The organism is Actinoplanes sp. NPDC019969, from assembly GCF_055562375.1.
This window is the reverse complement of the sequence record NZ_JBVHFK010000016.1, coordinates 110,606-160,137: the sequence shown is the minus strand read 5'-3', so window position 1 is coordinate 160,137 and position 49,532 is coordinate 110,606. Positions and strand designations below refer to the sequence as shown.

General features: G+C 71.6%; 34 protein-coding genes. 17 read left to right on the top strand and 17 right to left on the bottom strand.

The window, feature by feature from the left end:
* On the bottom strand, window positions 1-821 hold an 821-nt coding region (locus tag ACZ3II_RS37940; RefSeq protein ID WP_465524615.1), incomplete at its 3' end, for an alpha-amylase family glycosyl hydrolase.
* Window positions 822-909: 88 nt separating this feature from the next.
* Between ACZ3II_RS37940 and ACZ3II_RS37935 the strand changes: the two genes are divergently transcribed.
* Complete coding sequence (locus tag ACZ3II_RS37935; RefSeq protein WP_465524613.1) at window positions 910-2,226, top strand: MFS transporter; 1,317 nt, start codon at window positions 910-912, stop codon at window positions 2,224-2,226.
* An 8-nt stretch (window positions 2,227-2,234) separates the two neighbouring features.
* Here ACZ3II_RS37935 and ACZ3II_RS37930 read toward each other — a convergent pair whose 3' ends face one another.
* The 3 genes from ACZ3II_RS37930 to ACZ3II_RS37920 all read right to left on the bottom strand — a co-directional run bounded on the left by ACZ3II_RS37930 (window position 2,235) and on the right by ACZ3II_RS37920 (window position 4,776).
* Window positions 2,235-3,257, bottom strand: coding sequence for a hypothetical protein (locus ACZ3II_RS37930; protein ID WP_465524611.1), 1,023 nt, complete (start codon window positions 3,255-3,257; stop codon window positions 2,235-2,237).
* Window positions 3,258-3,287: 30 nt separating this feature from the next.
* On the bottom strand, window positions 3,288-3,842 hold the full coding sequence (locus ACZ3II_RS37925; protein ID WP_465524609.1) for a CGNR zinc finger domain-containing protein: 555 nt from the start codon (window positions 3,840-3,842) through the stop codon (window positions 3,288-3,290).
* Between the two features lie 619 nt (window positions 3,843-4,461).
* Window positions 4,462-4,776 carry a type II toxin-antitoxin system PemK/MazF family toxin gene (locus ACZ3II_RS37920; RefSeq protein ID WP_465524607.1) on the bottom strand — a complete coding sequence of 105 codons (315 nt, stop codon included), beginning with the start codon at window positions 4,774-4,776 and terminating at the stop codon, window positions 4,462-4,464.
* 532 nt (window positions 4,777-5,308) lie between these two features.
* Between ACZ3II_RS37920 and ACZ3II_RS37915 the strand changes: the two genes are divergently transcribed.
* The 4 genes from ACZ3II_RS37915 (at window position 5,309) to ACZ3II_RS37900 (ending at window position 9,931) form a co-directional block, all read left to right on the top strand.
* On the top strand, window positions 5,309-7,081 hold the full coding sequence (locus ACZ3II_RS37915) for a SpoIIE family protein phosphatase (RefSeq protein WP_465524605.1): 1,773 nt from the start codon (window positions 5,309-5,311) through the stop codon (window positions 7,079-7,081).
* 7 nt (window positions 7,082-7,088) lie between these two features.
* Window positions 7,089-7,376 (top strand): sulfurtransferase TusA family protein, encoded by a 288-nt coding sequence (locus ACZ3II_RS37910; protein WP_465524603.1) that lies wholly within the window; start codon window positions 7,089-7,091, stop codon window positions 7,374-7,376.
* Window positions 7,377-7,411: 35 nt separating this feature from the next.
* Complete coding sequence (locus tag ACZ3II_RS37905) at window positions 7,412-8,671, top strand: erythromycin esterase family protein (protein WP_465524601.1); 1,260 nt, start codon at window positions 7,412-7,414, stop codon at window positions 8,669-8,671.
* Window positions 8,672-8,827: 156 nt separating this feature from the next.
* A complete protein-coding gene (locus ACZ3II_RS37900) occupies window positions 8,828-9,931 on the top strand; it encodes an alpha/beta fold hydrolase (protein WP_465524599.1) in 1,104 nt (367 codons plus the stop codon).
* Window positions 9,932-9,968: 37 nt separating this feature from the next.
* Here the strand turns inward: ACZ3II_RS37900 and ACZ3II_RS37895 are convergent, their stop codons facing one another.
* Complete coding sequence (locus tag ACZ3II_RS37895) at window positions 9,969-11,027, bottom strand: spore photoproduct lyase family protein (RefSeq protein WP_465524597.1); 1,059 nt, start codon at window positions 11,025-11,027, stop codon at window positions 9,969-9,971.
* Between the two features lie 149 nt (window positions 11,028-11,176).
* Complete coding sequence (locus ACZ3II_RS37890) at window positions 11,177-12,622, bottom strand: diguanylate cyclase domain-containing protein (protein WP_465524595.1); 1,446 nt, start codon at window positions 12,620-12,622, stop codon at window positions 11,177-11,179.
* A gap of 98 nt (window positions 12,623-12,720) precedes the next feature.
* Between ACZ3II_RS37890 and gndA the strand changes: the two genes are divergently transcribed.
* Window positions 12,721-14,160, top strand: a complete 1,440-nt coding sequence (gndA, locus tag ACZ3II_RS37885; protein WP_465524593.1) for an NADP-dependent phosphogluconate dehydrogenase — start codon at window positions 12,721-12,723, stop codon at window positions 14,158-14,160.
* 10 nt (window positions 14,161-14,170) lie between these two features.
* Here gndA and ACZ3II_RS37880 read toward each other — a convergent pair whose 3' ends face one another.
* From ACZ3II_RS37880 to pgm, 4 genes are all read right to left on the bottom strand, one after another.
* On the bottom strand, window positions 14,171-15,631 hold the full coding sequence (locus tag ACZ3II_RS37880) for a diguanylate cyclase domain-containing protein (RefSeq protein ID WP_465524591.1): 1,461 nt from the start codon (window positions 15,629-15,631) through the stop codon (window positions 14,171-14,173).
* 47 nt (window positions 15,632-15,678) lie between these two features.
* Window positions 15,679-17,019 (bottom strand): MFS transporter, encoded by a 1,341-nt coding sequence (locus tag ACZ3II_RS37875; protein ID WP_465524589.1) that lies wholly within the window; start codon window positions 17,017-17,019, stop codon window positions 15,679-15,681.
* 49 nt (window positions 17,020-17,068) lie between these two features.
* Entirely contained in the window at window positions 17,069-19,372 is a 2,304-nt protein-coding gene (locus ACZ3II_RS37870; RefSeq protein ID WP_465524587.1) for a putative bifunctional diguanylate cyclase/phosphodiesterase, read from the bottom strand.
* An 85-nt stretch (window positions 19,373-19,457) separates the two neighbouring features.
* Window positions 19,458-21,083, bottom strand: coding sequence for a phosphoglucomutase (alpha-D-glucose-1,6-bisphosphate-dependent) (gene pgm, locus ACZ3II_RS37865; protein WP_465524585.1), 1,626 nt, complete (start codon window positions 21,081-21,083; stop codon window positions 19,458-19,460).
* Between the two features lie 97 nt (window positions 21,084-21,180).
* Between pgm and ACZ3II_RS37860 the strand changes: the two genes are divergently transcribed.
* The gene (locus ACZ3II_RS37860) at window positions 21,181-22,923 is read left to right on the top strand and encodes a copper resistance CopC/CopD family protein (protein ID WP_465524583.1); all 1,743 of its coding nucleotides are present in this window, start codon (window positions 21,181-21,183) and stop codon (window positions 22,921-22,923) included.
* Between the two features lie 67 nt (window positions 22,924-22,990).
* Window positions 22,991-23,788 (top strand): peroxide stress protein YaaA, encoded by a 798-nt coding sequence (gene yaaA / locus ACZ3II_RS37855; protein ID WP_465524581.1) that lies wholly within the window; start codon window positions 22,991-22,993, stop codon window positions 23,786-23,788.
* A 2-nt stretch (window positions 23,789-23,790) separates the two neighbouring features.
* Here the strand turns inward: yaaA and ACZ3II_RS37850 are convergent, their stop codons facing one another.
* Window positions 23,791-24,360 (bottom strand): FKBP-type peptidyl-prolyl cis-trans isomerase, encoded by a 570-nt coding sequence (locus ACZ3II_RS37850; RefSeq protein WP_465524579.1) that lies wholly within the window; start codon window positions 24,358-24,360, stop codon window positions 23,791-23,793.
* Between the two features lie 209 nt (window positions 24,361-24,569).
* Between ACZ3II_RS37850 and ACZ3II_RS37845 the strand changes: the two genes are divergently transcribed.
* From ACZ3II_RS37845 to ACZ3II_RS37835, 3 genes are all read left to right on the top strand, one after another.
* Window positions 24,570-25,322 (top strand): hypothetical protein, encoded by a 753-nt coding sequence (locus tag ACZ3II_RS37845; protein WP_465524577.1) that lies wholly within the window; start codon window positions 24,570-24,572, stop codon window positions 25,320-25,322.
* Window positions 25,323-25,402: 80 nt separating this feature from the next.
* Window positions 25,403-31,918: an MMPL family transporter gene (locus ACZ3II_RS37840; RefSeq protein WP_465524575.1), complete on the top strand. Its 6,516-nt coding sequence runs from the start codon at window positions 25,403-25,405 to the stop codon at window positions 31,916-31,918.
* A gap of 128 nt (window positions 31,919-32,046) precedes the next feature.
* Window positions 32,047-33,474, top strand: coding sequence for an SDR family NAD(P)-dependent oxidoreductase (locus ACZ3II_RS37835; protein ID WP_465524573.1), 1,428 nt, complete (start codon window positions 32,047-32,049; stop codon window positions 33,472-33,474).
* Window positions 33,475-33,543: 69 nt separating this feature from the next.
* Here the strand turns inward: ACZ3II_RS37835 and ACZ3II_RS37830 are convergent, their stop codons facing one another.
* The 4 genes from ACZ3II_RS37830 to ACZ3II_RS37815 form a co-directional block, all read right to left on the bottom strand.
* Window positions 33,544-34,380 carry a hypothetical protein gene (locus tag ACZ3II_RS37830; RefSeq protein ID WP_465524571.1) on the bottom strand — a complete coding sequence of 279 codons (837 nt, stop codon included), beginning with the start codon at window positions 34,378-34,380 and terminating at the stop codon, window positions 33,544-33,546.
* 426 nt (window positions 34,381-34,806) lie between these two features.
* Window positions 34,807-35,604: an SWIM zinc finger family protein gene (locus tag ACZ3II_RS37825; RefSeq protein WP_465524569.1), complete on the bottom strand. Its 798-nt coding sequence runs from the start codon at window positions 35,602-35,604 to the stop codon at window positions 34,807-34,809.
* Window positions 35,597-38,839 (bottom strand): SNF2-related protein, encoded by a 3,243-nt coding sequence (locus ACZ3II_RS37820; protein WP_465524567.1) that lies wholly within the window; start codon window positions 38,837-38,839, stop codon window positions 35,597-35,599. Before ACZ3II_RS37820 ends, ACZ3II_RS37825 begins: the two co-directional genes overlap by 8 nt.
* A gap of 130 nt (window positions 38,840-38,969) precedes the next feature.
* Window positions 38,970-39,410, bottom strand: a complete 441-nt coding sequence (locus tag ACZ3II_RS37815; protein ID WP_465524565.1) for a DUF5990 family protein — start codon at window positions 39,408-39,410, stop codon at window positions 38,970-38,972.
* 59 nt (window positions 39,411-39,469) lie between these two features.
* On the opposite strand from ACZ3II_RS37815, the gene ACZ3II_RS37810 reads away from it, so the two are divergent.
* The 4 genes from ACZ3II_RS37810 to ACZ3II_RS37795 all read left to right on the top strand — a co-directional run bounded on the left by ACZ3II_RS37810 (window position 39,470) and on the right by ACZ3II_RS37795 (window position 45,270).
* The gene (locus tag ACZ3II_RS37810; RefSeq protein ID WP_465524563.1) at window positions 39,470-40,426 is read left to right on the top strand and encodes an alpha/beta hydrolase; all 957 of its coding nucleotides are present in this window, start codon (window positions 39,470-39,472) and stop codon (window positions 40,424-40,426) included.
* Window positions 40,427-40,450: 24 nt separating this feature from the next.
* Window positions 40,451-41,686 (top strand): ATP-grasp domain-containing protein, encoded by a 1,236-nt coding sequence (locus tag ACZ3II_RS37805; RefSeq protein WP_465524561.1) that lies wholly within the window; start codon window positions 40,451-40,453, stop codon window positions 41,684-41,686.
* A gap of 25 nt (window positions 41,687-41,711) precedes the next feature.
* On the top strand, window positions 41,712-43,937 hold the full coding sequence (locus ACZ3II_RS37800; protein ID WP_465524559.1) for a glycoside hydrolase family 9 protein: 2,226 nt from the start codon (window positions 41,712-41,714) through the stop codon (window positions 43,935-43,937).
* 67 nt (window positions 43,938-44,004) lie between these two features.
* A complete protein-coding gene (locus ACZ3II_RS37795) occupies window positions 44,005-45,270 on the top strand; it encodes a cytochrome P450 (protein WP_465524557.1) in 1,266 nt (421 codons plus the stop codon).
* A gap of 214 nt (window positions 45,271-45,484) precedes the next feature.
* On the opposite strand, the gene ACZ3II_RS37790 is transcribed toward ACZ3II_RS37795, so the two are convergent.
* A complete protein-coding gene (locus ACZ3II_RS37790) occupies window positions 45,485-46,231 on the bottom strand; it encodes an arginase family protein (RefSeq protein WP_465524555.1) in 747 nt (248 codons plus the stop codon).
* Window positions 46,232-46,233: 2 nt separating this feature from the next.
* Window positions 46,234-46,566, bottom strand: coding sequence for an STAS domain-containing protein (locus ACZ3II_RS37785; RefSeq protein WP_465524553.1), 333 nt, complete (start codon window positions 46,564-46,566; stop codon window positions 46,234-46,236).
* A gap of 261 nt (window positions 46,567-46,827) precedes the next feature.
* On the opposite strand from ACZ3II_RS37785, the gene ACZ3II_RS37780 reads away from it, so the two are divergent.
* Both ACZ3II_RS37780 and ACZ3II_RS37775 read left to right on the top strand, forming a co-directional pair.
* Window positions 46,828-48,405, top strand: coding sequence for an amino acid permease (locus tag ACZ3II_RS37780; RefSeq protein WP_465524551.1), 1,578 nt, complete (start codon window positions 46,828-46,830; stop codon window positions 48,403-48,405).
* A complete protein-coding gene (locus tag ACZ3II_RS37775; protein ID WP_465524550.1) occupies window positions 48,402-49,280 on the top strand; it encodes a universal stress protein in 879 nt (292 codons plus the stop codon). Before ACZ3II_RS37780 ends, ACZ3II_RS37775 begins: the two co-directional genes overlap by 4 nt.
* Window positions 49,281-49,532: the final 252 nt, after the last annotated feature.

The following is a 49,532-nucleotide window of genomic DNA, read 5'->3' as shown; positions in this document are numbered from 1 at the left end:
TCGGCGGTGTGGTTGTAGACCACGTCCAGGATCACCTCGATCCCGGCCTGATGCAGGGCCTTCACCATGGCCTTGAACTCCTGCACCTGCCCGCCGCCCTCGGGGAACGACGCGTAGTCGTTGTGCGGGGCGAAGAACCCGATCGTGTTGTAACCCCAGTAGTTGGTCAGCCCGCGCTCGATCAGCCCGCTGTCGTGGACGAACTGGTGCACCGGCATCAGCTCGACGGCGGTCACCCCGAGGCTCTTCAGGTACTTGATCATCGCGGGGTGGGCGAGGCCGGAGTAGGTGCCGCGGACGTCCTCGGGAATGTCCGGGTGCTGGATGGTCATGCCCTTGACGTGGGCCTCGTAGATGACCGTCTCCCACATCGGGATCTTCAGCGGGCGGTCGTTGCCCCAGTCGAAATACGGGTTGATGACGACGGAACGGGGCGAGAACGGCGCGGAGTCGAGATCGTTGTAGGACTCCGGGTCACCGAAATTGTACGAGAAAAGTGCTTGGTCCCATTTGTAGTGGCCGTCGATCGCCTTCGCGTACGGGTCCAGCAGCAGCTTGCTCGGATTGCAGCGCTGCCCCCACTGCGGCTCGTACGGCCCGTGCACCCGGTAGCCGTACCGCTGCCCGGGAACCACCCGCGGCAGGTACCCGTGCCATACCAGCGCCTCACGTTCCGGCAGGTCGATCCGGGTCTCGTTGCCGTCGTCGTCGAACAGGCACAGTTCGACACGGGTCGCGGCCTCGGAGAACAGGGCGAAATTCGTGCCACCGCCGTCGTAGGTGGCCCCCAGCGGGTACGGATTTCCCGGCCAGATATGCATGCGCCCACCTTGCCCAATCCGCGCCCGCGGGAAAACTGTGATCAGCGTCCCCCGGTCTCCCTACGGCGACAACGGGTAGAAACGGCAGGTGCCCCGCCGCTATCTCGTCCTCGCGATCTGCTGCATGAGCCTGCTGATCATCAGCCTGGACGTCACCATCGTGAACATCGCGCTGCCGGCGATCCGCGACGACCTGGACGCGCCGGTCTCCGGTCTGCAGTGGACCCTGGACGCGTACACCCTGGTCCTGGCCAGCCTCCTGGTGCTGGCCGGCTCCATCGGTGACCGGATCGGCCGGCGCCGGGTCTTCCAGGCCGGGCTCGCCCTGTTCACCGCCGGTTCGCTGCTGTGCAGCATGGCGCCCACACTGAACTGGCTGATCGTCTTCCGGATGGTGCAGGCCGTCGGTGGCTCGATGCTCAACCCGGTCGCCATGTCGATCATCACGAACACGTTCACCGACGCCCGGGAACGGGCCCGCGCGATCGGCGTGTGGGGCGCCGTCACCGGGTTCAGCATGGCGCTCGGCCCGCTCGCCGGCGGTTTCCTGGTGCACTCGTTCGGCTGGCGGTCCATCTTCTGGATCAACGTGCCGGTCGGTGTCGCCGCGTTCCTGCTGGCCTGGCGGTTCATCCCGGAGTCCCGGGCCGAGCACGCCCGCCGCCTCGACCCGGTCGGCCAGATCCTGGTCCTGACGATCCTCACCTCGGTCACCTACGGCATCATCGAAGGCCCCGCCGCCGCCTGCTTCGCCCTCGCCGCCGTCGCCCTGCTGGCCCTGCTCTGGTGGGAGCCGCGCCGCGAGGAGCCCCTGATCGAGCTCCGCTTCTTCCGCAACCCGGCGTTCAGCGGCGCCACACTCATCGCCGTCTGCGCGTTCGGCGCGCTCGGCGGGTTCCTCTTCCTCAACACCCTCTACCTGCAGGAGACCCGCGGCCTGTCGCCCCTGCACGCCGGCCTCTACACCCTGCCGATGGCGGCCATGACGATCATCGCGTCACCGCTCTCCGGCCGCCTCGTCGCCGGCCGCGGCACCCGCCTCCCGCTCGCTGTCGCCGGCACGTCGATGGCGCTCGGCCTGCTCCCGCTCACCCAGGCCGGCGCGACCACGTCACCATGGCTGCTGTTCGCCGGCTACCTGCTGTTCGGTTTCGGCTTCGGCATGGTCAACACCCCGATCACGAACACGGCGGTCTCCGGCATGCCCCGCGCCCAGGCCGGCGTCGCCGCCGCCATCGCCTCCACCAGCCGCCAGGTCGGCACGGCCCTCGGCGTCGCGGTCATCGGCGCGGTCTCCATCGAGAGCCCGCACGCCGGCTGGTGGATCATGTTCGCCCTGGCCCTCGCGGTCCTGATCATCGGCCACCTGACAACCCATCCAACCCTTGCGGCGGTACGGGCCTGACCGCAACGTCACACCCCGTTCGCCCACCACCAGCAGCGCAGGTAGCCGTACCGGCGTTCGCCCCAGAACCAGGACCACACCGGGACCGGCTGCACGTGCGTGCCGAGGGCGTCGAACTGGGCTTTCGCCTCCGGACGCGAACCCAGCAGCGTGTAGTAGACGGCCAGCCACTGCCGGCAGGTCCCCAGCCGGGCCGGACCCGGCGAGCCGGCGTGCCACTTGCCGGCCCACTCGTCCACCTCCTGCCGTACCTCCGGCTCCCGGAAGTAGCGTTTCACCAGCTTGCGGGTACGGTCCCGGTCGGTGCCCCAGGCGAACTCCCGCAACGCGTACTGGAAGTGCGCCGACAGCGGGAGCAGCACCGCGGCGGCGCCGGGCGGCGCGGCGTCGGCCACCTGGCGGGCCGCGGCGAACATCTGGTCGTGCGAGCCGTACCACTTCGCGCAGCGCAGGCCGATCGCCACGCGATGCAGGTCGAAGTTGACCGGGTCCCGCCGCCGCCCCTCGGCGAACAGCTCGCCGAACGAGGCCTCGTAGGCGTCGCGGCTCACGTACAGGGTGCGCAGCGTCTCCGTCCACGGCACCGGATCGCCCGGCCGGGCCAGCGTCATCGCCTGCCGTCCCGCCGCGCCGGCCGCCGCGGACAGCCGGGCGAATTCGCGGAACTGCTCCGGTGACGTGTTCGCCGCCGCCTGGCCGCCCCGGGCCGTCCAGGCCCGCTGGTTCAGCTTCGCCGCCTCGAGCAGCGCCGCGTCCGGATCCTCCGGCGTCTCCCGCAGCCACGCGGCGAGCCACCCGTCGTCCTCGGCCGCGGCGTCGCTGAGCACGTCGATCCGCCGGCCGCGCAGCTCCGCGTCGGCGCCGGCGTCCACGAGCGCGTCGCGGGCGGCCCGCCAGTCGCCCTGGCGTGCCCGGTCGCGGGCCTGCTGCAGCAGGTCGTCACCGGCGATGCGGCCGGACTCGAACTCCGGGCCGTCCGGCAACGGGCCCCCGAACACGGTCCGGATCATGACGCGCGCACCGAGGAACATCGATCGATCGTAAATGACCTCTCTCGATGCTCAGCCGACGGCCGCCCGGCGGGTGCGGTGACGGCGTACGGCGTCGCGGTTGCCGCACGCCACCGAGCAGTAGCGTTGCCGGCCGGTGCGGCTGAAGTCCGCGTACGGCCGATGGCAGCCGGCGGCCGCGCACCGGCCCAGCCGGTGCATGCCACGACCCGCCAGATGCAGGGCCGTCCCGACGCTGACCAGGGCACACAGCGCGGCGGCGAGCGGCAGATCCGGGTCCCGGTAGTGCACGTGCCAGCCGTCGCCGGCGTGATCGGTCAGGCGCGGATGCGCCGACGCCCCAGCGAGCAGCGTGTTGAGCCGGGCCGCGCGGGTGGCGTGGTCGCTCGCGTCGACCACACCGAGCCAGCCGGTCAGGAACGCCTCGGTCCGGGCGAGGTCCTCGTCGCGGACCGGCACGTCGATGACGAACCCGGCGGCCGCACACCGCTCCGCCAGCAGCACGGCGGTCGGGGGCGGGTCGTTGACCAGGTCGAGCGCCAGGCGTACCGGCTCCTCCTCGACGCCTTCACATCGGTCCCGCTCGTTGCGGGTCAGTGACGCCACCCGTCCCGAACTCCCCCCGAAACGCCGGCCAGGGCAGCAGACCGGCCGCCCGAGATTCTGTGCGGTGCACACCGGCCTCGCCCGACCAAGATCGGCCAGGCCCGCGATCTTGGGCTCGGAACACCGGCCTCGAGTCTTCTTCTGGGGGTGTTCAACGGCGAGAGGTCAAGCCCTGGCCCGGGCGATGCGGTCACGGCCACGGCCGGGCCCGGGCCAGCACCCGATCTTGTGGACCCGACGCCGGAACCGATCGCACAAGATCGAATTCCTGCCCCTAATCGTGCGCTGAGCTGCGGAAATCCGGCACCGCCTGCCCAAGATCGCGACCTTTGTCGATCTCGGGCAGGCGGTGCCGGGCCGCATCGCACAAGAACGCCGGCCGCAGGTCGATCGTGCGTACGGACTCACCCCGTTCAAGGGCTGGTGGACGCGGACATGAGCGACCGGGAAGAAGGCTTTCCCGGAGCGGGACGCACAAGAAAGTGCACGATATCGATCTTGCGCGCCCCGCTCCGATACCGGATCAACAAGATCGGGCACGGGCCCACTGCGGACCAAAGGCCGTCTCGCGTGGGTACAGGGAATGCGGCGACTTCTGAAAGAGCGGGACCCGGGGCGGTCAGAGTTCGAAGAGTTCGCGGATGGCGTCGCTCAGGCGGGCCATGCTGGCGCCGGTGACCATGCCGATGCGTTCGGCGCCGGTGGAGGCGGGCAGGCGGCGCATCCGGTTGATCACGACGACGCCGGTGATCGGGTCCTGTTCGGTGAGGGCGACGGCGTACGGCGGCAGCTCGGTGACGCCACGCTGCCGGACGATCGGGGCGCAGAACGGGGCCGCGTTGTTGCGCTCGTTGTAGCTGTCGCCGGAGAGCACCAGAACCCGGTACCGCAGGTCGGCCCGGTCGCCGATGGTCCAGATCTCGCCGCGTCTCATCTCAGCACGGCCCGGCGGTCGGCACGGTCCGGATCGGCATGGCAGGAAGCGTACCGCCGCACCGATCTCCCCCGCGCCCGCCCCGCCAGCGACACGTCACCGAACCCGACGGGCCGGGACCCGGGGTGTGTGCCGGAGGGCCGGGTGAGGTGCGCCGAACGGGTACGGAATTCGGTGCGCCCGGCAGGCCGCGGCACCCGTTCGGGCGGACGGGACGGCAGTGGCCACGGCGGGAGCACAGCGCCGCGGTCACCCGTACGCCGCAATCCTGATGGGACCACCCGGAGCACCGCATGCCGTCGCCCGTGCGGAGGCCGTGTCCGAACGGCGGACGCCCGTCCGGGTGACCTGTGCGACGTGCCGGGTTCCGCGGGCACCCGGCCGGATGATCGGGGGATGCCAGGGTGCGGTGCCCTGGCGTAAGCAGGAACCCGAAGCGGGCGGGGAGGTCACGGTGGCTGGTCGGGCGTACGTGCGAACCGGGAGCGTCCCGCGCTCCGGCGCTATTCCGAAACCGGCGGGTGGTGAGGACGTGGACAGCGGGCGGATCGCCCTGGAGCGGGCGGTGGGCCTGCTGGCGGGACGGGCCCGGTGCCGGATGGCGGAGGCGCACCGGCACCTGCTGCGGATGGCGGCGGAGCAGCGGTGTGACGTCGCCGAGCTGGCGCGCCGGGTGATCCGGCTGCTGGACAGTGTCGAGGCGGTCACCGACCGGCTGCCGCCGGAGACGGTTCCGCAGCTGGTGGCGGCGGCGATGGTGAATCCGGCGGTGGTGAGCCCGGCGCCGGCGCTGACGACGGCGGAGCCGGCGGGCCGGCGGTTCACGCCGTGGCTGGCGACGGTGCAGGGGGTTCTGGACGCGCTGCCGGGCATGGCCGGCTATCTGACCGGTGAACGCGACGCGGCGGGCCGGCTGATCGACCTGGTGTGGGCGGCGGCCACCCCGGAGGCGGCGACCCCGGACGGACGGCGCGGCTCGCAGCTGATCGGCCTGCGGGTGAGCCGGCACTACCCGGAGGTGATCGCCGAGGACCGGTGGCAGGTGTACGAGCGGGTGCTGGACACCGGGGAGCCCGCGGATCTGGCGCCGGTGCGGGCCCGGGACGCGGAGTTCTCCATCCAGGTGCGGCGGCTGGGCCCGGGGCTGCTGATCAGCTGGGCGCGGCTGGCGGAGGCGGCCCGGGAGGCGGACCGGCTGGACGGCATGGAGCAGCTCGCCAATCTCGGCTGGGGCGAGCTGGACCTGACCAGCGGCAGGATGTACTGGTCGCCCCAGCTGTACCGGATCTACGAGCGGGATCCGGAGCTGGGGCCGCTCGGGCAGGACGAGACGGATCTGCTGGCGGTGCCGGAGGACCAGCCGCTGCGGGCCGCCGCGATCGAGGCGTTCCAGCGGGCCGAGCGGGTGGACATCGTCACCCGCGTCAAGATCGGTGACCGGGTCAAGCATCTGCGCACCATCGCCGACGCGGTCCGGGACGCGTCCGGGCGGCCGCTGCGGATCTACGGGGTGGTGCAGGACGTCACCGAGCAGCAGGCCGGCGCGGAACGGCTGGCCGAGGTGGAACGGACCCTGGAGGCGGAGCACGAGCTGGCCGGGCGCCTGCAGCGGATCATCCTGCCGATCCCGGCGGAGCCGATCGACCTGCCGGGGCTGCGGGTGGCGCTGCGCTATCTGCCGGCCACGCAGGAGGCGATGGTCGGCGGGGACTGGTTCCACGCGGCGGCCCTCGGTGACGGGTCGGTGCTGCTGGCGGTCGGTGACGTGGCCGGGCACGGCACCCAGGCGGCGACGACGATGGCGCAGCTGCGGCACGCGCTGCGGGCCCTCGCGGTGATCACCAGCGATCCGGGCACCCTGCTCACCTACCTGAACCGCCTGACCTGCGAGCTGGGCGCGGACACCCCGGAGCTGGCGGCGACAGCGGTGATCGCCCGGTTCGACCCGGAGCGGCACGAGCTGGTGTGGGCGCAGGCCGGGCATCCGCCGCCGCTGCTGAGCCGGGACGGGCGGACCGTGCCGCTGCCCCGCCCGTCCGGCACGATGCTGGGGGTGGTCCCGGACGCCCGGTACGGCGAGGAGCGCACCGGTTTCCTTCCCGGCGACGTGCTGCTGCTCTACACCGACGGGCTGGTCGAGCAGCGGCGGCGCAGCCTGGACGCCGGGCTGCGGGAGGTGATCGCGACGGTCGACGAGGCGGTCCGGGCGGCGCCGCGGCAGCCCCTCGCCGAGCTGCTGGCCCGCCTGCAGCGCGCCAACCCGGACGACGACACCTGCATCCTGGCCGCGCGCCCTTTGGGATGATCACCCCATGACGTCTCCCGTGGTGCTCGACGGCGGCGACCGGCGGTGCGTGCTGCTCCTGATCGAGCTGCGGAAACTCACCACGACGCTGCCGCCGGGCACCGAGATCCACCTGATCGCCACCGACCCGGCGGCGCCGCTGGACCTGCCGGCCTGGTGCCATCTGACCGGTCACGTCTATCTCGGCCCGGTCGAGGATCAGGAGCGGCCCACTTACGGGGTACGGGTCTCCGCCGGCGCCTCCCCCACCGACGCCGGCCGCCCCTGGCATCCGTCCGGGGAGGTCAAGGTCTGACGTATGTGCCTGTCCCGTGCGGGTAAGCGGCGGGGATGATCCGGTACGGGGACGAGGTGGCGTCGATCGCCCGGCCGTTGCGCGATGCGGGGGATCTGGAGGTCCTCCTCGATCGGGCGGCGCACGCGCGGGTCGTGATGATCGGCGAGGCCACCCACGGCACGCACGAGTTCTACCACTGGCGTGCCGAGCTGACGAAACGCCTGATCGCCGAGCGTGGGTTCGCCTTCGTCGCGGTGGAGGGCGACTGGCCGGACTGCGAGCGGGTGAACGCCGCGGTCCGGGGCGCGGTGGCCGATCCGCGGGAGGCGCTGGTCCGCTACGACAGGTGGCCGACGTGGATGTGGGCGAACGAGGAGACCGTCGACTTCACCCGCTGGCTGCGCGCGTTCAACGAGTTCCGGCCGCCGGACGACCGGGTGGGTTTCCACGGCCTCGACGTGTACTCGCTGTGGCAGTCGATGCGGGAGATCCTGACGTGGTTGCGCGAGCACGACCCGGAGCGGGTCCCGGACGCGCTGGCGGCCTACAAGTGCTTCGAGCCCTTCAACGAGGACCCGCAGGCGTACGGCTGGGCCACCCAGTTCGTGCGGGCGTCCTGCGAGGATCCGGTGGTGCGGATGCTCGCGGCGGTCCGCGGCACCGACTTCGGGGTGTGGCAGAACGCCGAGGTGGTGGCCGGCGCCGAGAGCTACTACCGGAGCATGGTGCGGGGCGGCCCGGACGCGTGGAACGTCCGCGACCGGCACATGGATCAGACCCTGGACCGGCTGCTGACCCGGTACGGGCCGTCGTCGCGGGCGGTGGTCTGGGCGCACAACACGCACGTCGGCGACAGCCGGTTCACCGACCAGCGGCAGTACGGCGAGGTCACCATCGGTGAGCTGGCCCGCGAGCGGTTCGGCGAGGAGCACGTGGTGCTGGTGGGTTTCGGCACCCACCGCGGCACGGTGGTGGCGGGCGCCGGCTGGGGCGAGCCGATGGAGGCGATGGGGGTGCCCGAGGCCAAGCCGGGCTCCCTGGAGGAAGTGTTGCACCACAACGCCCCGGAATGCGCGCTGTTCGTCTTCCCGACGTCGGATCCGCGGCCGGCTCTGCTCACCGAGGCGTTGCCGCACCGGGCGATCGGCGTGGTGTACCGCCCGGAGCGGGAGCGCTGGGGCAACTACGTGCCGACGATTCTGGGCGACCGTTACGACGCTTTTCTGTGGATCGACGAGACGCGGGCACTGCGGCCGCTGCACACTCTCCGAGTGGACGCGCACGAGCCGGAGACGTACCCCAGCGGTGTCTGATCACGATAATGAACCGCTGATTAAATAGATCTTCTGAATCCCCTGAAAGGGCATCTTCGACTGCCCGTGAATATAGATCCGTCACGGGAACATCGGAATTAGGCTGTGGCATCCATCGATCATCCACTTCGGAATTCGCAGGGGAAACGTGGTGCCATGAAAATGATCTCCCGCCTCGTCCTCGCCACGCTGATCGCCGTGTGCGGGGTGACTGTCGCGCCGACCGGACCGGCCTACGCGACAGTCCCGGGCTACGTGCTGAGCTCGACGACCGCGAGCCTGCCGCCGGCCCTGTCCGCGGTCGCCACCGGGAAACGGATCCACTACCTCACCACCAACATCAACGGCGGGCTGATCACCGCGACCGGTCTCGTGATCACCCCGCGGAAGAACAAGAAGAACCGCGTCGTGGCCTGGGGGCACGGCACCACCGGGCTGGCCGACATCTGCGCGCCCTCGACGAACCAGGCGGTGTTCTGGGAGGAGGCCCGGATCGCCGTCGCCGAGCTGCTCAGCCGCGGCTGGACGGTGGCCGCGCCGGACTATCCCGGGCTCGGCACGTCGCAGCCGCACCCGTACCTGGTCGGCGCCAGCGCCGCCCGCTCGATCATCGACAACGTCCGGGCCGCCCGCCAGCTCGACCCCGCCCTGTCCACCCAGTACGCCGTCGACGGCCACTCCCAGGGCGGCTCGGCGGCGCTGTGGGCCAGCCAGATCGCCCCGTCCTACGACGGCAACCTGGTGCTGCGCGGCACCGCCAGCATCGCCCCGCTCTCCAACGCCGACCTGCTCGCCCCGGCGATCCCCGGCACGCCCGCGCAGGGCTACTTCGTCATGGCGCTGTACGGGATCGCCGCCGTCGACCCGTCGTTCCAGCCGTTCTCGGTGCTCGCCCCGCCCGCCGAGGCGAAGGTCGGGGTGCTGCAGACCGGCTGCCTCTACGAGATTCTCGCCGCGTACGAGCCGCTGACCGCCGAACAGCTCGTCAACGGGGGTGTGGTGCCGGCCTCGGTGACCAACCGGTTCCGCACCTACATCAACCCCGGCCAGACGTCGCCGAGCGCGCCGGTGCTGATCGTGCACGGCACCGCCGACGAGGCGGTTCCCTACTTCCTCTCCGCCGACCTGCTCGTCCCGCAACTGGAGGCGGACTACGACATCCCGGTCCAGTTCGAGACGATCGAGGGCGGCACCCACGACAGCGCCGTCATCGACTCGGCCGACCTGGTCGCCGACTGGATCGCCGCCCGCTTCACCTGATCCGCGCCGGCCCGCCCGGTCCCGGCCGGGCGGGCCGTCAGAACGCGTACCGGACGCGCAGGTAGGGGGTGCGCTCGGCGATCAGATCGGTCAGGGCGCGGACGTACCCGCCCTTCGCCCCGGTGCGGTAGCGGACGTTCAGGTCACCGTTCTGTGACCGCTTCGTCTGCTGCAGGTCCGGGCGCCAGATCAGGTCCTCGGCGCGGGGATGCCAGCCCAGGTTGACCTCGTGCAGGCCGCGGTTGTGGGTCAGGAAGATGATCTCCGCGGCGAGCTGCCGTTTCGCGGCCGGCCCGAGCCCCGCGTCGAGGCGGTCCAGCAGATCCCGCCAATCGTCGAGCCAGCCGTCACGGACCACCACCGGGCTGAAATTGACGTGCACCTCGTACCCCGCCGCCACGAAATCGTCGATCGCCGCGATCCGCTCGTCGATTCCACTGGTCCGGATGTCGAGCACTTTCGCATCCGCCGGCGGCATCAGCGAGAACCGGATCCGGGTCCGCCCGCGCGGATCCCACGTCAGCAGATCCCGATTCACGTGTTTGGTGGCGAAACTGGCCTTCGCGTTCGGCAGATCCCGGAAGAGCGTCACCAGATCGAGGACGTTGTCGCTGATCCGGGCGTCCACCGAACAGTCCGAGTTCTCACCGATGTCATAAACCCAGTCCACCGGGTCGCATTCGTTGGCTTCCGGTTTGCGGCCCTGACGGCCCGCATGCCTGCGGAGGTACGCCGTGATCCGCTCGATGTTGGCGAAAACGGTGACCGGATTGCTGTACCCCTTGTGCCGCGGCACGTAGCAGTACGCACACGCCATCGCGCATCCGTTCGCCGTCGACGGGGCGATGAAGTCCGCCGACCGCCCGTTCGGCCGCGCCGTCAGCGTCTTCTTCACCCCGACGACGAGCGCCTCCCGCTTGATCCGCACCCAGCGCCGCACGTTGGTCTCGTCCCCGTACAGCTCCGGGATCCGCTGATGACTCTCCACCTCGACGATCGTCGCCTCCGGCCACCGGGCGAGAACCTCCCGCCCGCGCGGCAGCTCGGCCGCCGCCGGCTCCAGATAGATGCGCCGAATGTCCAGTAACTCCGTCACACCCCGATTATCCCCCGCCCCAAGATCCGCCATCCCCGCCGCCTTCCGGATCGCCAGCCGTCGCCCAGACAGGTCACGGCACTCCCGATACCCGCGCGAACGACGGCTCGCGAACGCGGGCCGGCGCCGACCGCTGGACGGCCCGGTTGTCAGGCGGTGTGGCGCAGGGACTTCTCGTGGTACATGGCCTGGTCGGCGAGGCGGATCAGGTCGTCGGCGTCGTGGCGGGTGTCGGAGAGGACGGCGCCGACGCTGGCGCCCACGGTGACCTGTTCACCGGAGACGGCGATCGGGTGGGACAGGGCCGCGCGGACATGCGCCGTCAGCCGTGCCACCGCCGCCTCCTGGGCCGGGTCCTCGGCGAGGAGCACGAACTCGTCACCCCCGTACCGGGCGACCAGCGCCCCCGGCGCCCGCAGCCGCCCCGCCACCTCGGTGAGCAGCTGATCCCCGGCCAGATGGCCGAGGCGGTCGTTGACCTGCTTGAAGCCGTTCAGGTCGCAGAACAGCAGGACCACCGCCGGTTCGCCGGAGCGCTGCTCCCGGGTGAGCGCGGCGTCGAGGCGGTGCCAGAGTTCGGCCCGGTTCGGCAGGCCGGTGAGCAGGTCGTGGCTGGCCTGGTGGCGCAGCAGTTTCTCGGCGGCCTGCCGCTGCCGGCCGAGGCGGGCGACGCGGAAGGCGACGAGCGCGACGATCAGCACGTTGCCGACGGTGAGCAGGGCGGCGTCGCCCTGAATGCCGAGGATCTCGCGGATGCCGGAGACGGCGGGGACGACGGTGACGGCGATGGTGAGCAGGACGGTACGGAAGGTGTACAGGTGGTCCGGCGGGACCGGGCCGGGGCGGGCGAGCCGGGCGGCGCCGGGGTGCAGCACTGCCGTGCCGAGCAGTGAGAACGCGATCAGGAACGGGAGTTCGCGCAGCGCCGTGGTCTGTGCGGTGACCGATCCGTGCTCGGTGATCACCACGACGTAGCCGATCAGGTCGCAGAGGACCGCGGCGGCGAACAGCAGCAGCGGCGCGGGGCGGGGCCGGGCGATGCGGAGCAGCCGGACCAGGGTGCCGAGCACGCCGGAGAGCAGCAGGATGCTGGCCAGCAGGTTCGCCTGCGACGGCAGGGTCACGCCGGCCCGGTTCAGGTGGGGTTGCAGCAGCAGGGTCCACGTGAGCGCGGCGATGACGGTGGCGATCACGGCGGCGTCGATGAGCCCGCCGACGTCGTTGCGCCCGCGCCGCAGGACGAGGGCGACCGCGGCGGCGAGCAGATGCAGGTTGCTGATCGCCAGGACCACGTCGGCGACGGTGATCAGCCGGTCGTCGCCGCTGAGCGCGAGCACCGAGTTGATCAGCAGCCAGGCGGCGCCGAGGGCGAGATGGGCGAACGGCAGCCGTTCCCCGGCCACCACGATGCGGACCAGGCGGATCGCCGCGCCCAGGGTGATCACGGCGATCAGCACGAAGATCAGGTGCCGGACGGGGTCGGGGGCTACCGGCATGGCCGCGGTGCAGGCTGCCGCGACGGCGAGGAAGGCCATCATGCCGAGGTAGCGGGTCACGGCCCTGCGATCGGTCGCGCCGCCGGTCACCTGAGGCATGTTCACAACGTGGACGTGATCGAACCTCTGGCCGCCGGATCCCGTAAGAATGTCCGCGGGGCCCGTAACGGGCAGGTAACGAGGAAGGACGTAGCACGATGTCGCAGAAGGCGCAGATCGGTGTCACCGGCCTGGCGGTGATGGGCCGCAACCTGGCTCGTAACTTCGCCCGGCACGGGCACACCGTGGCGTTGCACAACCGGTCCTACGGCCGCACCAAGGAGCTCGTCGAGGAGTTCGGCCACGAGGGCACGTTCCTGCCCGCGGAGACGGCCGAGCAGTTCGTGGCCAGCCTGGAGCGCCCGCGCCGGGTGGTCATCATGGTGAAGGCCGGCCCGGCCACCGACGCGGTGATCGACGAGTTCGCCCCGCTGCTGGAGGAGGGCGACATGCTGATCGACGCGGGGAACGCGCACTACGCGGACACCCGGCGGCGGGAGGCGGCGCTGAAGGCGAAGGGCCTGCACTTCGTGGGCGCCGGCGTCTCCGGTGGCGAGGAGGGCGCGCTGCACGGCCCGAGCATCATGCCCGGTGGCCCGAAGGAGTCGTACGAGGCGCTCGGCCCGCTGCTGGAGGACATCGCGGCGAAGGTGGACGGCGAGCCGTGCTGCGTGCACGTCGGCCCGGACGGCGCCGGCCACTTCGTGAAGATGGTGCACAACGGCATCGAGTACGCGGACATGCAGCTCATCGCCGAGGCGTACGACCTGCTGCGCCAGGTCGGCGGCCACTCCCCGGAGGAGATCGCCGGCATCTTCACCGGCTGGAACGAGGGGCGGCTCGGGTCGTACCTGATCGAGATCACCGCCGAGGTGCTCAAGCAGGTGGACGCGTCGAGCGGCAAGCCGTTCGTGGACGTGGTGCTGGACCGCGCGGAGCAGAAGGGCACCGGCCGGTGGACCGTACAGGCAGCTCTGGATCTGGGTGTTCCGGTGTCCGGGATCGCCGAGTCGGTGTTCGCCCGCGCCATCTCCGGCGGCGTGACCGAGCGTGAGGCGGCGGTGAGCGCGGGCCTGCCCGGCCCGTCGGCGTCGGCCGGTGCGCACGGCGGCGACCTGGTGGCGGATGTCGAGCAGGCGCTGTTCGCTTCCAAGATCGTGGCGTACGCCCAGGGCTTCCAGCAGATCCAGGCCGCCAGCAAGGAGTACGGCTGGGAGATCGACCCCGGCGCGATGGCGAAGATCTGGCGGGCCGGCTGCATCATCCGCGCCAAGTTCCTGGACTTCATCAAGCAGGCGTACGACAAGAACCCGGCCCTGCCGACCCTGCTCGTCGACCAGTACTTCCAGGACGCGGTGGCCGGCGCGCAGGACGCGTGGCGCCGGGTCGTGGTGACCGCCGCCCAGCAGGGCATTCCGGCGCCGGGCTTCTCGTCGGCGCTGGCCTACTACGACAGCCTGCGAGCGACGCGCCTGCCGGCCGCGCTGATCCAGGGCCAGCGGGACTTCTTCGGCGCGCACACCTACCACCGGGTGGACAAGCCGGGCTCGTTCCACACCCTGTGGGCCGCCGAGGGCCGTCCCGAGGTCGACGCCTGACGTTCCGCGTTCAGACGGGCCCGGCCAGCGACACCGGCCGGGCCCTGGCGTCCTTGTCCGCCTTGGCCACGTACATCGCGGCGTCGGCCTGCCCGATCAGTTCGTCCCGGTCGATGCCGGAGCCGGGCCAGGCCCGGGCGATCCCGATCGAGGCGCCGATCCGTACTGACGTGCCCGCCACCTCGATCGGCTCGCGCAGCGCCTCGGCGATCCGCGTGGCGAGGCCGGCCGGGTGCTCGCCACGGAGCAGGACCACGAACTCGTCGCCGCCGAGCCGCCCGACCAGGTCGTCCTCCCGGACGGCCGCGGTCAGCCGCGCGGCGACCGTCTGCAGGACCTGGTCGCCGGCCTGATGGCCGTACCGGTCGTTGACCGGTTTGAAGCCGTTGAGGTCGCACAGCAGCAGGGTGACCTCGTCGAGCCGCTCGTCCGCCAGGTCGCCGATCGCCTGGTCGATCCGGGTGACGATGTGCCGCCGGTTGTAGAGGCCGGTCAGCTCGTCGTGGTGCGCCTGGTGGGCGAGGGTGCGTTCGGCCCGGTCCCGTTCCACGGACAGCAGGTGCAGGCGCAGCAGCACCACCGGGATGACGATCATCGTGCTGACCGGCAGCACCAGGCTGGCCGGGCGGTCGCCGTGCATCGCCTGCACCGCGGCGATGAGCGGGTTGGCGCACAGGGCCGCGCCGAGCCAGCCGAGCGGCGGGTGCTCGGCCACCGTCTTCCCGGCCGCCGCCAGGGTGATCAGCGGCGCGGTCGGCAGGAGCGGGGCGGCCGCGATGGTCAGGTAGGCCAGCATCATCATCTCGGCGGTCCACACCGGGTCGCCGTGCACGGTGCGCACCGAGACCACGTCGCAGGCGAGGGTGAGCGCACCGGAGATCATCAGGTAGACGAGCGGGCCGCGGGCCTTCGGGGCGGTGGTGCTGATCCGGATGACGCAGCCGAGCACTGCCGAGAGCACCAGGACGTCGGCGAGCACCAGGGCGCTGCCCAGCGCTGTCGCGTCCGGGCCCAGGTACGGCCCGACCAGCCATTCCCAGAGCGGACCGGCCGCGCACAGGCCGCACAGGCCCGCGTCGATGAGCCCGCCGGGGTCCCGGCGCCCGTGCCGGCGCAGCGCGATGGACGTGCCCATCAGGAACAGCAGGTGCGCGGACGCCATCACCCAGTCGGTCAGCGACCCCTCGGCCCGGCCGAGATGGTGCCCGGGGATCCAGTCCGGCCACAGCACCTGGCCGAGGCAGAGGAAGCCCAGCCCGGCGGTGGCGGCGAGCCACGGCAGCCGGTCGGTGAGGTGCCCGGCGCCGAGCGCGATCAGGAAGGTGACGATCGGGACGGCCGTCGCCACGGTGAAGACGACGACCCGTATCTCCGGCCCGGCCAGGGCGTACGCCGTGACCGCCGTCGCCGACAGGCCGGCCAGTCCCGCGTGCACGGGCCATGCGGGCGCCGTGGCGCGCGGCCATCCCATGCTGGTCCCCCTTACGACGCTGACGGGGGCAGATCGGCCGGGAGAGCTCAGGTCTGAGAGAAAGCGGTCTCCCGGCCGACGGTCCGGCTCAAGTTCCGGTACGGGCGGCTGATCAGCGCGAACCCGGTGGCGACGATCCCGAGGAACCCGGTGAGCACGAAGACCAGGGCCATCCCGCGGTCGGGCCCGGTGCCGAACCAGGAGCCGATCGCGTGGGCGCCAGCGCCGCCGTCGCTCATCAGCGGGATGAACACGAACTGGGTGATCGGCGAGATCAGGAAGGCGGTCAGCGGGGACGCGGCCTGCTCGACGCTCTGCGCCAGGCCGAAGACGCGGCCCTGCCGTTCGTACGGCACGACCTTCTGCAGGATGGTCTGCTCGGCGGCCTCCGCGTACGGCATGAGCAGCAGGTACAGGAACATGCCGATGCCCATCGGGATGATCGACGCCCAGAGCGGGAAGATCAGGATGATCGCCCACAGCACCATGTTGATCACCAGCAGCAGGCGCAGCGGCCGGGACCCGAGTCCGGTCCGCGACACCGCGATCCCGCCGATGATCATGGCGGTGCTGACCACGCCCCAGAGCAGCCCCCACGCCTGCACCGACACCAGCGACAGCCCGTACGCGTCGGCGAGGGCCATGAACACCCCGCCGAGGAAGTTGTTGAACGTGCTGAACAGGATCAGCGCGATCAGGCCCGGCACCCCGGCGACGATCCGGATCGTGCCGCGCAGGTCGATGCCGGGCGCTGACGCCGCGCTGTCGCCGTCCGCCGGCGCCCGCTCCGGGATGGTCACGAACAGCAGGTGGACCAGCGAGGCCGCGAGCACCACCAGCGCCAGGATCAGCACCGAGCGCATCCCGTCGAAGGCGACCAGCACGCCGCTGATCACCGAGGTGACCAGGAAGGTGGTGCCGGAGACGGTGCCGACCAGGCCGTTGGCGCGGTCCCGCCGGTCGGCGTCGATCAGCAGGGTGACCAGCGTCGGCAGGGCGATGGTGCGGATGTTGCCGGCGATCACCCCGAACATCAGCAGCAGCACGAACGCCCAGAGCCGGGCGTCGGCCGGATCGTGGAACGCCTCCGCCGGCACGGCCAGGTAGACCCCGAGCGCGGCGGCGTAGAGCAGCAGGGACGCGAGCGCGGAACCCTGCAGGGCGGTCTTCTTGCGGTGCCCGTCGACGAGGCTGCCGAACCAGATGCCGGTGAGGGCGGTCAGCACCAGGAAGATGCCGGAGATGACGCCGGTCGCGAAGACCGACTTGGTCTGGAGGTACGTCCAGAAGGTGACGGCGAACCAGACGGTGAAGTTGATGACCGACACCAGGCCGGTGTTGAGGAGAAGCTGGTAGAAGGTGCGGACATGCCCCGTGACGACGGTCATGACAGCACGGTAGTACCTGGACCCCGGTTGAGGTCCACGCGAATTCGCCTCAGGCCGCGCGCACGGCGTCGGGGGCCATCAGCGGGCCGCAGTCGGCCGGTGGCAGCGGCTTGGCCATGTAGAAGCCCTGGCCGTACCGGTATCCCATGTCCCGCAGCCGCTCCAGCTGCTCCCGGCTCTCGATGCCCTCGGCGACCGCTTTCAGCTGCAGGTGCTCGGCGAGCTGGGCGACGGCGGCGGCGACCGCGAGGCGGCCCCGGTCGGCGCCGTCAGCGATCCCGTCGACGAACGACTTGTCGAGTTTGAGCACGTCCACCGGGAAGGCGCGCAGCAGGCTCAGCGACGACTGACCGGTGCCGAAGTCGTCCAGGGCCAGGCGTACGCCCATCTCGTGCAGGGCCTGCAGGGTCTCGCTGACCTGCCAGCCGTCGACCACCGACGACTCGGTGACCTCGAGGATCAGGTTCCGCGGGGTGAGGCCGGTCTCGCTGAGCACGGCGGCGACCTCGTCGACGAACCCGGTCTCGCGCAACTGCCGGACCGCCACGTTCACGTTGATCGCCTCGACCGCGCCCTCCTTGAAGTGCGCGCGCCACGCGGCCAGTTGCAGGCACGCCTCGCGCAGCACCCACGCGCCGAGCGGCACGATCAGCCCGGACCGTTCGGCGACCGGGACGAACTCGCCCGGCGACACGAACCCGCGCACCGGGTGCTGCCACCGGACCAGCGCCTCGAAGCCGTGCAGGCCGCCGGTGACGAGGTCGTACACCGGCTGGTAGTGCAGCCGTAGCTCACCGCGGGCGATGCCGGTGCGCAGCTCCCCGGCGAGCGTGGCGTGGCTGACCATGTCGTGGCGCATCCGCGGCTCGAACCGGGCCAGCGACGCCTTCCCGGCCTCCTTGGCCGCGTACATCGCGATGTCGGCGTTGCGCAGCACCTCGTCGGCGTTCTCGCCGGTCTCGGCGATGGCGATGCCGGCGCTGGCGTGCAGCAACAGTTGCTGCTCGGCGACCAGGAAGGGCTCCGCGAGCGCCTGCAGCAACCGGCCGGCGGCGGCCTCGGCCGCGACCGGGTCCTCGACCGGCAGCAGAACCGCGAACTCGTCGCCGCCGAGCCGGGCCGGCATCTCCCCGGGCGCGCACTGCTCCCGCAGCCGCTGCGCCACCGCGTGCAGCAGCTGGTCACCGGCCGCCGGCCCGATCGTGTCGTTGATCATCTTGAAGTCGTCGACGTCGATCAGCAGCGCCGAGGCCGGGTCCCGGTCCTCCAGGCGCTCGGCGAGCGCGACGATGAACCGGGCCCGGTTCGGCAGCCCGGTCAGGTTGTCGCTGAGCGCCAGCCGTTCCAGTTCGGCCTGCTGGCGGCGGATGCCGCGGAGCGCGAGCGTGTTCTCCCGCAGGCTGAGCAGCTGCCGGGCGACGACGCAGCCGGCGATCACCACCGCGCCGATGATCACGGCCCGCTGGCGGTTCGTCATGTCCTGCGAGCTGACGCTGATCACCAGGCCGGCCGTGGCGGTGACGGCGGCGAACGGCAGCAGGTTGAACAGCGACCGGGCCGGGAACGTCACCGGGTGCCCGTCGGGCCGGCTCAGCGCCCGGCGCTGCAGCTGCGCGCCGACGCAGAGGGCGAGCCCGACCAGCGGCAGGGCCAGCACGGACAGCGCCATCCGGGACCAGTCGGCGCCGGCGATCAGCAGGAACGTGCCGGTGACGGCGGCGACCGGGGCGGTCATCAGCACCCGCAGCGCGGCGCCGTCGACGACGGTCTCCGGGGCGGCCGCCGCCTTGCCGATCACCACGAGCAGCAGCACCCCGCCGACGCCGACGACCGCGGCGACGATCCGGGCGCCCAGCGAGGTGCCTGACGGGGCCAGGTCGAGGACCACGTACCAGAAGATCAGGGCGCTGGCGACGGCGACGGTCACCGTGTCGAGCGCGGCCCGCAGCAGGCCGGCGGCGTTACGGCGCGGGCCGGGCAGCCCGAGGAACGCGACCATCAGCAGGAGCAGGCCGGACATCATCGGCACGGCCACCCACAGCGACATGCCGGTGTTGTTGTTGGCCCGGGCCAGCGCGATCACCGAGGACAGGAACAGGCAGAGCGAGGAGAGGTGCACGCGGCGCCAGAAGGTGCGGACCGGGCGGGGCAGCCGGACCGTACGGGTGATCCGCCGGGTGGCGGCGATCGCCACGGCCAGGGCGATCGGGCCGCCGATGTAGCCGTACGTGACGTCCTCGGCGTCCCGGACCAGCAGCCAGATCAGCACGCCGAGGTTCGCCACGGCCGCCACCAGCACGTCCGTGTGTCCCCCGCCCCGGAAGCGGGGGACGCCGGCGTCGGTATCGCTCATGGGTTGGGTACGGCTCCCGCCCGATCGGCACGTCTGGTACAGACTGCCTGTCGGCGCGGAAGCCGTGGAACTGAGCGGAACCGCCTCAGGCGGACAGTGCGGCGGACACCACGGCCCGCGCCTCCTCCTGGATCCGCGACAAATGCTCCGGGCCCTGGAACGACTCGGCGTAGATCTTGTAGACGTCCTCGGTGCCGGACGGCCGGGCCGCGAACCAGCCGGACTCCGTCGCCACCTTCAGGCCGCCGATCGCGGCGCCGTTGGCCGGCGCCTCGGTCAGGACCGCCGTGATCGGCTCGCCGGCCAGCGACGACGCGGTCACCTGCGACGGCGACAGCTTCGCGAGCACCGCCTTCTGCTCCCGGGTGGCGGGGGCGTCGATCCGGGCGTACGCCGGCTCGCCGAAGCGCGCGGTCAGCTCCCGGTAGTGCTCGCTCGGCGTCTTCCCGGTGACCGCCAGGATCTCCGACGCCAGCAGGTCGAGGATCAGGCCGTCCTTGTCGGTGCTCCACGCCCCGCCGTCGCGGCGCAGGAACGACGCGCCGGCGCTCTCCTCGCCACCGAACCCGATCGAGCCGTCGAGCAGGCCCGGCACGAACCACTTGAAGCCGACCGGCACCTCGTCGAGGCGGCGGCCCAGGTCACCGGCGACCCGGTCGATCATCGACGACGACACCAGGGTCTTGCCGATGCCGGCCTCCGACGGCCAGCCGTCCCGCGACCGGTAGAGGTAGCCGATGGCGACGGCCAGGTAGTGGTTGGGGTTCATCAGGCCGCCGTCGGGGGTGACGATGCCGTGCCGGTCGGCGTCGGCGTCGTTGCCGGTGGCGATCTGGAACCGGTCCTTCTGGGCGATCAGGGAGGCCATCGCGTACGGCGACGAGCAGTCCATCCGGATCTTGCCGTCCCAGTCCAGGGTCATGAACCCGAAGGTCGGGTCGACGTTCGGGTTGACCACGGTCAGGTCGAGACGGTGCCGAGCGGCGATCTCACCCCAGTAGGCGACGCTGGCGCCGCCGAGCGGGTCGGCGCCGATCCGCACCCCGGCCCGGCGGATCGCGTCCACGTCGATGACGTTGGGCAGGTCGTCGACGTAGATGCCCAGGTAGTCGTACACCTGCGGGGTCTGGGGCCGCGCGGAGCGCCGGACCTCCTTGAGCCCGGCGGCGATCAGCGCGTTCGCCCGGTCCTGGATCCACTTGGTGGCGTCGGTGTCGGCCGGGCCGCCGTTCGGCGGGTTGTACTTGAAACCGCCGTCGTCCGGCGGGTTGTGCGACGGGGTCACCACGACACCGTCCGCCTGGGCGGTGTTGCTCCGGTTCCACCGCAGGATCGCGTGCGACAGCGCGGGCGTCGGCGTGTAACCGTCCCGGTCGTCGATCAGCACCGTGACGTCGTTCGCCGCGAACACCTCGAGAGCGGTGATCATCGCCGGCTCGCTGAGCGCGTGCGTGTCCCGGCCCAGGAAGAGCGGGCCGGTGGTGCCCTGCTCCCGGCGGTACTCCACGATCGCCTGGCTGGTCGCCGCGATGTGATCCTCGTTGAAGGCGGTGCGCAGGCTGGAGCCGCGGTGCCCGGACGTGCCGAACGCGACCCGCTGCCCCGCGTCGGCCGGGTCCGGGTGCTCCGTGTAGTAACGCGAGATGACCCTGGGAACGTCGATCAGGTCGGACGGCTCGGCGGGCTGCCCGGCGCGGGCGTGGACGGACATGTGCGTCTCCTCGGGGAGGGGCTTGGGAGCTGTCACGGATCGTATCGAGACGCTCGCCTTGAACCATTCCCCGCGCCGATCCGAACTACCCCATGTGATGCGCGTCCTGCTCTTCCTGCTCCTCATGACCACCGCTCTCACCGTTCCCGCCTCCCCCGCGTCCGCCCACGCCGCCCCGGTCGGCTCCAGCCCGGCTCCGGGCAGCGTGATCGGCTCGTCGCCGGCCGAGGTGACGGTGACGTTCAGCGAGCCGGTGGCGCCGGTGACCGGGCAGGTGCAGGTGATCGCCCCGGACGGCGAACGGATCTCCGGCACGGCCACGGTCAGCGGGAACGTGGTGCGCATCCCGGTCCGGAAGGCGGAACGGCCGCTCGGCACCTACCTGATCAGCTTCCGGGTGATCTCGGCGGACAGTCACCCGGTCGGCGGCGCGATCACCTTCTCGGTCGGCGCGCCGTCGGCCCGCCCCGAGGCCCCGGCGGCTTCGACCGGGCCGCATGCCTCGGTTGCGGTCGCCGTTCCCTTTTTCAAGACCCTGGGGTACGCCGGGATCACGCTGATCGCCGGCCCCGCCCTGTTCCTGGCGTTCCTGTGGCCGCGGCGGCGCTCCCGGTCCGGAGCACTGCTCACGATCCGGATCGGCCTGATCCTGACCGCCGTGGCGACCGCCGGCGCGCTCGGCACGCAGGCCCAGCAGGGTTCCGGGGCACCCCTGTGGAAGGTGTCCACCGCCGAGCTGGCCGAGGTCGCCACCAGCCAGTTCGGCCTGCTCCTCCTGGCCCGCCTGACGATCCTGGCCGCCCTCGCCGTCCTCCTGCCACCCCTGCTCCGCACCCGTACCGCCGCACGGTCCTCCGCCGCGCCGGCTCGCCAGCTCGCCTTCGCCGGCGCCGCCCCACCCCCCGCGGCCCCGGCCGGCTCCGGGTCCGCGCCGTCCGGGCCGGTGGCCACGCGCCCGGGTACCCGCCGGGCCCACGGCGCGGCCGTGCTCCTGCTGGCGGTCGCCGGGCTGGCGACGTGGCCGCTGACCGGGCACGCCGTCGCGGTTCCGCTGCCGGCCGTGACCGTGGCGGCCGGGGTGGTGCACATGGCGGCGATGGCCGTCTGGATCGGCGGGCTCGTCACGCTCACCGTCTTCCTGCTGCGCGGCACGCACCCGCGGGCCCTCGGCCTGATCCTGCCGGTCTGGTCCCGCTGGGCGGCCCTGTCCGTGCTCTGGCTGGTGGTCGCCGGCCTGGTGCACGCGGTGGTGCAGCTGGGCCGGGTGAGCGCGCTGTGGGAGACCGACTACGGCAGGCTGCTGACCGGCAAGGTCGTGATCCTGGCCGGCGTGCTGGCGATCGCGGCGGCCGCCCGGCGGCGGGTGATCCGGCGGGCGAACGGCAGCGGCCTGCGGCGTCTGGTCGGCGTCGAGGTGGCAGCGGCCGCGATCATCCTGGCGCTGAGCTCCGTGCTGGTCCAGGTCGACCCGGGCCGGGTGCAGGCGGCCAAGGACAAGGCGCTCACCGGCGTCGGGGCGTCGGAGACGCTGACCACCGACCTGTACACCGTCCAGTTCAACATCTATCCCGTCGAACTCGGCGAGTACAACACCGTGCACGCGTTCCTCTACAGCCCGTCAGGCGCGCCACTGCGGGCCGAGGAGTGGCAGCTCACCGCCCGGCTGACCGATCCGGCCCTGGAGGCGTTGCCGCAGCCGATCGCCGGGCTGGAGACCGGGAACCAGGCGCTCGGCTCGGTGTCGTTCCCGCTGCCCGGCACCTACGAGCTGACCTTCACCATCCGTACCTCCCCCATCGACCGCGCCACCACCAGGACCACCGTGACCGTCCCCGGCTGACGCGGCCGTCGTCACCTCCGCGTGGTGGCGCGGCCGGACGGCAGGTGGCAGGGGCTAAGGTCGCGGCGTGCTGATCCTGTTGCCGCCCTCCGAAGGTAAGACCCCGGCCGTTTCCGGCGAGCCCGTCGACCCCGCGTCACTGTGGCTGCCGAAGCTGGCCGGCGCCCGGGAGCGGGTGCTGAAGAAGCTGGTCACCATGTGCGGGCGCAGCAGTGAACGGTCGATCGCGGACAGCCTGGCGGTGCTCGGGCTCAGCGCCGGGCAGCGGGGCGAGATCGCCCGGAACGCCGCTCTCCGCGAGGCGCCGGCGGGTCCGGCCGCGCAGATCTACACCGGGGTGCTGTACGAGGCCCTCGGCCCCGCCACTCTCGACGGCCCGGCACGGGACTGGCTGGACCGCAGCGTGGTGGTGTTCTCCGGGCTGTGGGGGGTGGTGCGGCTCGGTGACCGGATCCCGGCGTACCGGTGCTCGGTGGGTGTCACGCTGCCGTCACCGGTCGGTGGGCTCACGGCGTACTGGAAGAAGGTCTTGAACGAAACTCTGGACGAGGCCACCGCGGGGACGCCGGTCCTGGATCTGCGGTCCGGCGCCTACGCCGCGATGTGGGCGCCCGGCGGGAACGCCGCCGCCCTGCGTGTCCTGCACGAGCGGATCGCCGGCGGCGAGGCCAGGCGGTCCGTGGTGAGCCATTTCAACAAGGCCACCAAGGGCCGCCTGGTCCGCGCGCTCGCCACCGAGAGCGCTGCTCCGGCTTCGGTGGACGACCTGGTCACCGCCCTGCGCGACCTGAAGTTCACGGTCGAGGAGCGGCCCGCCCCCGCCGGGAGGCCCCGACAGCTCGACGTGGTCGTGACCGAGCTGTAGGACTACTCGGCGGAGAGGATGTCCACCACGAAGCGCAGGTCACCCTTGCTCGGGCCGTACGCCAGGTCCTGCGGCACGTCCAGCTGGATCCGGCTGCCCACCTTCTGACCCGGGATGCCCTTGTCCCAGCCCTGGATGAGCTGGCCGGTGCCGATCTGAGTGGGGTACGGAGTCGACTTACCGTCCCTCCACGTCGAGTCGATCACCTCGCCGGAGGTGTAACCGGTCAGCTTGTAGTTGACGCTGATGGTCTGCCCGGCCTTGACGACCTCGCCGGTGCCGGGCACCAGCTCCTTGATCACCAGTTCCTTCAGGGTGCCGGTGCCCTTGACCACCTCCGGCTCCTGCGACAGGCCGGTCGAGGCGGCGGCCGAACTGCCCGCCGGGGACGCCTGCGCGGTCGCGGCGGCCGCGGCCTGCGCCGCCGGGGAGGCTTGCGAGGCGGCGGGAGTGTCGTCGTTGTCGCGCACCACGAAGAACACGATCGTCAGCACCACGAAGACGAGCGCGCCGCTGAGCACCCCCGCGATGGCCTGGCCTCGCTTGCCGGTGGACTTGGTCTTGTCGCTCATGCGTCGCACTCCTGGTCAGCCGAGTCGGAAACTTCGGACACGCTACTCGCAGCCGGTAGCAATCCGGCACGGAACCTCCCCCGAATCGCCGAGGCGGATGATCAGCCGTACGTCCCCCAGCGGCCTCCCCCTCTTCACCCCCGCCCGCCAGGATGAGATCGTTTACCGCTCCCGGGCCCGTCGCTGTTGATCTGGAGGAATCCTTGCCGTTGCGTCGCTGGCGAGAATTCCGGGAACCGGCCGTGGTGATCCTCGCCGGGGTGATCGCCGTCGTCATGTTCGGCGTCGTCCTGTACTCGCGGGGCAGGGACTCCGAACCCGCGCCGCACGCGCCGCTCGCCGCCGCCCCGCCGAGCCCGCCCGCGCAGATCCCGATCCCCCTGCCCAGCATCACCCCGTCGCCGTCGTTCGCGCCGATCGACTCGATCACGATCGAACGGGTGCCGGTCCCGGGCACCGTCGACCTGGCCGCCGAGGGCATCGTCGACTGGGTGCACTGGGGCGAGGGCGGCAGGTTCGCCATGGACCGCGACGCCGGCGGCGGGTTCGCGATCCTCGAGGACACCCCGTCGCTGCCGCGCAACCGGCACACCGCCGGCCCGGAACGGTTCCGCTGGACCGGCGGGGAGCCCCTGGCGAAGACGTCCGGTGTCACCAGCGGGGTGAGCACCTGCGGCGCCGGCAACGGCTTCACCCTGTCGGCGCCCGCCGGGACCGCCTCGAGCACCCTCACGCTGTACGTCGGCGCCACCGCCGCCCGCGGCGACCTGCGCATCAAGCTCTCCACCGGCAAGGAATTCGACAGCTCGTGGGAGGTACGGGACACGTCGATGGCGACATCGGCCTATGTCATCTCGTATCAGGCTTCGCGAACTGGCAAGATCTCCGTCGAGTGGATCACCGGCGCATCCTTCGACGCGAAGTGCGGCGGCGTCGCCCTGCAGGCCGCCACCTTGCGCTGACCTGCTCGAACTTCTCGAACCGGAAGGGGAACCCTGTGTTCGCGGGCTGGGGATCGCGGGTCGCCCGCCTCAGATGGCCGGTGCTCATCATCGCTCTCGTCGCGGTGATCGGGTCCGGGATCTGGGGCCTCGGCGTTTTCGGGCAGCTCACCGAGGGCGGGTTCACCGACCCCGGCAGCGAGTCGGCCCGGGCCGCCGACGTGGTCGCCACGGCCACCGGCGGGCAGGGCGGCGACGTCATCGCGATCTACACCCCGGAGAAGGGGAACATCGACGACGCCGAACTCGGCAAGCGGATCGCCGAACGGCTGACGGCGCTGCCGAAGACGGCGGTCACGGCGCAGACCTCGTACTGGGACGCCTCCGACACCGCGTTCGCCGCCGCCGACAAGAGCAGCGGCGTCGCGGTGATCACCCTGGCCGGCGCCGACGACGCGGCCAAGATGGAGGCGTACGCCGAGATCGAGGACGCGTTCACCGTCGCCGGGGCCCGGGTCGAGCTGGCCGGCGGCATCCCGCTCGGCCACGCCTCGTCGCAGCGCTCCACCGACGACCTGGCGTTCGCCGAGATGGTGTCGCTGCCGATCGTGCTGATCCTGCTGCTGATCATCTTCGGGTCGCTGGTGGCCGCGTCGCTGCCGGTGCTGATCGGCGGCTGCGCGGTGCTCGGCTCGCTCGGCGTGCTGCACGTGGTCGCGCTCAACCACGAGGTCAACTCGTTCGCGGTCAACGTCGCCAGCCTGCTCGGGCTCGGCATGGCGATCGACTACGGGCTGTTCATGGTCGGGCGGTTCCGGGAGGAGCAGGCGGTCCACGACACGTCCGACGCGGTCCGGCGCACCGTCGCCACGGCCGGCCGGACCGTCGTGTTCTCCGCGACGCTGCTGATGACGGCGCTCGCCGGGTTGCTGCTGTTCCCGCAGGGCTTTCTCAAATCTCTGGCGTACGGCGGACTCGCGGCCGTCTTCCTCGCCATGCTGCTGTCGCTGACCCTGCTGCCGGCGCTGCTGGCGGTGCTCGGGCCGCGGGTCGACCTGGTCCCGGTGCGGCTGCCGTTCTCCCGGGCCGGCGGCACCGGCGGCTGGGAACGGCTCGCGGGATGGGTGCTGCGCAGGCCGGTGCTGGTGGCCGTACCCATCCTCGCCGCACTCCTGGTCCTCGCCCTGCCGATCCTGGACGCGCGGTTCGGCGAGAACGACGAGCGGCAGCTGCCCGCCGGTGACCCGTCGCGCGTGGCGGTGGAGACCCTCAAGTCGGACTATCCGCAGTTCGCGTCGGACGGCGTCCAGCTCGTGGTCCGCCCCGCCACCTCGGCGGACACCGTCGTCGCCGCCGCGGAGGCGGCGCCCGGCGTCGAGACCGTCACCCGGACCGGCGGCAACGAGGACGTCGCCGTCCTCACCGCCGACCTCACCAGCGGCGACCCGTTCAGCGACGAGGCCCGCGACGCCGTCGAGGCGCTCCGTGCCCTGCCCGGCGACGTGCTCGTCGGCGGCGTCACCGCCCGCAACATCGACAGCCTGGAGGCGATCGGCGCCGAACTGCCCCTCATGATCGGGCTGCTCATCGGGGCGACGCTGATCCTGATGTTCCTGGCGTTCGGATCCATCCTGCTGCCGGTCAAGGCCGTGGTGATGAGCGCGCTCAGCCTGTGCGCCACCTTCGGCATCCTGGTGTGGATCTTCCAGGAGGGCAACGGCGCGTCACTGCTGAACGTGACACCGACCCCCCTCGAAGCCGGCATCGTCGTGCTGATGGCCGCCGTCGTGTTCGGCCTGTCCACCGACTACGAGGTGTTCCTGCTGTCCCGGATGGTCGAGGCCCGGCTGCGCGGCGCGGCGACCACCGAGGCGGTGACCATCGGCCTGACCCGTACCGGCCGCGTCATCAGCGCCGCCGCCCTCCTGCTCATCGTCGTGACCGGCGCGTTCTCCCTGTCCTCGGTCACCACCATGCGCTTCATCGGCATCGGCATGATCATCGCGCTGGTGCTGGACGCGACGGTCGTCCGGGTGCTGCTCGTGCCCGCCGTGCTGCGCCTGCTCGGCGACGCGTCCTGGTGGGCGCCGGGCCCGCTGCGCCGCCTGCAGGAGAGGGCCGGCCTGGCCGAATACGCGGGTGAGGAACCGACCGGGCGGCACGCGTGGCGCCCGTCCCCCGACGAGACCGCCGTCCTCGACGGAACACTGCTCTCCCGGGCGATGCCGCTGCCTGCCGCTCCCGCGAAACACGCCCTGCCCGCGGGCAGCGACAACGTGGGCGGGGTCGTCCTGGACTATGAGGAGTTCATCGCCTACCTCGCCGACCGGGAGTCCGAGGGGGCTCATGCGGGCGGTCTGCTGACGGGCCGATCAACGGCCTTCAGCGGTACGCCGGACCTCGCCCCCGCGTCTTCGGCATCGGACTCGTCCGCTCCACCGTCGGGCTCCGAGTCCGGCGCGGCCGTTACCGCGCCGCGGGACACTGCCGCACCCTCCACGGACTTCTCCGCCGATGGTGAGCCGTCCGCTGCCACATCGCCGGCCCCTGCCGACCTCAGCCCGTCTGACCTGCCGCAGCGTGCGGCCTCCGACCTCAGAGCGTCTGACTTCGCCCGGGGCACGGACTCCTCCGCGGACACCGCGTCCTCGCCTTCCCCGGCCTCCGCGTCCTCTCCCGCCTCCGACCCTGCACCGGGTTCGGACGCCACTCCGACCTCGGAGCCCTCTTCTGCTTCAGGGTCGGCACCGGGTCCGGGATCCGCACTGACCCCGGGCTTCGCACCTGGCGCGGAGTCCGCACTTCCTTCAGGCTCCGGCCTTCCTTCAGGCTCCGGGCCCGCCTCGGACTCCGGGCTTCCTTCAAGCTCCGGGCCCGCCTCGGACTCCGGGCTTCCTTCAGGCTCCGGGCCCGCCTCGGACTCCGGGCTTCCTTCAAGCTCCGGGCCCGCCTCGGACTCCGGACTTCCTTCAGGCTCCGGGCCCGCCTCGGACTCCGGGATTGGTTCGGGCTCTGGACTCGCTCCGGGGTCTGGGCCTGTTTCGGACGCCGCGCTCGCCTCGGAATCCACGTCGCCCTCGCCGCTCTCGAGCGAGAGCGACAGTCACGCGGCTGCCACCGTGCCCACCACGTTCCCCACCACCACCTCATCCGACATTTCGGTCAAAAACGACACCGCTCCGAACGCCGAACCCAAGCCCGAGACCGGCACTTTCCCCAAGATCGTCGTCTCCCCGGAGATCGTCGTAGGCCCGGAAGCAACCGCATATCCGCGTACCGCCGCCGATCCGACCATCACCACAGACGAAGACGCGGCCGACGATCCGGAGATCGCCACCGATCCGGTAGCCACGGCAGACCTGGAACCCCCCGCGGATCCCCTGGCCGGAACCCCCCTCGGCACCACACCCATCCCCGGAACGTCTACGGAGACGGACCTCACCCCCGACGCCGATCCCACCGACGCCGAGGTGATCTGGGCCGAGGTAGAAGCCCGGGCAAACGCCCCGGAACCGACCGAACCCGAAGCCATCTGGGCCGAAATCGAGGCCAGCCTGGCCGCCGGTTCAGCACCCGCCGGTAGCGCCATCCCCACCGAAACCCCGTCCGCCGACGTTGTCTCCACCGAGGCTGTCTTCGGCGAGGCTGTCTTCGGCGAGGCTGTCTTCGGTGAGGCCCCCTCCCCCGCCGGCCAGGACCCCGCCGTCACCCAGACCCTGCACCTCCCCGGCAGCAACGCCGATCTGTCCGACCCAGCCGCCACCCAGCGCCTGTACCTGCCCAGCGACGACACCGACCCCTCCGACCCCGCCGCCACCCAGGTCCTTCATCTGCCGGACGGTACGACGGACGAGCAGAACGCGACGACCGCAGAGCAGTCCGATCCGGCAACTACACGGGTACTCCACCTGCCGACGGGAACCGCAGCCGCCACCCAGGCACTCCCCCTGGTGGGCATCAAGACACTCGCCGACACGGACGAGAGCACCGATCCCACTGCTGCTCAGGGTCCGCAGCTCCCGCCCTCGGACTTCTCTCCGGCGCCCACCGATCCGGCGACCAGCAACAACCCGGTAGCCCGTGAAAGCGGCTTCCCGCAGACAGCCGTTCCCCACGCAAACGATCCGGAACTCTCTCCCGCCGACATCGAGTCGGCGTTCCTCTCCACCGACGGCGACCCGGCCGCCTTCACGGCGGGTGACCCGGCACCCTTCGCTGTCAGCACCGAGTCGACGGCTTTCACCGGCAGTGGCCTGGCGGCCGGCCCCGCAGACGCTGCGGCGGTGATCGCTCCAGAAACCGAATCGACCACGTCGTCGGCGGTCCTTCAGCCGCCTGCTTTCACCGAGCCGGCCCCGCCCCTGCCCGCAGAGGTGTTCGCCTGGCGATCCGACCCCCGGCTCGCCGACCTCACCGCCCCGGCCCCCGGCTCGTTCCATTGGCTCGACCGCGCCACCCCCGAACAGTCCACCCCCGACTCCGCCACGCGCCGCCCGCAAACCCTCGGCGACCTGCTGGCCGGCGACCCTGCCGCCTCCCGGCACTCCGGAAACCCCGGCGAGCCGCATCCGCTGGCCTTCGGCGACCAGCCCACCGAACCGGCGAGCCCGCCATCCTCCCCGGAGCACCCACAGACCCTCGACGCACCCGCACCATCCGAGAGCACCGCTCTCGCCGGAACCCCCACCACGGAACCGGCCGCGTTCTCCGAGCCCTCCCGCCCGGACGCGCCAGCGATCGCCCACATCAGCGAGCCCGACACCACCGAGCCGAACCTGACGCCGATCCCGGCCCCCGCCACCGAGGTTTCCACTCCCCTCACCGATCCGGTGCACACGGAAGCCCTTTCCCCCACCACCGAAGCGGACGCGGACCACACCGCCAAGGAAAGTGCTCCCACCGCCGAACCGGACTACACGGAAGAGTCCGCCTCGCCGGCCCAGCACAACGGCGCGGCGGACCACATCGAGCCGGCTTCCCTGGAGTCCTCCACGGAGCCGTCATCGGTGGAGCCGGCCTCCACCACGGAACCGGAATCGGGTTCACCGGCGCCTTCGGCCGAGGTGGCTTCCGCCGATGTCACCCCCGGTGCGCCGACTCCGGTTGACGACCCCACTCCGGCACGGTCCGAAGCCAGCACGGAAACATCGCGGGAACCCGTCGTTCAGCAGGGCCGCGACGTCGCCGCCGCAACCGGTTCGGTAAGCGCCGTACCCGCGGACACCACTGACCACCCGTACTCAGAGAGCACTGCTCACCGGTCTGAGGACGGGACCCACGCGTTCCCGGAGCCGGCGGCGGGCCCGAGCCTCGACCCCGCCAACAGCGACGATGCGCCGCTTGCCGCGGCAGCCGCATCTGAGGAGGCTTCCGCCAACCTCGGCACACCCGTCGTCGAGGATGCAGCGCCGGAGAGTCTTCCGGAGCCGACCGAGGCCACCGCGCCCCCCGGCGTCGACATCTCGCCGCCCGCCGAGTACGGCGAGGTGATCACAGCCACGGCCTCCAGCGAACTCGAGGAAACCGCTCACCCCATTGAGGCTGAGGAAGACCCCGCAACCACGAGCACCGCTGCAATCGAGGACAACACCGCAACCACCACACTCGTTGCGGTCGAGGGAAGCAGCACGCCGACCACACCCGCTGAGGTTGAGGAAAGCAGCACGCCGACCACACCCGCTGAGGTTGAGGAAAGCAGCACGCCGACCACAGCGGCTGCCGAAGTCGAAGAAGCGACGCCCGCTGAAGCCGAGGAGACCGGCGCAGTGGAAATGCCCACTGCGGTTGACGGCGTGACCACGACGCCCTCTCCGGACGACGCGGAGGATGCCGGCACGTCGGCTGCCGTGACCGAGGCGGCCACGGACGCCGCGGCAGAAGACCAGGCCGGCGCCTCAGCGGCCGACGAGGCCGGTGAGATGCCCCGGTCCGCTGCGGATGGGGGCCCGGAGCAGGCCGGCACCGAGCCGACGCAGACCATGCCGGGCTCGACCGAGGCCCCGGTACGGGCCCGCCGCCCGCAGACCCTCGACGAATGGCTGCGCACCGGCCCCGACCACCGGCCACTCGACGACGCCACCAGCGCACCGGCCGTTGTCGCTGCCCGGCCCACCTCCCTGGGCGACCTGCCCAGCGCGCCGGTGAGCGCCGCTCCACCGAACGAGCCGCACATCCCGGCCTACGGAGGTACGGAAACCCCCGCCGGGCAGCCCACCGACGCGGAGGATCGGCCCCGCCGGCCGCAGACCCTCGGTGACGTGTTCGGAATCCCGCCCCGGCGTCCCCCGGTGCTGAGCGAGCAGGCCACGAACGAGCCTGAGCAGCACCCCGGCAGCGCGGAACACGAGCGCAACGAGGTGGGGTTCCAGCGCGGCCGCCGCCCGGAGACGCTCGACGACCGGCTGCGCGGCACGGCCCGCCCGGCCACGCTCGCCGATCATCTGCCGGAGCACGGGCGCGGCAACCGCCGGGCCGCGAACGGTGGGCCGGCGTGGACCGGCGGGTCGGGTGAGCACCCGTACGACAGGCAAGCTCGTCGCCCCGCCTCGCTGGCGGACCATCCCGGACCGGTCCGGGCAGACCGTGAGGAACCGGAAGATCCGGCCGCCAGGCCGTAGCACTGATCCGGACGAGGGGCCGCTGAGCGGAAATGCTCAGCGGCCCCTCTCGTATTCGAGGCCCGGCGGCCGATGGGGACCGCCGGTAAGTACAGTGCGTGCGGGTAAGCAGCAGAGGGAGAGTACGAATGACCGGCAGTGTCGACCCGGACGCCGTGAGTGTGGATCCGGACCGTCTCGCGGTCTGTCTCGCGGTTCTGGCCGAGGTGGAGGGCCTGCCGCCGGAGCATCCGGACGCGGTGGCGGTGCGGCGGGCGACCGCGAGCCTGTTCAAGACGGTGAAGTTGGAGCGGCGCCGGGAGCGCCGGCAGGCCGTGGTGGCGCACGATCGGGCGGTGACGGAGGCGACGGCGACGGGCGCGCCGGGCCGGATCGACGACGAGACCGCCGGGATTCCGTTGAAGAGCACGGTGGCGGGCGCGACGGCGGGGGTCCTCAAGCAGGCCCGCGGGTGTTACACCTGCAAGAAGCGGTACACCGTGGTCGACGCGTGGTACCACCAGCTCTGCCCGGAATGCGCCGAGCTGAACCGTTCGCGGCGTGACGCGCGCACCGATCTGACCGGCCGGACCGCGCTGCTCACCGGCGGTCGCGCCAAGATCGGCATGTACATCGCGCTGCGGCTGCTGCGCGACGGCGCGGATCTGACGATCACGACGCGGTTCCCGCACGACGCGGTCCGCCGGTTCACGGCGATGCCGGACAGTGCGGACTGGCTGCACCGGTTGCGGGTGGTCGGCATCGATCTTCGTGACCCCGCGCAGGTGGTGGGGCTTGCGGAGAGCGTCGCGGCGCGCGGTCCGCTGGACATTCTGATCAACAACGCGGCGCAGACCGTACGCCGTACGGCGGGCGCGTACTCGGAGCTCGCGGCGGCCGAGTCGGCGCCCCTGCCCGACGGCCCGCTCCCGGAGCTGGAGTTCTTCGGCGGCGCCGCGGCGATCGGTTCGTCCCCGGCGGCGGCGCTGACGGCCGCGCACCCGCCGACGCTGTCGCCCAAGGAGATCACCGAGATGGCGCTGACGGCGCGGTCGGTGGCGATCGACGCGGGTGGCCTGGTCCCGGACGTGACGACGACGAACAGCTGGAGCGACCGGGTGCACGAGGTGGCTCCGCTGGAGCTGCTGGAGGTGCAGCTCTGCAACGTGACCGCGCCGTTCATCCTGGTCAGCCGTCTGCGTGCGGCGATGGCGGCGTCGACTTTCCCTCGGCGGTACGTGGTGAACGTGTCGGCGATGGAAGGAATCTTCGCGCGCGGCTACAAGGGCGCCGGGCACCCGCACACGAACATGGCGAAGGCCGCCCTGAACATGCTGACCCGCACCAGCGCGGAGGACATGTTCGCCGACGGCATCCTGATGACCAGCGTGGACACCGGCTGGATCACCGACGAACGGCCGCACTTCACCAAGATGCGGCTGCACGAGGAGGGCTTCCACGCCCCGCTCGACCTGGTCGACGGCGCCGCCCGGGTGTACGACCCGATCGTGCGCGGCGAGCAGGGCGAGGACGTGTACGGCTGCTTCCTGAAGGACTACGCCCCCGTCGCCTGGTGAACGAAAGGGCCGTCCCTCCGGTGGAGGGGCGGCCCTTTCCGTTCCTGTCGGATCAGCCGGCGGCGCCGGTCAGCGCCCGCGGCCCTGCTCGCCGTCGGTCTTCTGGCCGCCGAGCGGGAAGCCCGGCAGGTCCGGAAGGCCGGGGAAGTTCGGCTTCTTGAAGTCCTGCTGGTCCTGCTGCTGCCCCTGCGGCTTCTTGAAATTCTGCTGGCCGAGCGGGAAGTTCGGCTTCTGCTGCGGCTTCTGGAAGTCCGGCTGGCCGAGCGGGAAGTTCGGCTTGGTCTGCGGCTTCTTGAAGTCGGGCTGCCCCAGCGGGAAGTTGGGGTGGTTCTGCGGCTTCTTGAAGTCCGGCTGCCCCAGCGGGAAGTTGGACGGCAGCTTCGGCGGCACGAAATCGTCCGGCGCCTCGAAGATGTCCTTCGGGCCATTGAACTTCTTGTACGGGTTGATCTTGTACCCGTTGAGGTCGCCGTACTGGACGCCCTTCAGATTCTTCAGCGGGTGGCTGTAGGGCCCGCCGACGTGGAACGGCTTGCCGATGTGCATCGGCTTGTACGGCCACTTCTGCGGCCAGTAGCCGTTCCAGCTGTTCCAGTACCAGTTGTCCTCCTCGACCTGCAGCACCCAGACGTGCCCCCAGCCCGGAATCCATGCCGGGTAGCAGTACGGGTCCTCCCAGGCGCCGACCTTCTCACCCCACCAGCCGGCCTTGTAGCAGTCCCACTTGTTGGAGTAGTAACCGACCACATAGTCGTCGTTCCAGTCCCAGTAGGGGCCGCTCTTGGCGGTCTCACTGCCGGGCGCCGCAACGGCGGCGGGGCTCGCCTGGGCCGGGCTGATCCCGAGCATGGCACCGGCCGCCAGAGTCATACCGGCCAGTGCCAGCATCCGCTTCGCGTTCTTCATGTCACACCTTTTCAGTACAAATCGCCATGACTTGCGTAGCTCATCACGCCCCGCAAAGCCGAACGCCGCGTTTACCGGAACGATGACCGTTCGGCCGACCCACACGCGGTCCTTAAAGTCAATACGTCATTGGATATCAGAGGATTCTCAGCACTTCTCGGCACTGGCCTGCGCGCTCAGGCCACCCAGTCGACTCCAGCGGCGGTGAGCAGGTGGACGACACCGCCCGGAGACCTCGTTCGCCCCCACACCGGGCCGCCATGACCGGCCGGTCCATAGTCCGCACTCCCCGCGACGGGCAGAGAATCGACGGGAGCGGACGCTCGCGCAATCAATCCGGCCAGGGCGAATGCGCCACGGCGCCGATTTCCACGCCGAACGGCAGGGACCCGGAATCCACACGGGAAAGGCGGGCACGGGTTCCGGTCAGCCGGGGGATTCGTCCGGCAGTGCCTGATAGGCCGGCCTCAGCACTTCGACGAGGGGCCGCCCGTCATGGGTCAGGGCGGGCGGGTCGAGCTGATCCAGCAGCGTGTCCGGCCGCACCCCGGCGGGCTCGGGATCCGGCTCGACCAGCCGGATCGCGCCCCAGAACGTGGCGGGATCCGCGAAGGCCGTGCCGGGTCCGGCACTGTCGCCGTCACCCGCCGGGCGCGGCGGTTCGTCGCTCTTTCCGGGCAGGCCCTCGTCAGTGCCCGCGGCGTGGGCCGCCGACGCCTCACGCAGGCGGCGCAAGCGCATCAGCAGCTCGTCGCGGGAGCGGCCACGCCAGGTGAACACCTCGAACGGGTCCGTCTCGAAGGCCCGGGCCAGGGCGTAGCAGGTCGCCGCGAGGTGCGCGCACGGCATCGGCCAGCGTTCGCAGGAGCAGTCCATCGCCACCTCGTCGAAGGACAGCGGCAGCAGGCTCAGCCCGGCCCCGGCGAAGATCGCCTCGATGCCGGCCGGCATCCGCCCGTCGAGCAGTTCGGCGGTGAAACGGGCCTGCCCGACCAGCGCGGACTCGACCCGGGCCCATTCCGAGGCGCCGAACGCCCGCACCGCGATCCGGGCCCGGAAGGCGGCCGGGTCGTCGGGACCACGGACGAGCGCGACGGCCAGGCTGCCGGAGACGGTGAGGCTGCGGACGTGCCCGGCCCGCTCGTCGCGCCGGCCACGGGCGAACGTCGGGCCCATCCGCAACGACTCGAACATGCCCAGGAACGCCACCGAGAAGTCAGTCAACGATGGCCTCCGGGGCGAGAGCGAACAGGTCACGCAGCTCCTGCGCGGAGAGGGAACTGAGCCAGCCCTCGCCGGCGCCGACCACGCGTTCGGCGAGGACGCCCTTGTCGGCGAGGACGCGATCGATCCGCTCCTCGAGGGTGCCGAGGCAGACCAGGGTGTGTACGTGCACGTCACGGCGCTGCCCGATGCGGAACGCCCGATCGGAGGCCTGGGATTCGGTCGCCGGGTTCCACCAGCGGTCGACGTGCACGACGTGGTTGGCGGCGGTCAGGTTGAGACCGGTCCCGCCGGCTTTCAGCGACAGCACGAAGATCCCGGGCTGCTTCGCCTCCTGGAACTCGGTGACCATGGTGTCACGGGCGCCGCGCGGGGTGCCGCCGTGCAGGAATTTCACCGGCACCCCGAACCGGGCCGTCAGGTGGGGTGTGAGCATCGCCCCGAACGCGGCGAACTGGGTGAAGCACAGCACGCTCTCCCCCGCCCCGAGCGCATGGTCGACGATCTCCTCCAGCCGGTCCACCTTGCCGGACCGGCCGGGCAGCGGAGAACCGTCCTTGAGCAGCAGCGCCGGATGCACGCAGGCCTGTTTCAGCTTGGTCATCGCGGCGAGCACCAGACCCTTGCGCCATTTCTCGCCGGGCTCGGCGAGCCGGTCGGTCAGGTCGTCGAGGACCGCCCGGTACAGGCTGACCTGCTCCGTCGTCATCCCGCACAGGTGCCGGACGTGCCGTTTGGCGGGCAGTTCGGCGGCGATGCCGTGGTCGGCCTTGGTGCGCCGCAGCAGGAACGGCCGGGTCGCCTGGCGCAGCCGGGCGGCGGCGTCCTCGTCGGCGTAACGCTCGACGGGCACCGCGAACCGGGCCCGGAACGTGTGCGCCGACGCCAGCACCCCGGGGTTGAGGAAGTCGAGGATCGACCAGAGCTCGGCCAGCCTGTTCTCCACCGGGGTGCCGGTGAGCGCGACCCGGTTGCGGGCCGGGAACCGGCGCACCGCCTTGGCGGTGAGGCCACCGCTGTTCTTGATGTGCTGCGCCTCGTCGAGCACCACCCGGTCCCACGAGATCGCGGCGAGCGCGTCCGCGTCCCGGACCGCGGTGGCGTACGTGGTGAGCACCACGTCGGCCCCGGCGGCGAGCGCGGCCGGATCGTCCCGGCCGGCGCCGTGCAGCACCCGCACCCGCAACGACGGTGCGAACCGGGCCGCCTCCCGCTGCCAGTTGCCGAGCACCGACAGCGGGCAGACCAGCAGCGCCGGCCCCGCCCGGTGGTGCAGCAGCAACGCCAGGAGCTGCAGCGTCTTGCCGAGACCCATGTCGTCGGCGAGACACGCGCCGAGCCCGAGCGAGTCGAGGAACGCGAGCCAGGAGAAACCCCTGATCTGGTACGGCCGGAGCGACCCCTCGAAACCCGCCGGCTGCGGCAGGACCTCCAGCCGCTCGTCGAGGCGGCCGCTCAGCAGGTCGGCCAGCCAGCCCTCGCCGCGCGCGTCGGTCACCGGGAGCGGCAGGTCCTCCGGGGGCAGCAGCCGCATCATCCGCAGCGCGTCGCCGGCCGTCATCCGCCCGCCGCCGCGCCGCAGGAACGCCAGGCCGGCGGCGAGCCGCTCCGGATCCAGGAACACCCACCGCCCGCGCAGCCGGACCAGCGGAACCTTGGCCCTGGCCAGGTCGGTCAGATCGTCCTCGGTGAGGGTGCGTCCGCCGAGCGCCAGGCCCCACTGGTAGTCGACGAGCTCCCGCAACCCCACCGCCCGGTCGCGCAGCACGTGCGACACCGGGTCGCGGCCGCGCACCTCGAGGGACAGCCCGAGGCTCGGCCGGCGCCGCCACCACGCCGGCAGGAGCACGCCGTAGCCCGCCTCCTCCAGCAGCGCGGCGTGACTGAGGAACCGGTGCGCGCCCTCGGTGTCGAGCAGCATCTCCCCCGGGTGGATGCCGTGCAGCGCCTCGTCGAGGTCGGGGTAGAGCCGGGCGGCCCGGCCCAGCCCGGCGAGCAGCCGCTCCTGCGGATGCGAGGTCCAGCGGCGCAGCGGGGCGGACCGGTCCCGCCAGACGTCGGCGGCCGGCACCAGCACGCTCGGCTCGTCGGTGGCCTGCAGCAGGAACTCGAGCCGCCACGCGTCCTCCGGCAGCGGCACCTCGTCGGGCATGACGGGCTCGTGCTCGCGGGGGTCGCTGAGCCGGAAACACACCCGAACCTCGGCCCCGCCCGCCGCCTGCGCGAACCACCCGTCCAACCGGCGGACCAGCTCGTCGAGCAGCATCGGCGCCGCCTCGAACTCCGGCTCCCCGGTGAGCGCGGCCAGCCACCCGTAGTCGGCGAGACTCACCCCGGCCTCCGCCAGCCGCGTCCGCACCAGCCCGTCGACCAGCCGCTCGATCGCCACCGCCGTCACCTGCGCCGCTGGGGAGGGCACGCCGTCAGACGAACGCGCGGAGGAGGACGGCCCGCCGTCGGACGAACGCGGGGAAGAGGACGGCCCGCCGTCGGACGAACGCGGGGAAGAGGACGGCCCGCCGTCGGACGAACGCGGGGAAGAGGAGAAGGACGAGGAAGGCGAAGAGGAAGAGGCTGCGGCAGACGAGGAGGACATGGACGAGGCTGCGAAGGAATCGAACGGCGTGGAGGAGCGAGAGGTGGTGGCCGAAGGAGTGGAGGCGGCCCGGGAGGGAGGAGGGGAGGAAGCGAGGCAGGCCGGTGGCATCCGGTCGGCCAGGGCGGCCAGCCGGACCGCGTCGGCGCCGGTCACGACCGGGCGCCACCAGGCCACCGGGCGGGCCCCGTCGATCCGCACGCCGGGCAGCAGCCGGCCGCGCCGCACCAGGCTCGCCGCGAAACCGCACAACTCCACCATCCAGGCCGCCGACGGCGCGACCCGGCCCTCGAACTCGGCCACCACATCCGGGTCGACGAACGGCACCCGGACCACCGGCACCCGCCACGCCCGCGCCCGTGGCGCCCCGCGCCGCTCCGGCAGCCCCAGATGCGGTGACGGCAGCGGCCCGGCACTGGTCGACGGCAGCGTCAGCGTCACCTCGGCCGGCGCCTCACCCATCGGCAGCCCGGTCGCCGGAACCGCGAACGGATGCGGCCGTGCCGCCCCCCGGCCCGCGGTGAACCCGGCGGCCGCCGCCACCGCGTCCTCGCCCCAGAGGCCCAACTCACCGTCACGGCCGACGAGCCCGTGCAGGACCCGCACCCCACCGTCGCCACCGCGCACGACGTCACTCATGCCGGCCCCGCTGCATAAGGCGGGACGAAGGACCGGTCGAGGAACATGCGCCGACTCTAGGCCGACCCCCCGACACTTTCGGCCGCGCAACGACGCGGAACCCCGCCTCCGCCCGCAGATGTAACCACCGTCACGCCGGCGACAGCGTCCAGGTGATGTCCGGCGGGCGGACGCGAGCGCAACGCGGCCCCCCGTCCGGCCCGGTCAGCCCGAGGCGACCGACCAGCACCCCGGAGCCGGCGCTCAGCAGCTCCCTGGGGATGTCACCGAACATCAGCTTGGCCCGGCGGAACCCCGCGAACACCCCGGTGCTCGTCGAGCCCCAGCTCAGATAGAGGAACCGCGCGCCCGGCCGCCCGTGCACCCACGGCCCGCGCACGTCGATCCGCCCGTCCACCTCGCGGGTCTCGATCTCCAGCTCCCACACGGCCCGGTCGGCGTGGACCGGCACCCGGTCCACCACTTCCGCACGCCGCTGCACCCCCACCTCGACCCCGGCCAGCCGCAACGTCTCCGCCTGCGGCGCGCCCGAGCGCCCCGGCAGGTCGTGCCCTTCGATCCGGATCCACATGGCGCCGAGTGTAGGAAGGAAGTCCGGCGGGACCGGCCGGGTGCGGTTAATGTTCGTTCATGGTGGCTGCGATCGGGTCGTGGTGTGAGGGCGCCGTGCTCCGCTTCCGCTATGCCGATCCGGCCCGCCGGCTGGCCGGGGTGCGGGTGCTCTCGTCGGCGTTCCGGGCCGACCTGACCTACCGTGACACCGGCTGGGAGCTGCGCCGCCAGCGCCCGCCGGCACAGCGCCTGGAGTTCTGTTTCGAGCTGCTCCACTCCGACGGGCGGCGGCAGATCGTCGATCAGCCCGAGCTGCGGTTCCCCGGTTATCAGGAGCCGGACTGGCTGTCGCTGCCGGTGGCGGCCGGTGTCTGGCGGCGGCTGGACGGCATGCGGGTCTGGTCCCCGGCGGCGGCGACTCGCCGGGTGCTGGTCGCCCACGACGGCCCGGAGTACGCCCGCCGGGGTGGTCTGGGCCGCTTCACCGCCGCCTCGATCGAGAGTGGGCGTGTTCGCCCGTACCACCTGGTGTTGCTGGAAAGCGCAAACCGGGAGAAAAGCTACTCCGCCGACCCCGGCTATGCCCGCTTCCTGGCGCTGGAAGCGCTTCCACGGATCCGGGCGCGTCTGGGTGGCGGTCCGGTGGTCGGCGCCGGGGTGAGCCTGGGCGCGCTGGCCATGCTGCACGCGCAACGGCGGCATCCGGAGGCGTTCGCGGGCGTGTTCCTGCAGTCCGGGAGCTACTTCCAGGCGCGGTACGACCGCCAGGAATCAGGTTTCCGGCATTTCCGGCGGATCGTGCGGTTCACCGGCCTGGTCCGGCACGCGACCGCGGGCCCGGCGGTTCCCGCGACGCTGACCTGCGGCGCCGCCGAGGAGAACCTGGCGAACAACCGAGATATGGCGGATGCGCTGCGCAAACAGGGGTATCCGATGGCGTTCGCGGAGAACCCGGACGCCCACACCTGGACCGGTTGGCGGGATGCGCTGCATCCGCATCTGACAGATCTCCTGCGACGGGTGTGGCCGGATTGATCCAAGAGTGAAGGAGGAGGCGACGTGGCCGACGTCGAGCACACCATCGGAATGTTGCTGGGCACCGAGGACGACTGGCCGCGCGCCTACGAGGCGCTGCTGCGCCGGCTGGGTGTGGTGACCGCGGCGGACGGGCGGACCCATCGGGCCCGGCCGGTACGGGTCACCATCGAGCCGTTCAACCTGCGCGACCAGCCGCGTCACGACCTGGTCATCGACCGGCTCGCCTACTGGTACTACCACCCGCGGGAGTGGCTCAAGAAGATCGCGCTGATGGACGACGTCTACCTGCTGAACAGCCCGTTCACCTTCCAGTCGATGGAGAAGCACGCCGCGTACTGCGCGATGATGCGGCTCGGCCTGAAGGTGCCGGAGACGGTGCTGGTCCCGTTCAAGAACCCCCTGGAGAACTCCCGGTGGGCGTACACGGCCGAGCGTTACAACCGGCCGTTCGACCTGGACGCGACGGCGGCGGCGATCGGCTACCCGCTGTGGATGAAGCCGTACGACGGCGGCGCCTGGGTGGGGGTGTCGAAGATCCGGAACCCGGCCGAGCTGCACGCCGCCTACGACGCGTCCGGCGAGCGGCTGATGCACCTGCAGGCCTCGATCGAGGATTACGACGTGTTCGCCCGGAGCCTCAGCATCGGCCCGGAGACGATGGTGATGAAATTCCGCCCCGAGCAGCCGATGCATTCCCGGTACGAGGTCGACCACCATTTCCTGTCGGCGTCCGCGGGCGACGAGGTGGTGACGATCTCCCGTTTGGTGAACGCATTCTTCCGGTGGGAGTTCAACAGCTGCGAATCACTGGTACGCGGTGACGAGGTGCACCCGATCGACTACGCCAACGCCTGCCCCGACGTGTCGCTGACCTCGCTGCACTACTACTTCCCGTGGGCGATGACGGCGCTGCTGCGGTGGACGGTGTTCTGCGTGGTGACCGATCGCCGGCCGAACATCGACACGAACACGTCGGAGTATTTCGCGATCGCCGCCTCCGACCGCACGTACGCCGAGAAACTGCAGGCGTACCGGAAATTGGCCGACGACTACTTCGAGATCGAGAAGTACCAGGAGTTCTGCGAGAAGAGCCTGACCAACGTCAATGACATCGTGTACGACTGGGTCGTCTCGGAGGAGTTCCGGTCGTTGCTGCGCGAGACGGTCCGCGCCACGTACCCCGTGCACGAGCACGAGAAGTTCCACGCCCACTTCGGTGGGCTGGTCGATGCCTGGATCCGCGACCAGGACCGTTGACGCGTAACACGCGCGCAACCAATATATGTCCATGCATCTCTGGGAGCGCTCCCGCAAGATAGCGGTCATATCAGTCCTTCTCGTCGCCGGGGCCGCCGCCCCGGCCACCGCCGCAGAGGTCGAACAGGTCGTCAACGGCGGTTTCGACAACGGCGCCGATCCCTTCTGGACCAACGCCGACATGACCATCGGCCTGACCGACGGCCGGGCCTGCGTCGATGTGCCCGGCGGCACCACCAACCGCTGGGACGCCGCGGTGGGTCAGAACGACATCGAACTGGTCGCCGGCGAGACGTACCGGTTCAGCTTCGACGCGGCCTCGGAAGGCGGGCCCGGTCATGTCGCGCGCGCCATCACCGGCCTGTCGGTCAGCCCGTACGACACCTACTTCGAACAGTCGCCCGTCCTGAGCGAGGGGGCCCTGCAGCACTACGAGTACACCTTCACCGCGAACGCGAGCACCACCCAGGGCCAGGTCGCCTTCCAGATCGGCGGCAGCCCGGACCCGTGGCGGTTCTGCGTCGACAACGTCTCGCTGGTCGGGGGCGTGCCGCCGGAGGTCTACGAGCCGGACACCGGGCCGCGGGTCCGGGTCAACCAGGTCGCGTACCTGGCCGACGGCCCGAAGGGCGCCACGCTGGTCACGGCGTCCACCACCGCCCTGCCGTGGGAGCTGCGCGACAGATCGGGCAAATCTCTCGCCAAGGGCCGGACTGTGCCGCGCGGCATCGACGCCTCGTCCGGGCAGAACGTCCACACCATCGACTTCGGAAAATCCCGGAAGAAGGCCACCGGCCTGACGCTGGTCGCGGACGGTGAGACCTCACGGCCCTTCGACATCGGCTCCGCGGCGTACGACAAGCTGCGCACCGACGCCCTGAAGTTCTACTACACCCAGCGCAGCGGCATCGAGATCCGCGACGACCTGCGTCCCGGGTACGCCCGCCCGGCCGGGCACGTCGACGTCGCCCCCAACCAGGGCGACGGCAACGTCCCGTGCCAGCCCGGCGTCTGCGACTACACCCTGGACGTGCGCGGCGGCTGGTACGACGCCGGCGACCACGGCAAGTACGTCGTCAACGGCGGCATCTCGGTGTGGGAGCTGCTCGCCGAGTACGAGCACAACCGCGGCTCCCGCAAGCTGGACCTGACCATCCCGGAGAGCGGGAACCGCACCCCCGACCTGCTCGACGAGGCGCGCTGGGAGCTGGAGTTCCTGCTCAGCATGCAGGTCCCGGCCGGGAAGCCGAACGCCGGACTGGTCCACCACAAGATCCACGACCAGGCCTGGACCGGCCTGCCGCTGCTGCCGCACCTCGACCCGCAGCCCCGTGAGCTGCACCCGGTCTCCACCGCGGCGACCCTGAACGTGGCGGCCACCGCGGCCCAGGCGTCCCGGCTCTACCGGAAGTACGACGCGGCGTTCGCGGCCCGGGCGCTGTCCGCCGCGCGCACCGCTTACGCGGCCGCCAAGGCCAACCCGGCGTTGTACGCCCCGGAGTCCGACGGTGTCGGCGGCGGCGCGTACAACGACAGCAAGGTGACCGACGACTTCTACTGGGCGGCGGCCGAGCTGTACCTGACGACCGGTGACAAGAAGTACGCGGCCGACCTGTTGGCCTCGCCGGAGCACACCGCCGACGTGTTCGGCCCGGTCGCCTTCGACTGGGCGTCCACCGCCGCGGCCGCCAAGATCGACCTGGCGCTGGTGCCGAACAAGCTGCCCGGCCTGTCCACCGTCAAGAGCCAGGTGGTCAAGGGCGCCGACAAGTACCTGGCGATCCAGCGGCAGCACCCGTACGGCGTCGCCTACGCCCCGACCGGCAACGTCTGGGACTGGGGCTCCAGCAGCGTCATCGCCAACAACCTGGTGGTCGTCGCGGCCGCGCACCGGATCACCGGTAGGGACACGTACCGGAACGGCCTGCTGACCGGCCTGGACTTCCTGTTCGGCCGGAACGCGCTGAACATCTCCTACGTGACCGGGTACGGCGAGGTGGCCTCGCAGAACCAGCACAGCCGCTGGTACGCCGCCCAGCTCGACCCGTCCCTGCCGCACCCGCCGGCCGGCACCCTCGCCGGTGGCCCGAACTCGTCCATCCAGGACCCGGTCGCGCAGGCCAAGCTGAAGGGCTGCGTCGGCCAGTTCTGCTACATCGACGACATCGGCTCGTGGGCGACCAACGAGCTGACCATCAACTGGAACGCCGCCCTGGCCCACCTGATCGGGTACGTGGCGGAGATCGACTGAGTGCGATGGCCGGCCCTCCTCCCCTAGGCTGCCGTCAGAGGCATCCTTGCGGGAGGAGGGCCCGTCCATGGGGGCTCTGGGTTTCGCCGCCGATCTGTACCGGCACCGGCTGCTGGTCGCCTACCACGGGTACGTCACCCGGGATCCGATGTGCCGGCTGCACCTGTCGCCGGGGCGCGCCGACCCGTACCGGATCTATGCCGACATCCGCGCCCAGGGCGACCTGGTCGGCACCCGGCTCGGCAACTACGTCACCACCAGCCACGCCGTCTGCAACACCGTGCTGCGCGACCGCCGGTTCGGGGTGCGCACCACGGCGACGACCGGGCCGCCGCTGCCCGGCGCCGAACAGGTCGACATGTCGTTCCTGGACCGCAACCCGCCCGACCACACCCGGCTGCGCCGGATCGCCCAGCCGTCGTTCACGCCCCGGCAGATCGCCGGGTTCCGCCCGCAGGTCGAGAAGACCGTCGGCAAGCTGCTCGCCGACGCCGCCGAGACCGGCACGTTCGACCTGGTCAGCGCGTTCTCCGCGCCGCTGCCGATCGCGGTGATCAGCGACCTGCTGGCCATCCCGGACGCCGACGCCGACGGGTTCGCCCGGCACGGCGCGACCATCGGCAGCGCCCTCGACGGCATCCGCGGGCTCCGGCACGCCGCCCGGTTGCAGGAGGCCAAGAACGCCCTCGACGACGTGTTCGTGCGGCTCCTCGCCGCCCGGCGCGCGGAGTTCGGGCGGCCCGGGGCCGCCGCGCGCGACGACGTGATCGGGCGGATCCTCGCCGCCGAGGGCGACCAGATCCAGGACCACGAGATCCTGCCGATGCTGCGGCTGCTGCTGGTCGCCGGCTTCGAGACCACCGTCAACCTGATCGGCAACGCGGTCAACGCGCTGCTCGACCACCCCCGGCAGTGGGCTGATCTGTGCGCCGACCCGGCCGGGCTCGCCGAGAAGGCGATCGAGGAGACGTTGCGGTGGGATCCGCCGGTGCAGCGGACCGCGCGGTGCGCGACCGAGAAGATCGAGATCGGTGGGCGTACGGTGCTCCCCGGCCAGTTCGTCATGACGCTGATCGGCGGCGCCAACCGTGATCCCGCGGTCTACACGAACGCCGGCCGCTTCGACATCCACCGCGTCCCGGAAGCCGACCACCTGGCCTTCTCCAGCGGCATCCACTACTGCGTGGGCGCGCCCCTGGCCCGCCTCGAGGCCGCCGTCGCCCTGCAGCGCCTCGCCGAACGGATGCCCGGCCTGACCCGGGCCGGCGCCGTCCGCCGCCGCAGCTCCGGCCTGATCCGCGGCCCGATCCACTTCCCCGTCAGAGCGGCCTGACCCGCGTGTTGAGTTAGGGCGCACATGACGGCCGAACTCAACACGCGGTCCGCGACCCGACAGCGTGTGGATTTAGGGCGCACATAACGGCCGAACTCAACACGCAGTCCGCGACCCGACAGCGTGTGGATTTGGGGCGCACATAACGGCCGAACTCAACACGCGGTCCGTGACCCGACAGCGTGTGGATTCGGGGCGCGCATAACGGCCGAACTCAACACGTGGTGGTGAAGCGGGTGAGCAGCGCGGCGCGGGTCTGGTTCTCGTGGACGCCGGTGGCGGGGAGCCAGGGGCACGCCACGTGCACCGCGGCGACCCGGCCGGTGGCGAGCAGGCGGTCGCAGGCGGCCAGCACGTCGTCGGCGGACGGGCCGCCCGGGACCGGGAACCGCAGGCCCGGCACCTCGCCGGCGTCGATCACGTCCAGGTCCACGTGCAGCAGGAACGGGCCGGGCGGCGCCGTCACCCCGGTCACCTCCGCGACCGGCAGGCGCCGGATCGCGCCGGTGGCCAGGTACTCCGCCTCGGCCGGGTCGGTGTCGCGGGCGTCCGCGAGCACGGCCCGTTCCGGAGCGATGCCACGCAGGCCGAACCGGTCGCCGTACTCCGCCGGGTGCGCCCCGGTGACCAGGCGCAACGACAGCCCGCCCAGGTAACCGGACGTGCTGGAGCCGAGGGTGTGCAGGTCGGCGTGCGCGTCGAACCAGACGATCCCCGGGTCGGCGCCGGCCCGTTGCAGGCCCGCGACCACCGCCCCGGCGATCAGGCAGTCACCGGAGAAGACCAGCGGCCGTGGCCCGGCTGCGGCGACCGCCGACGCGACCGCCTCGTACGACGCGGCCAGCCGCTCCCAGCGGCCCGACGCCGGGAACACCGGATCGACGGTGACGTCGGCGGGGACCGGGATGTCGTCGTACGGAAGCCGTTCGTCCTGGTGGTACGGAACCAGAATGGTCGTCACGCTCAGATTCTGAAGGTCTGCGCGCCCGCCGTCGAGGGCAGGCCGAACAGGTCGGTGAGCCCGGTGATCCGCAACTGCCGGTGCACGAACTCGCTCGGGTTGCGCAGCGTGAACCGGGCGCCCACGTCCCGGGCCGCCTCGTAGCCGGCGACCAGCATGCCGATGCCCATCGAATCCATGAACGTGACGAACGTCAGGTCCACGATCATCAGACGTGGACGCTCCCGCTGCAGGACGTCCAGAAGCGCCGAGCGGACCACGTCCACCGTGGCCGCGTCCAGGCTGCCGCGCACGTCGACGACGATCGCGCCGTCGGCCTGCCGCCGTGTCGTCATCACGGCCTCGCCCATTCCGCGCCCTCCGAGCCGGCGAACTGCCCGTCCGCCTCACCGTACAACCCACGCAGTGTCCCCCGCAGGCTCTCTTGCCGCACGCCCGGGGGAGCGCACAACCCGTACGCCGCAGGGGTTTTCGGAGAGGAACATCGGCAAACCGCAACCGGAGAGGCGGGTTTCGGCGCATCGCGCCGATCACCTTGCGGCGTGCGCAGTGGCGGGGTGACGGTGGCTGTCGAGGTGACGGGGAGGAGACGCGTGATGGCCAGGCAGGGAATATTCGCGGTTCGCGATGTCCGGTCGCTGATCACCGAGACGTCCGAGGAGGGTTCGCAGCTCAAGAAGGCGGTCAGCGCCACCCAGCTCACCGCGATGGGTGTCGGCGCGATCATCGGCACCGGCATCTTCGTGGTGATCGGGAAGGGGTCGGCGCTCGCCGGTCCGGCGGTCATCCTGTCGTTCGTGCTCGCCGCGGTGGCCTGCGCGTTCTCGGCGCTGTCCTATGCCGAGCTGGCGTCGTCCATCCCGGTGTCCGGCAGCGCCTACACCTACGCCTACGCGACCCTCGGCGAACTCGTCGCGTGGATCATCGGCTGGGACCTGATCCTCGAGTACGGGGTGTCGGTCGCGGCCATCGCCGTCGGCTGGGGCGGGAACCTCAACGCGTTCCTGGACGCGGCGTTCGGATTCGCGCTGCCGGACGCCATCGCGGCCGCCCCCGAGGAGGGTGGCGTCGTCAACCTGCCTGCCGTGTTCATCGTCCTGGCGATCACGTTGCTGCTGGTCCGGGGCGTGACCGAGAGCGTACGCGTCAACCTCGTGATGGTCGTGATCAAGCTTCTCGTGCTGGTCTTCTTCATCGCCGTCGCGTTCGTCAACTTCAGCACCGACAACTTCACGCCGTTCGCGCCGCAGGGAGTCGACGGGATAACGTCCGCGGCGGCGATCATCTTCTTCGCGTACATCGGGTTCGACGCCGTCTCCACCGGCAGCGAGGAGGCCCGCAACCCGGCCCGCGACCTGCCGCTCGCCATCCTCGGGTCGCTCGCCATCTGCACCCTCTTCTACGTGCTGACGGTGACCGGCGCCATCGGCATCGCCACCCCGGAGCAGATGTCCGGCAGTGACGCGCCGCTCGCCGCCGCCCTCGACCAGGGGGCCGGCATGACGTGGGCGGCGGCGATCCTGGCACTCGGCGCCGTCGTCGCGATCACCAGCGTGGTTCTGGTGATCTTCTACGGCCAGACCCGGATCTTCTTCGCGATGTGCCGCGACGGCCTGCTGCCGCGCCGCTTGGCGACGGTCAATCAGCGGTACGGGACCCCGGCGCGCCTCACCATCGGACTCGGCATCCTGATCGCCATCCTGGCCGCGCTGGTCCCCCTCGGCACCATCGTCGAACTCGTCAACATCGGCACCCTGTTCGCCTTCGTCCTGGTCAACATCGGCGTGATCGTGCTCCGGCGAACCCGGCCGGACATGCCCCGCCCGTACCGGGTCCCCTGGTCACCGGTGCTGCCGCTGATCGGGGTCGCGTTCGCCGTCTACCTGATGTCCGACCTGCCGCTCGACACGTGGATCCGTTTCGCCGCGTGGCTCGCGGCCGGCCTCCTCATCTACTTCCTGTACGGCTACCGCCACTCCCGCCTCCGCACCGCCACCCCCTCCCCCGACTCCTCCGCACCCACCGGCCCGTCGTCCTCCTCTTCGCCGGCTCCTTCCACACCCGGTTCCCCTGCGCCCGGTTCGTCCGCGGCCGGTTCTCCTGCGGCCGCTGAGCCGGATGGCGTGCCGCCGCGTGAGGACAGGCCGGATCCTGGCGACGGGTCCCGGTCGTGAACGCCCCGGCCGAAGGCCCGGTGCTCGTCGGCGTCGACGGGGGCGCGGCCGCCTCGGACGCGCTCACCCTGGCGAGCTGGGCCGCCCGTACCCTCCAGACGCCCTTGATCGTCGCCGCCGTCCACGCCGCACCGTCGGCGATCGGCTCCGGCCGGGTCGACGCCGAATGGATCAGCGACCGCCGCGACGCCGCCGAACGCGTCCTCGGCCAGGCCCGCGACGTCCTCGGCGACGCCGGGCCCGAAGCCGACTACCGGGTGGTGGCGTCCAGCTCCGCCGCCCACGGGTTGCACGACCTCGCCGAACGTACCGGCGCCGCCCTGATCGTCGTCGGCTCCGGATCCGCCGCGCCCGACGCCCGGATCCTCCCCGGAAGCACCGCCGAACGCCTGCTCGCCGGAAGCGTCTGCCCCGTCGCCGTCGCCCCCGCCGGCATGCCCGCGCCACCCGGAACGCTCGGCCGGATCGGCGTCGCCTACGTCGACACCCCCGACGGCCGGGCGGCCCTCGACACCGCGGCCCGCCTGGCCCGCCGTACCGCCACCCCGCTGCTGCTGATCACCGTGGTCGCCCGGGGAGACGCCGCCCGGCCGTTCCTGCTGGGCGCCGACGCCGAACGGGCCTTCCTGGACACGGCCCGGGAGACGTACGAGGATGCGCTGCGCCGAGCCGCCGGGACCGTCCCCGACGTACCCGTGACCTGGGAGATCCGCTCCGGTGACGTGGTCGAGACGCTGGCCGCCCTGAACGACGTCGACGTGCTGTTCTGCGGCTCCCGCGGGTACGGCCCGGCGCGGCGCGTCCTGCTCGGTGGCGTCTCTGCCCGCCTGCTGCGCCGGGCCTGCCGCCCGGTCGTCGTGGTCCCCCGCGCCTGACCGGCGGTCCCGTCCCGGTTCGCCTGCCGTCGCTCAGACCGGTCAGGACCGCTCGCTGACCGGCCTGAGGTACGGCAGGCGCGATCCAGCCGTACACCAGACCGGTCTCGCGGCCGCCACAACAGGCGTGAACGACGGCTGACGAACCCGCGGAACGCCTCGGCTGGTTCTCATGGCTGTCTCAGCAGCCGCGAGACAGCCATGAGAACCAGCCACCCGAGATCCACCGTCACCCGGGCGGACCGTCGGCGG

What these genes read in the sequence shown, in the direction of transcription:
- ACZ3II_RS37930 (WP_465524611.1), bottom strand. Translation starts at nt 3,257, where the DNA reads ATGTTCCTCGGTGCGCGCGTCATGATCCGGACCGTGTTCGGGGGCCCG.
- ACZ3II_RS37920 (WP_465524607.1), bottom strand. Translation starts at nt 4,776, where the DNA reads ATGAGACGCGGCGAGATCTGGACCATCGGCGACCGGGCCGACCTGCGG.
- ACZ3II_RS37910 (WP_465524603.1), top strand. Translation starts at nt 7,089, where the DNA reads ATGACGTCTCCCGTGGTGCTCGACGGCGGCGACCGGCGGTGCGTGCTG.
- ACZ3II_RS37905 (WP_465524601.1), top strand. Translation starts at nt 7,412, where the DNA reads ATGATCCGGTACGGGGACGAGGTGGCGTCGATCGCCCGGCCGTTGCGC.
- ACZ3II_RS37900 (WP_465524599.1), top strand. Translation starts at nt 8,828, where the DNA reads ATGAAAATGATCTCCCGCCTCGTCCTCGCCACGCTGATCGCCGTGTGC.
- ACZ3II_RS37890 (WP_465524595.1), bottom strand. Translation starts at nt 12,622, where the DNA reads ATGCCTCAGGTGACCGGCGGCGCGACCGATCGCAGGGCCGTGACCCGC.
- gndA (WP_465524593.1), top strand. Translation starts at nt 12,721, where the DNA reads ATGTCGCAGAAGGCGCAGATCGGTGTCACCGGCCTGGCGGTGATGGGC.
- ACZ3II_RS37880 (WP_465524591.1), bottom strand. Translation starts at nt 15,631, where the DNA reads ATGGGATGGCCGCGCGCCACGGCGCCCGCATGGCCCGTGCACGCGGGA.
- ACZ3II_RS37875 (WP_465524589.1), bottom strand. Translation starts at nt 17,019, where the DNA reads ATGACCGTCGTCACGGGGCATGTCCGCACCTTCTACCAGCTTCTCCTC.
- ACZ3II_RS37870 (WP_465524587.1), bottom strand. Translation starts at nt 19,372, where the DNA reads ATGAGCGATACCGACGCCGGCGTCCCCCGCTTCCGGGGCGGGGGACAC.
- pgm (WP_465524585.1), bottom strand. Translation starts at nt 21,083, where the DNA reads ATGTCCGTCCACGCCCGCGCCGGGCAGCCCGCCGAGCCGTCCGACCTG.
- ACZ3II_RS37860 (WP_465524583.1), top strand. Translation starts at nt 21,181, where the DNA reads ATGCGCGTCCTGCTCTTCCTGCTCCTCATGACCACCGCTCTCACCGTT.
- ACZ3II_RS37850 (WP_465524579.1), bottom strand. Translation starts at nt 24,360, where the DNA reads ATGAGCGACAAGACCAAGTCCACCGGCAAGCGAGGCCAGGCCATCGCG.
- ACZ3II_RS37835 (WP_465524573.1), top strand. Translation starts at nt 32,047, where the DNA reads ATGACCGGCAGTGTCGACCCGGACGCCGTGAGTGTGGATCCGGACCGT.
- ACZ3II_RS37830 (WP_465524571.1), bottom strand. Translation starts at nt 34,380, where the DNA reads ATGAAGAACGCGAAGCGGATGCTGGCACTGGCCGGTATGACTCTGGCG.
- ACZ3II_RS37820 (WP_465524567.1), bottom strand. Translation starts at nt 38,839, where the DNA reads ATGAGTGACGTCGTGCGCGGTGGCGACGGTGGGGTGCGGGTCCTGCAC.
- ACZ3II_RS37815 (WP_465524565.1), bottom strand. Translation starts at nt 39,410, where the DNA reads ATGTGGATCCGGATCGAAGGGCACGACCTGCCGGGGCGCTCGGGCGCG.
- ACZ3II_RS37810 (WP_465524563.1), top strand. Translation starts at nt 39,470, where the DNA reads ATGGTGGCTGCGATCGGGTCGTGGTGTGAGGGCGCCGTGCTCCGCTTC.
- ACZ3II_RS37800 (WP_465524559.1), top strand. Translation starts at nt 41,712, where the DNA reads ATGTCCATGCATCTCTGGGAGCGCTCCCGCAAGATAGCGGTCATATCA.
- ACZ3II_RS37795 (WP_465524557.1), top strand. Translation starts at nt 44,005, where the DNA reads ATGGGGGCTCTGGGTTTCGCCGCCGATCTGTACCGGCACCGGCTGCTG.
- ACZ3II_RS37785 (WP_465524553.1), bottom strand. Translation starts at nt 46,566, where the DNA reads ATGACGACACGGCGGCAGGCCGACGGCGCGATCGTCGTCGACGTGCGC.
- ACZ3II_RS37780 (WP_465524551.1), top strand. Translation starts at nt 46,828, where the DNA reads ATGGCCAGGCAGGGAATATTCGCGGTTCGCGATGTCCGGTCGCTGATC.